General features: G+C 38.8%; 53 protein-coding genes, 4 tRNA genes and 3 pseudogenes (1 of these 60 running past the window's edge). 34 read left to right on the top strand and 26 right to left on the bottom strand.

Features of this window, described 5'->3' with window-relative positions; genetic code table 11:
- Positions 1 to 486: 486 nt before the first annotated feature.
- The gene (locus H7N67_RS07990; RefSeq protein WP_185081299.1) at positions 487 to 696 is read left to right on the top strand and encodes a hypothetical protein; all 210 of its coding nucleotides are present in this window, start codon (positions 487 to 489) and stop codon (positions 694 to 696) included.
- Positions 697 to 753: 57 nt separating this feature from the next.
- Complete coding sequence (locus tag H7N67_RS07995) at positions 754 to 1,419, top strand: hypothetical protein (RefSeq protein WP_232263027.1); 666 nt, start codon at positions 754 to 756, stop codon at positions 1,417 to 1,419.
- 76 nt (positions 1,420 to 1,495) lie between these two features.
- On the opposite strand, the gene H7N67_RS06045 is transcribed toward H7N67_RS07995, so the two are convergent.
- On the bottom strand, positions 1,496 to 1,645 hold the full coding sequence (locus H7N67_RS06045) for a hypothetical protein (protein WP_001874643.1): 150 nt from the start codon (positions 1,643 to 1,645) through the stop codon (positions 1,496 to 1,498).
- Positions 1,646 to 1,686: 41 nt separating this feature from the next.
- On the opposite strand from H7N67_RS06045, the pseudogene H7N67_RS06050 reads away from it, so the two are divergent.
- Positions 1,687 to 1,807: pseudogene (locus H7N67_RS06050) on the top strand (DNA adenine methylase); the annotation flags it as partial.
- Between the two features lie 166 nt (positions 1,808 to 1,973).
- A complete protein-coding gene (mscS, locus tag H7N67_RS06055; protein ID WP_000343429.1) occupies positions 1,974 to 2,798 on the top strand; it encodes a small-conductance mechanosensitive channel MscS in 825 nt (274 codons plus the stop codon).
- Positions 2,799 to 3,381: 583 nt separating this feature from the next.
- On the opposite strand, the gene ftsZ is transcribed toward mscS, so the two are convergent.
- The 3 genes from ftsZ to H7N67_RS06070 all read right to left on the bottom strand — a co-directional run bounded on the left by ftsZ (position 3,382) and on the right by H7N67_RS06070 (position 7,629).
- Positions 3,382 to 4,539: a cell division protein FtsZ gene (gene ftsZ, locus H7N67_RS06060; RefSeq protein ID WP_187939372.1), complete on the bottom strand. Its 1,158-nt coding sequence runs from the start codon at positions 4,537 to 4,539 to the stop codon at positions 3,382 to 3,384.
- Between the two features lie 130 nt (positions 4,540 to 4,669).
- A complete protein-coding gene (ftsA, locus tag H7N67_RS06065; RefSeq protein WP_187939373.1) occupies positions 4,670 to 6,151 on the bottom strand; it encodes a cell division protein FtsA in 1,482 nt (493 codons plus the stop codon).
- Between the two features lie 14 nt (positions 6,152 to 6,165).
- Positions 6,166 to 7,629, bottom strand: a complete 1,464-nt coding sequence (locus tag H7N67_RS06070; protein ID WP_187939374.1) for a peptidylprolyl isomerase — start codon at positions 7,627 to 7,629, stop codon at positions 6,166 to 6,168.
- 129 nt (positions 7,630 to 7,758) lie between these two features.
- Here H7N67_RS06070 and H7N67_RS06075 point away from each other — a divergent pair, with 129 nt between their 5' ends.
- A complete protein-coding gene (locus H7N67_RS06075; RefSeq protein WP_187939375.1) occupies positions 7,759 to 9,078 on the top strand; it encodes an adenosylmethionine--8-amino-7-oxononanoate transaminase in 1,320 nt (439 codons plus the stop codon).
- Between the two features lie 96 nt (positions 9,079 to 9,174).
- Here the strand turns inward: H7N67_RS06075 and gatC are convergent, their stop codons facing one another.
- The 3 genes from gatC to H7N67_RS06090 are packed head-to-tail and all read right to left on the bottom strand — an operon-like array spanning position 9,175 to position 12,026.
- Positions 9,175 to 9,456: an Asp-tRNA(Asn)/Glu-tRNA(Gln) amidotransferase subunit GatC gene (gatC, locus tag H7N67_RS06080; protein WP_079301124.1), complete on the bottom strand. Its 282-nt coding sequence runs from the start codon at positions 9,454 to 9,456 to the stop codon at positions 9,175 to 9,177.
- A gap of 14 nt (positions 9,457 to 9,470) precedes the next feature.
- Positions 9,471 to 10,946 (bottom strand): 2,3-bisphosphoglycerate-independent phosphoglycerate mutase, encoded by a 1,476-nt coding sequence (gpmI, locus tag H7N67_RS06085; RefSeq protein ID WP_187939376.1) that lies wholly within the window; start codon positions 10,944 to 10,946, stop codon positions 9,471 to 9,473.
- Between the two features lie 12 nt (positions 10,947 to 10,958).
- Complete coding sequence (locus tag H7N67_RS06090) at positions 10,959 to 12,026, bottom strand: hypothetical protein (RefSeq protein ID WP_187939409.1); 1,068 nt, start codon at positions 12,024 to 12,026, stop codon at positions 10,959 to 10,961.
- Between the two features lie 111 nt (positions 12,027 to 12,137).
- Here H7N67_RS06090 and glyS point away from each other — a divergent pair, with 111 nt between their 5' ends.
- From glyS to H7N67_RS06175, 17 genes are all read left to right on the top strand, one after another.
- Positions 12,138 to 14,243, top strand: coding sequence for a glycine--tRNA ligase subunit beta (glyS, locus tag H7N67_RS06095; RefSeq protein ID WP_187939377.1), 2,106 nt, complete (start codon positions 12,138 to 12,140; stop codon positions 14,241 to 14,243).
- The gene (locus tag H7N67_RS06100; RefSeq protein WP_187939378.1) at positions 14,233 to 15,534 is read left to right on the top strand and encodes a TolC family protein; all 1,302 of its coding nucleotides are present in this window, start codon (positions 14,233 to 14,235) and stop codon (positions 15,532 to 15,534) included. The genes glyS and H7N67_RS06100 overlap by 11 nt, the downstream gene beginning before the upstream one ends.
- Positions 15,531 to 16,604: an efflux RND transporter periplasmic adaptor subunit gene (locus H7N67_RS06105; RefSeq protein ID WP_187939379.1), complete on the top strand. Its 1,074-nt coding sequence runs from the start codon at positions 15,531 to 15,533 to the stop codon at positions 16,602 to 16,604. Before H7N67_RS06100 ends, H7N67_RS06105 begins: the two co-directional genes overlap by 4 nt.
- Positions 16,604 to 19,663 carry an efflux RND transporter permease subunit gene (locus H7N67_RS06110; RefSeq protein ID WP_187939380.1) on the top strand — a complete coding sequence of 1,020 codons (3,060 nt, stop codon included), beginning with the start codon at positions 16,604 to 16,606 and terminating at the stop codon, positions 19,661 to 19,663. Before H7N67_RS06105 ends, H7N67_RS06110 begins: the two co-directional genes overlap by 1 nt.
- A gap of 15 nt (positions 19,664 to 19,678) precedes the next feature.
- Positions 19,679 to 19,960: a DUF3240 family protein gene (locus tag H7N67_RS06115; RefSeq protein ID WP_000880306.1), complete on the top strand. Its 282-nt coding sequence runs from the start codon at positions 19,679 to 19,681 to the stop codon at positions 19,958 to 19,960.
- Between the two features lie 475 nt (positions 19,961 to 20,435).
- Positions 20,436 to 22,055: a dynamin family protein gene (locus tag H7N67_RS06120; RefSeq protein WP_332258209.1), complete on the top strand. Its 1,620-nt coding sequence runs from the start codon at positions 20,436 to 20,438 to the stop codon at positions 22,053 to 22,055.
- 2 nt (positions 22,056 to 22,057) lie between these two features.
- Complete coding sequence (locus tag H7N67_RS06125) at positions 22,058 to 24,391, top strand: dynamin family protein (protein ID WP_187939381.1); 2,334 nt, start codon at positions 22,058 to 22,060, stop codon at positions 24,389 to 24,391.
- Complete coding sequence (locus tag H7N67_RS06130) at positions 24,391 to 25,998, top strand: dynamin family protein (protein WP_187939382.1); 1,608 nt, start codon at positions 24,391 to 24,393, stop codon at positions 25,996 to 25,998. Before H7N67_RS06125 ends, H7N67_RS06130 begins: the two co-directional genes overlap by 1 nt.
- 237 nt (positions 25,999 to 26,235) lie before the next feature.
- On the top strand, positions 26,236 to 27,174 hold the full coding sequence (locus H7N67_RS06135) for an NAD(P)H-dependent glycerol-3-phosphate dehydrogenase (RefSeq protein ID WP_187939383.1): 939 nt from the start codon (positions 26,236 to 26,238) through the stop codon (positions 27,172 to 27,174).
- A 13-nt stretch (positions 27,175 to 27,187) separates the two neighbouring features.
- Complete coding sequence (gene glyQ, locus H7N67_RS06140) at positions 27,188 to 28,084, top strand: glycine--tRNA ligase subunit alpha (protein ID WP_187939384.1); 897 nt, start codon at positions 27,188 to 27,190, stop codon at positions 28,082 to 28,084.
- Position 28,085: 1 nt separating this feature from the next.
- On the top strand, positions 28,086 to 28,817 hold the full coding sequence (locus H7N67_RS06145) for a GTP cyclohydrolase I (RefSeq protein ID WP_187939385.1): 732 nt from the start codon (positions 28,086 to 28,088) through the stop codon (positions 28,815 to 28,817).
- A gap of 9 nt (positions 28,818 to 28,826) precedes the next feature.
- Complete coding sequence (locus H7N67_RS06150) at positions 28,827 to 29,594, top strand: zinc ribbon domain-containing protein (RefSeq protein WP_187939386.1); 768 nt, start codon at positions 28,827 to 28,829, stop codon at positions 29,592 to 29,594.
- A complete protein-coding gene (waaA, locus tag H7N67_RS06155; protein WP_187939387.1) occupies positions 29,595 to 30,776 on the top strand; it encodes a lipid IV(A) 3-deoxy-D-manno-octulosonic acid transferase in 1,182 nt (393 codons plus the stop codon).
- 11 nt (positions 30,777 to 30,787) lie between these two features.
- On the top strand, positions 30,788 to 31,516 hold the full coding sequence (locus H7N67_RS06160) for an RluA family pseudouridine synthase (protein WP_187939388.1): 729 nt from the start codon (positions 30,788 to 30,790) through the stop codon (positions 31,514 to 31,516).
- An 8-nt stretch (positions 31,517 to 31,524) separates the two neighbouring features.
- Positions 31,525 to 32,379 carry a prolipoprotein diacylglyceryl transferase gene (gene lgt / locus H7N67_RS06165; RefSeq protein ID WP_187939389.1) on the top strand — a complete coding sequence of 285 codons (855 nt, stop codon included), beginning with the start codon at positions 31,525 to 31,527 and terminating at the stop codon, positions 32,377 to 32,379.
- The gene (rdxA, locus tag H7N67_RS06170) at positions 32,376 to 33,008 is read left to right on the top strand and encodes an oxygen-insensitive NAD(P)H-dependent oxidoreductase RdxA (protein WP_187939390.1); all 633 of its coding nucleotides are present in this window, start codon (positions 32,376 to 32,378) and stop codon (positions 33,006 to 33,008) included. The genes lgt and rdxA overlap by 4 nt, the downstream gene beginning before the upstream one ends.
- Positions 33,009 to 33,072: 64 nt before the next feature.
- Positions 33,073 to 33,639, top strand: a complete 567-nt coding sequence (locus H7N67_RS06175; RefSeq protein WP_000476712.1) for a hypothetical protein — start codon at positions 33,073 to 33,075, stop codon at positions 33,637 to 33,639.
- Between the two features lie 2 nt (positions 33,640 to 33,641).
- Here the strand turns inward: H7N67_RS06175 and H7N67_RS06180 are convergent, their stop codons facing one another.
- Both H7N67_RS06180 and recO read right to left on the bottom strand, forming a co-directional pair.
- Positions 33,642 to 34,298 carry a CinA family protein gene (locus tag H7N67_RS06180; RefSeq protein ID WP_187939391.1) on the bottom strand — a complete coding sequence of 219 codons (657 nt, stop codon included), beginning with the start codon at positions 34,296 to 34,298 and terminating at the stop codon, positions 33,642 to 33,644.
- A 10-nt stretch (positions 34,299 to 34,308) separates the two neighbouring features.
- A complete protein-coding gene (gene recO, locus H7N67_RS06185) occupies positions 34,309 to 34,923 on the bottom strand; it encodes a recombination protein RecO (RefSeq protein WP_187872856.1) in 615 nt (204 codons plus the stop codon).
- Positions 34,924 to 35,003: 80 nt separating this feature from the next.
- Between recO and accD the strand changes: the two genes are divergently transcribed.
- From accD to H7N67_RS06200, 3 genes are read left to right on the top strand one after another with little or no spacing between them, the layout of a single operon-like run.
- A complete protein-coding gene (gene accD / locus H7N67_RS06190) occupies positions 35,004 to 35,873 on the top strand; it encodes an acetyl-CoA carboxylase, carboxyltransferase subunit beta (protein WP_187939392.1) in 870 nt (289 codons plus the stop codon).
- A gap of 13 nt (positions 35,874 to 35,886) precedes the next feature.
- Positions 35,887 to 36,339: a 23S rRNA (pseudouridine(1915)-N(3))-methyltransferase RlmH gene (rlmH, locus tag H7N67_RS06195; RefSeq protein ID WP_001203847.1), complete on the top strand. Its 453-nt coding sequence runs from the start codon at positions 35,887 to 35,889 to the stop codon at positions 36,337 to 36,339.
- A gap of 9 nt (positions 36,340 to 36,348) precedes the next feature.
- Entirely contained in the window at positions 36,349 to 37,362 is a 1,014-nt protein-coding gene (locus H7N67_RS06200) for a LapA family protein (RefSeq protein WP_187939393.1), read from the top strand.
- Positions 37,363 to 37,768: 406 nt separating this feature from the next.
- Here H7N67_RS06200 and H7N67_RS06205 read toward each other — a convergent pair whose 3' ends face one another.
- The 6 genes from H7N67_RS06205 to H7N67_RS06230 all read right to left on the bottom strand — a co-directional run bounded on the left by H7N67_RS06205 (position 37,769) and on the right by H7N67_RS06230 (position 40,515).
- On the bottom strand, positions 37,769 to 38,131 hold the full coding sequence (locus tag H7N67_RS06205) for a hypothetical protein (protein ID WP_024113579.1): 363 nt from the start codon (positions 38,129 to 38,131) through the stop codon (positions 37,769 to 37,771).
- A gap of 312 nt (positions 38,132 to 38,443) precedes the next feature.
- Positions 38,444 to 39,934: a Na+/H+ antiporter NhaC family protein gene (locus tag H7N67_RS06210; protein ID WP_187939394.1), complete on the bottom strand. Its 1,491-nt coding sequence runs from the start codon at positions 39,932 to 39,934 to the stop codon at positions 38,444 to 38,446.
- Positions 39,935 to 40,063: 129 nt separating this feature from the next.
- Positions 40,064 to 40,151: transfer RNA gene (locus H7N67_RS06215), tRNA-Ser, on the bottom strand.
- Between the two features lie 34 nt (positions 40,152 to 40,185).
- Positions 40,186 to 40,260, bottom strand: a tRNA-Cys gene (locus tag H7N67_RS06220).
- 52 nt (positions 40,261 to 40,312) lie between these two features.
- Positions 40,313 to 40,399: transfer RNA gene (locus H7N67_RS06225), tRNA-Leu, on the bottom strand.
- 41 nt (positions 40,400 to 40,440) lie between these two features.
- Positions 40,441 to 40,515 (bottom strand) — tRNA-Gly (locus H7N67_RS06230).
- A 392-nt stretch (positions 40,516 to 40,907) separates the two neighbouring features.
- Between H7N67_RS06230 and H7N67_RS06235 the strand changes: the two genes are divergently transcribed.
- The 9 genes and pseudogenes from H7N67_RS06235 to H7N67_RS06270 all read left to right on the top strand — a co-directional run bounded on the left by H7N67_RS06235 (position 40,908) and on the right by H7N67_RS06270 (position 50,020).
- Complete coding sequence (locus tag H7N67_RS06235) at positions 40,908 to 41,285, top strand: RidA family protein (RefSeq protein WP_000665807.1); 378 nt, start codon at positions 40,908 to 40,910, stop codon at positions 41,283 to 41,285.
- A 22-nt stretch (positions 41,286 to 41,307) separates the two neighbouring features.
- Positions 41,308 to 42,540 (top strand): NAD(P)/FAD-dependent oxidoreductase, encoded by a 1,233-nt coding sequence (locus H7N67_RS06240; protein WP_187841663.1) that lies wholly within the window; start codon positions 41,308 to 41,310, stop codon positions 42,538 to 42,540.
- Positions 42,541 to 42,580: 40 nt separating this feature from the next.
- Positions 42,581 to 43,933, top strand: a complete 1,353-nt coding sequence (locus tag H7N67_RS06245; protein ID WP_187939395.1) for an alanine/glycine:cation symporter family protein — start codon at positions 42,581 to 42,583, stop codon at positions 43,931 to 43,933.
- 6 nt (positions 43,934 to 43,939) lie between these two features.
- The gene (alr, locus tag H7N67_RS06250; protein ID WP_187939396.1) at positions 43,940 to 45,073 is read left to right on the top strand and encodes an alanine racemase; all 1,134 of its coding nucleotides are present in this window, start codon (positions 43,940 to 43,942) and stop codon (positions 45,071 to 45,073) included.
- Between the two features lie 70 nt (positions 45,074 to 45,143).
- Entirely contained in the window at positions 45,144 to 45,920 is a 777-nt protein-coding gene (locus H7N67_RS06255; protein ID WP_187939397.1) for an amino acid ABC transporter substrate-binding protein, read from the top strand.
- The gene (locus H7N67_RS06260) at positions 45,904 to 46,617 is read left to right on the top strand and encodes an amino acid ABC transporter permease (protein ID WP_187939407.1); all 714 of its coding nucleotides are present in this window, start codon (positions 45,904 to 45,906) and stop codon (positions 46,615 to 46,617) included. The genes H7N67_RS06255 and H7N67_RS06260 overlap by 17 nt, the downstream gene beginning before the upstream one ends.
- Before the next feature lie 63 nt (positions 46,618 to 46,680).
- A pseudogene (locus tag H7N67_RS08145) lies at positions 46,681 to 46,833 on the top strand (DUF262 domain-containing protein); the annotation flags it as partial.
- A gap of 167 nt (positions 46,834 to 47,000) precedes the next feature.
- Positions 47,001 to 48,386 carry a DUF262 domain-containing protein gene (locus H7N67_RS06265; RefSeq protein WP_332258210.1) on the top strand — a complete coding sequence of 462 codons (1,386 nt, stop codon included), beginning with the start codon at positions 47,001 to 47,003 and terminating at the stop codon, positions 48,384 to 48,386.
- Between the two features lie 251 nt (positions 48,387 to 48,637).
- Positions 48,638 to 50,020 (top strand): MFS transporter, encoded by a 1,383-nt coding sequence (locus tag H7N67_RS06270; protein WP_187939408.1) that lies wholly within the window; start codon positions 48,638 to 48,640, stop codon positions 50,018 to 50,020.
- A gap of 171 nt (positions 50,021 to 50,191) precedes the next feature.
- On the opposite strand, the pseudogene H7N67_RS06275 reads toward H7N67_RS06270, so the two are convergent.
- From H7N67_RS06275 to recR, 11 genes and pseudogenes are all read right to left on the bottom strand, one after another.
- Positions 50,192 to 50,417, bottom strand: a pseudogene (locus H7N67_RS06275) (outer membrane beta-barrel protein); the annotation flags it as partial.
- A gap of 99 nt (positions 50,418 to 50,516) precedes the next feature.
- Entirely contained in the window at positions 50,517 to 51,002 is a 486-nt protein-coding gene (locus H7N67_RS06280) for a GNAT family N-acetyltransferase (protein WP_187939398.1), read from the bottom strand.
- Between the two features lie 96 nt (positions 51,003 to 51,098).
- Positions 51,099 to 51,854: a 7-carboxy-7-deazaguanine synthase QueE gene (locus tag H7N67_RS06285; RefSeq protein WP_187939399.1), complete on the bottom strand. Its 756-nt coding sequence runs from the start codon at positions 51,852 to 51,854 to the stop codon at positions 51,099 to 51,101.
- Between the two features lie 2 nt (positions 51,855 to 51,856).
- The gene (locus tag H7N67_RS06290) at positions 51,857 to 52,459 is read right to left on the bottom strand and encodes a 6-pyruvoyl trahydropterin synthase family protein (RefSeq protein WP_187939400.1); all 603 of its coding nucleotides are present in this window, start codon (positions 52,457 to 52,459) and stop codon (positions 51,857 to 51,859) included.
- Position 52,460: 1 nt separating this feature from the next.
- The gene (locus H7N67_RS06295) at positions 52,461 to 53,120 is read right to left on the bottom strand and encodes a hypothetical protein (RefSeq protein ID WP_015644129.1); all 660 of its coding nucleotides are present in this window, start codon (positions 53,118 to 53,120) and stop codon (positions 52,461 to 52,463) included.
- Complete coding sequence (surE, locus tag H7N67_RS06300) at positions 53,117 to 53,920, bottom strand: 5'/3'-nucleotidase SurE (RefSeq protein WP_187939401.1); 804 nt, start codon at positions 53,918 to 53,920, stop codon at positions 53,117 to 53,119. Before surE ends, H7N67_RS06295 begins: the two co-directional genes overlap by 4 nt.
- A complete protein-coding gene (locus tag H7N67_RS06305; RefSeq protein ID WP_187939402.1) occupies positions 53,917 to 54,828 on the bottom strand; it encodes a polyprenyl synthetase family protein in 912 nt (303 codons plus the stop codon). Before H7N67_RS06305 ends, surE begins: the two co-directional genes overlap by 4 nt.
- Before the next feature lie 15 nt (positions 54,829 to 54,843).
- Positions 54,844 to 55,386: a GTP cyclohydrolase I FolE gene (folE, locus tag H7N67_RS06310; protein ID WP_187939403.1), complete on the bottom strand. Its 543-nt coding sequence runs from the start codon at positions 55,384 to 55,386 to the stop codon at positions 54,844 to 54,846.
- Positions 55,387 to 56,319, bottom strand: a complete 933-nt coding sequence (gene htpX, locus H7N67_RS06315; RefSeq protein WP_232263028.1) for a zinc metalloprotease HtpX — start codon at positions 56,317 to 56,319, stop codon at positions 55,387 to 55,389.
- A complete protein-coding gene (gene truD, locus H7N67_RS06320; RefSeq protein ID WP_187939405.1) occupies positions 56,306 to 57,451 on the bottom strand; it encodes a tRNA pseudouridine(13) synthase TruD in 1,146 nt (381 codons plus the stop codon). Before truD ends, htpX begins: the two co-directional genes overlap by 14 nt.
- Positions 57,448 to 57,671, bottom strand: the 3' end of a protein-coding gene (recR, locus tag H7N67_RS06325) for a recombination mediator RecR (protein WP_001099609.1). The gene runs 358 nt beyond the window's last position; the window shows 224 of its 582 coding nt (coding positions 359–582); its start codon lies beyond the right edge, outside the window; the stop codon is at positions 57,448 to 57,450. The genes truD and recR overlap by 4 nt, the downstream gene beginning before the upstream one ends.

A 57,671-nucleotide genomic window follows, 5' to 3' on the forward strand; every position in this document is an offset into this window, starting at 1 on the left:
TTCATCGCTGATAATACTGCTCTTTTCAAGAGTGGGAATGTAGGTCGGTGCAGGGATAGGGAAATGTTTTTTTAGTCTTGCTTTTTTATTTAATTTTATTATTGACTCATTGTTTTGTTTGTTTAGGTGGTTTATTGGGGTTTGGTCGTTTTATTTTTGCATGCTCTAAACCGATGAGAGGTTATTTGAAGTCTTCTCTGTTCATAAAATTTACCAATTAACGCGCCTCTTATCTGTCATGTTTTCAACAAATCTTTTCCTACCTAGGCTCTGTGGTTTTAGGTTTGACTTTTTGATGGTTGTTTTTGCATGCTTGATTTTATTGGTGGTGTTGTTTTTTTGTATCTTTGCCTTAAGACAAACCATAGAGTCGGCTTGCTACCCTAAAATTCAGGCACTCTTAAGCTAAGTCTAAGTCTAAGTCTAAGTCTAAGTCTAAGTCTACTATACTCAAAAGCTTATAAAATCATCAAAAAGAGTGCTGAAATGAATGTTTTAATCAGATTGTGCTTTATTTTTTTGATTGGGTTTTTTGGCGCGAATAAAACCCTAAACGCAACAGCCATTCCTTCTCTTGACTTTGGCTCTTTTTCCATGCCAATCACTGCCAATTTCTCAGATGGTGCGTTAAATGTATTCAAATGGTTTGAAAAACACCCATCAGTGGGTGTTAAAGTTGGTCGGCTTGCAAATTAAGACGACACTACCTCTACTCTAATAAGCATCATTGTTTTCATTGTGATAGTTGTCGCAATGATTGCCCTTATCGCTATTTTTATAAGGGATATATTACTAACAACAATTGCTGTAGGATCGCTCATAGGATCTTTATGGTTGTATATGGTAGGGTTTTATTATCTCTATGGTGTTCCCTTTTTGAATTATTTGAGCGGTTGTTATGAATCGTTTTCTTTCTCCGCTTGCTATCCTGATAGTTTGCAGCTACTCCCCACCCTTATGCATTATTCACCCATTTACTCCATAATCAAACTTCTTGCTCATTTTAATATAGAGATCACTTCTAAGATTATCATTTCTCTTGTTTGGGTGTGTATAGGGCTGTATTTTTTGTTATTGCAAGCGTTTTTTAGTCTTACAAATTATTGGTTGCAGAAAATTCAAGGAAACAAAAAATTATCTTTTTTCCTCGAATCGATCATTAGGTTATTTTTTGGTTTTATGATAGTTTCTTTTATTGCCGTTCAATGCTACTATGTTTTATTGGCGATGGAATACCAAATAGCCTATGAACACCCAGGAGAATTAATAAGCACGATTGGTTTTGTTGCGTTAGTAGTGCTTGTGTATTACTTATGGGGTAAATGGGAGAAGTTGCTATATGGGGGGCACACCTTCCAATCAAGAGCAACAACTCTCCAATCAAGGCAACCAAAAGCAATGATTGTGATTGATCGCTAGGTCAATCTGACTTAAGCTCCAAAAAGGAATCTCAAACTAAAAGACATGCAGTGTTAAGCCAATATGTTATTGGATTTTAGAGTTTTAGAGTCTTTTTAAAGGAACGCTTGAGCCAATTCAAAGGAGCAAAAAGAGGGATCACTTCATTCCTTTTGAAAGAGTGTGGGTTTGAATACAATACAGGAAAAAGACTATCATGCGAGCTATCCAAATTAGATCTGATCAAAAACTACCCTTTAATGGTTGTATCAATGAACTACGAACTACATCGGCTATAAATACAAACTCATTCCCTTTATTCAAGAAAATATCCATGCGGTTGTGGGGCAACCTTTTGGGTGTGATTTTTTACGATCTGTTCGCTGGGACGGGTATCGTGGGGTGTGCGTAAAGTGGCCTCTAGGTTCAACACTAAAAAACCTTTTTTCATTAGACAGCGTGTTAAAAGCCAATCAAGTTATCCCTAAAGATGCTTAACATGTTAAAATAATCTCATACAAAATTAAGTTGTTTGATCGCTTTTTAGCGATTTTGTGATTTGCAAGGAAAAATTTATGGATGAAATTAAAACGCTGTTAGTGGATTTTTTTCCGCAGGCAAAGCATTTTGGGATAATCTTGATCAAGGCTATTGTTGTCTTTTGTATAGGTTTTTATTTTTCGTTTTTCTTACGGAACAAAACCATGAAGCTTTTATCCAAAAAGGATGAGATTTTAGCGAATTTTGTCGCGCAGGTTACTTTTATCTTAATCCTTATCATTACTACAATCATCGCGCTCAGCACGCTAGGCGTTCAAACCACCTCTATTATCACTGTTTTAGGAACGGTGGGGATCGCTGTGGCGTTGGCTTTAAAAGATTACCTTTCAAGCATTGCTGGAGGGATAATCCTTATTATTTTACACCCTTTCAAAAAAGGAGACATCATTGAAATCTCTGGCCTAGAGGGCAAAGTAGAAGCGCTTAATTTTTTTAACACCTCTTTACGCTTGCATGATGGGCGCTTGGCGGTTTTGCCCAATAGAAGTGTCGCTAATTCTAATATTATCAATAGTAATAATACGGCGTGTCGGCGCATTGAATGGGTTTGTGGGGTAGGGTATGGGAGCGATATTGAACTGGTGCATAAGACTATAAAAGATGTCATTGACGGGATGGAAAAAATTGATAAAAACATGCCCACTTTCATTGGAATCACGGATTTTGGACAAAGTTCGCTGAATTTCACTATTAGGGTTTGGGCAAAGATTGAAGACGGGATCTTTAATGTGAGAAGCGAACTCATTGAACGCATCAAAAACGCTCTAGACGCTAACCACATTGAAATCCCTTTCAACAAGCTAGATATTGCTATTAAAAATCAAGATTCTTCTAAGTGATTGGTGTGAGACGCATTGATTGTAGTGATACTTGAAATTTAAAGGAGACCTTATGTCAAGCGATTTTAAAAACCTTTTCATCGGTGCAAATAATTCCAAACGCGCTATTGCGAGCGTGTTAGAAGACTCATAAAACTAATGAGCGAGAGTTTTTCACTGATGCGTGCGATTTCTTGAAAAAAGATTATCAAAGAAAGTGATGGATTGTCTGATAAAATCACTGCTGCTATTAATTATTTTGATGGGAAAAATAATCTGTATTTGATGAGATGTGAAGCCCAATCAAATTAAAAATGCATTGATTTCTCAAATCTATAACGGAGCTTATGAATTTACGCAAGCATGAAAGCCCTTGGTTTTTGCCAAATGAGTTTCTAGCGTTTCATTAACCAAGGGGTGCTTTGGGATATTCCCCTTTAAGCGCTTTATAAAATCCCCCAAACACTCTAAAAGTCAGCATACCGAAAAATCAAAGTTTTAAAATCAAAGCTTCTTAATTTTATTCTAAAAATGAATGAGAGCAAACCCAACAAACCGCTTTATTATGACCCTATAAAAATAGGGGGGAAAGCGAGAACTGCAATTAATCTTGCTGGATCCTTATGGCTGTGGGTGTGGATAGTTCTTCTTCAGTAGGGATTCTTAAAAAATCGCTATTACCCACTTTTCTTGTTTGTTTCACCACAGGCTGAGAGGGCGTAGCGATAGATTCCAAACCCACTCCACCGCTATTTCTTTCAGCACCGGTTGCAATGATAGTAACGCGCACATGATCAATGGGGATACTCTCGCTCGTGTGTTGGCCAAACTTAACATCAACATCTTGATTGGCTCGTTCTTGAATAGATATGCAAGCTTGAGAATAAGCATACATAGGATAATCAGGGTGGTGCTCAAAAAAGACAATAATGCTCTTAGCCCCATCAATAGAAGCATCATCAAGAAGAGGCGATTGGATCGCATTTTCCACCGCTAATTTAGCGGATTCTTCGCCAGTGGCCTCACCAATACCCATTAACGCAAAGCCTTTAAAACCAAGAGCGCTTTTTAAATCGGAAAAATCAACATTAATATCACCGGGCTTAGTGATGATCGTAGAAATGCCACTCACAGCCCTAACCAAGACATCATCAACTTCTTTATAGCATTCTTTGGTGCTGGCATTTTTTTTCATGGTCAAAAGAATTTTATCATTAGGGATAACCAAAATAGAATCGCTAGATTGCTCCAACTCCTTTAACCCCTCTTCGGCTTTCTTGCTTTTTTGAGATCCTTCGTATTTGAAAGGCTTGGTAACGATAGCAATCGTGAGCGCTCCCACTTCTTTTGCGATTTTAACGATAGTAGGGGTGGCTCCAGTCCCAGTCCCTCCTCCAAGCCCTGTAGAGACAATGACTAATTTGGCGTCCTTAATCGCTTCTCTAATTTCATTAGCGCTTTCTTCAGCGGCTTTTTTACCAATATCAGGAACCCCTCCAGCGCCTAAACCTCCAGTAGACTCTTTGCCTAAAAGGATTTTAACCGGAGCGGGATTGTTTTTGAGGTGTTGGCCATCAGTGTTCGTTGCAATGGGGGTAACATCTTGATGCACGCCGTATTCAACCAGGTGTTTAATCATGTTAGACCCCCCACCTCCAACACCGATGACGACAATCTTAGCCCCTTTATAAGCTGGATCGCTTACTTCTTCAATATCCGCTTGACCAATATTATAATTTTCCATCTCTGATTGATGAATCATAGCCACATTCCCCTTGAGATACGATTTTTGCAAATCTTAAACTTTGATAAATAGCTAGAGAATTATACCATGTTTTCTAGCTTTTGATAACTATCAAGGCGTTTTTATCGCATAAAGAAATGGCTGTATCTTAAAAGATTTTAGAAATCTTATCAAGGAAACTTTTAAAAAAACCTTTTTGTTCGGTGGGTTTTATAGGTAAGAAGTCATCGTTTTTAGCGGTGTTTAAAGGAGTGCTAGGGGCTTTTAAATCGCTCAAATTCCTTTCTGTAGGCGATGAATGGATATGGGGGGTAGGGCTTGATTGATGGGCTGTTCTTGTGTAATCATCGCTTTCATGGTAGCGGATAACCCCTTTAGAGTCTCTTTCATAATTGGTATGCCCCCCTGCTTTGTATAAAATCAAGCCAACCACGACTGAAAAGCGAGGATCTTTCAAGTCTTCAAACATGCCCATGATATTGTATTTTTCCACAGGGGCCGCCAAACGCACCGGGTAATTAGTGAAATGGGTTCTGGCTAATTCTTTGATCCCTTTCATTAAAGCCATCCCACCGGTTAACACAACGCCCCCGCCCAAATGCTCTTCTAATCCGCTATCTTGAATGCTCCTGTGGATGATTTTAAAAGTTTCTAAAGCCCTTTCCCTCATGATAGTTTGGATTTCACTAAGCGGCACAATATGGCTTTCATGGCCATCAGAGCCGGTGGTAGGGATTTGGACATTTTGAGAGGGCGTTTCTTCTCCGCCTTCAAAAGAAAGATCCCCGTATTTGATCTTAACTTCTTCAGCGTAAGGGAATGGGGTGTTGAGCATGTGCGATAAATCCGTGGTTAAATGGTGAGAGCCTACGGGTAAGTATTTGTTATAGCGTATGGAATTGCCGCTATAAATCGTAAGGTTGCATGTCTCTCCGCCCATATCCACGCAAGCCACGCCCAATTCCCTTTCGTCATTAGACAAGGTGGCAATCGAGGCTGCATAAGAATTGATCACGATGTTTTCAATCTCTACTCCAGATTGGATCATGATTTTTTCTAAATTTTCAATGTTGTTTTTTTCTGTATAGACAATGTGGATAAAGACTTCTAAGCGAGTCCCGCTCATCCCTAAGGGGTCATTCACTTCTTGCTTGTCCAAAGTGAAGCGATAAGGGAGGGCATGCAAAATATGTTTATCATTATCTAAGCCTGCTTTAGCGCATGCGTTATTGATAGCGCGATTGATTTCATCTATAGTAACCACATTGTCTTTAGTGCTGGCCACACCAGTAACATCTCTAATGCTTTCGGTATAAGCCCCAGAAAAAGAAACAATCGCCTTAGTTTTAGGGTGATACGATTCTCTAAAGGAGGAAATGGGGTTATTCCTGTCTTCATCAGCGTTCAAACCTGCCATTTTTTTAGCGCTATTAATCACTTCCTTAATGGCGTTAGAAGCGTGAGCAAGGCTATTGATACGCCCTCTTTTAATGGCTTTTGAATTGATTTCTTTAGAGTCTTGATGAGCCGTGCCAATGATGCGTAAAATCCCGTCTTTAAATTCAGCCACTATCGCGCAAATCTTTCTAGAGCCTATATCAACCCCTATAACGATTTCTTTATGTTCCATGATTTCCCCTTGCATTATTGAATGTATTTGACTATCTTATAGCGTTTTTTCAATTCTTCTATCAACGCTTTATCAAAAAAATCCGTTTTAGTGTTATTGACTAAACGCTGCATATACTGGCTTTCTTCTGCGCTAAAGGAGTGGTTGAAATTTTGTTCTGTGATTTGATAAAGCACCACTTTATTACCAATAGTAATAAACCCTTTTTTTTCTTGGCGGTTAAAAAGGGTGTTGATAAACTTAGCGCTTTCTTCTTGGTTAAGCTCGCTAATAGTGCCTCCAAAATTAGGGCTTACATAGCCCACGCTTTTGCCTTTAAAATCCTTAAGCTTTTCTTTAGCTAATGCTTGCAACGCCATAAGGGTTTTTTCTTGAGTTAGGCGGGTTTTAAGAGCGCTTTTAGCTTCATTAAAATTTTGCAATTCGTCTTTGGTTTGAGAGATGAGCTGCACCACAATAAAACCATCTTTAAAAGGCTCTGGCTTTAGGATTTCAAGGGGTTTGAGAGCGACGAGTTTTTGCGTGATTTCAGCAGTATAGGGGGAGTTGTTTTCTTCAAAATCTTGTGTGGTGTAGTTTTGTGCGTTCGCTTTTTTTAGAGCGATATAGCTCCTTAAGGCTTTTTCATTCGCTTTTTGCATGCTTAAATCATGCTTGACTTGCTCTTGAACGCTTTTAAAATCCTGCAATTTCCCCTCTTTGTCCAAATAAGACACCTTGTTTTTATGGTAGTATTCCTCCAACTCCTTCAAATCAGGTTTTTCTAAACTGGCGTCAAAATATAAAGAGCGTGTTTTAAAGCTTGTGGGCTTTTTAAAATCCTTTTTATGGGACTCGTAATATTTTTTCATCTCTTCTTCATTAAGAGAGATTTTAACATCACTAGGGTTTAGGATAAGAATGTCTAATTTGTCTTGCAATTTTGCCCAAAGCGATAGGCTGGATTGCTCTAAAGGGGTAGTGGTTTTGGGGAAGAGAGCGCTGATTTTTTGAAGGATCAAAAGCCTTTCAACGCTTTCTTCAAAATGCTTGGGGCGGTAATGACTTTGCTTTAAGATATTTTTATACAGTTCTTCATCAAAAATCCCATCTTTTTGAAAAACGTTTGTTTTTCTGATCTCTTTAGCCACTTCTTGCCTGGTAGCGCCAAGCCCTAAATCTAAAGCGAGATTCCTTAATAAGGCTTGATTGATGAGCGAATCTAGAGCGCTTTTTTCCAAATGCATGGCTTTGATTTGATCTTCAGTGAGTTCTTTAAAATCAGGGATAGACTCAGCATATGCGTCTTTAAGGCGGCGGTATTCTTGGGCTAATTCTTCTTGAGAAATCTTGATCTGTCCCACTTTGGCAGCGCTATCGCTATCTAAAGAAAAGCTGTATTGCCCCCAGCCTATCATCCCAGCAGCAATAAAAGCGATCGTGCTTATCCATATTGTAACCACTAAATACTTTCTATGATTTTGCATCCATTCAATCATAAGAACTCTAATCCCTTTTAAAAAATCAAAAATGTGAAATTCAGGTTTAAACAACCTTATAGTAAAATCAAATAACCTTATTTTAACCAAAGGTTATTAAAATTATCCTTATTATAGAGAGTTTTTAACATGAATTTTCAAGAAAATTTAGCCGCTTTGGATTTGGAGTATCTTTGGCACCCTTGCTCGCAAATGCAAGAGCATCAAAATTTCCCCATTATCCCCATTAAAAAGGCTCAAGGGATTTATCTCTATGATTTTAATGATAACGCTTATATGGATTTGATCAGCTCATGGTGGGTGAATCTTTTTGGGCATAATAACGCCTACATCAGCCAGCAGCTCAAAAATCAAATTGATAATCTAGAGCATGTCCTTTTGGCTTCTTTTAGCCATAAGCCCATTATCACGCTCTCTCAAAGGCTTTGCCAGCTCACCGGTATGGATAAATGCTTTTATGCGGATAACGGCTCATCTTGTATTGAAATCGCTTTGAAAATGAGCTATCACGCCCATTTTTTAAAGAATCAAACGCGCCCTAAAAAGCTTTTTTTATCGCTTTCTAATTCCTATCATGGCGAGACTTTGGGAGCGTTAAGCGTGGGCGATGTGAAACTTTATAAAGACACTTACACCCCCTTATTGCTCAAAAATCTCATCACGCCCGTGCCTAAAAACGACAATGAAATAGAAAATAGTTTGAACGCTTTAAAGCGTTTGTTGGATAAGCATCATGAAGAAATTTGCGCCTTCATTGCAGAGCCTCTTTTGCAATGCGCAGGGAATATGCATATTTATAGCGCGAAGTATTTAAAACAAGCCGTTTTATGGTGCAAGCAAAAAAATATCCATATTATTTTTGATGAAATCGCTACCGGGTTTGGGCGCACAGGGAGCATGTTTGCTTACGAACAATGCGAAATTGAGCCTGATTTTTTATGCTTGTCTAAGGGGATTAGTGGGGGGTATTTGCCTTTAAGCGTGCTATTAACCCATAATGAAATCTATAACCGATTTTACGCTCCCTATGAAGAAAATAAAGCGTTTTTGCATTCACACAGCTACACAGGAAACGCTTTGGCATGCGCATGCGCGAACGCCACGCTGGATATTTTTGAAAAAGAAAATGTTATTGAAAAAAACAAGGCTTTGAGCGAGTTTATTTTTAGTGCGCTCCAAAACGCGTTAAAACCCTTGATAGAGCAACAAGTGGTGTCTAATCTAAGGCATTTGGGCATGGTCTTTGCCTTTGAAGTTTTTATTCAAACCAAAGAGCGTTTGAGTTTGGCGGTTTTTAAAAAAGCTCTAAAAAAAGGCTTGTTACTGCGCCCCTTAAACAACACGATCTATCTCATGCCCCCTTATATTATCACGCACGAAGAAATCACAAAGGCGATTGCGGGGTTAGTGGAAGTGATTGATGAATTAAAAAAGGCTGAAAACAAATAGTAAAGAGCTTGAATTTTAGTCAAGCGATAGCTTTTTCTGTTTGTTTGGTTTCAAAAATCAAGTTTTTAACTCGATATAAAACCTATTCAATCAAACCTATTCAATGATTTTAGGCACAACGAAATAATGATCCTGGCTGTGTTTGTTGTGGCTTAAAATCTCTTTGGCGATGTTAGGTTGGCTTTTAGGCTCGTCTTCTCTTAAAGGGGTGCATAGCTCTGTATCCGTTTTTAGTGCATGAGTTTCTAAAGCGAAGATGTTTTCTACAAAGCCTAAAATCTCCGCTAAATGGCCTTTAACGCTCTCTTTATGCTCGTCTTTAATCTCTAACATGCTCAATTTTTCCAAGCGTTGTAATAATGTGTCATCAATTTGCATTCTTTTCCTTTAGTTTAAAATAGGGGTTCGTCCATCGTTGCTGGGGCTTTGATGCCCATGAGTTTTAACACGCTGTTAGCGATATTGTTCAAAGCTCCGTTTTTTATGGATTTGACTCCATCCCCTAAAACAAAGCAATACACGCTCCCGGCGGTGTGGTTGGTTAAGGGGTTTTGGTTTTCATCTTTCATGCGCTCGCAATTCCCATGATCGCTTGTTAAAAGCATGGCGTAATCCAATTCTTTAGCCAGTGAAAGGATTTCCCCTAAGCATGCATCCACCGCTTCTACCGCTTTAATGCTCGCTTCAAAATTCCCTGTATGCCCCACCATGTCGCCATTGGCAAAATTCACAATGATCAAATCCGTGCCTAATCTCATTTGCTCCAACACCGCAAGGGTTACTTCTTTAGCGCTCATTTCAGGCTTTAAGTCATAAGTGGTAACTTTAGGGCTTTGGATAAGCACTCGGTTTTCATTTTTAAAAGGCGTCTCCACTCCGCCATTGATGAAAAAGGTTACATGCGCGTATTTTTCAGTCTCAGCGATATGGCTTTGGGTCAGGTTGTGTTGAGACACCACTTCAGCGAGCGTGTTTTGAACGCTTTCTTTAGGGAATAAAACAGGGTAGGGGAAGGTGTTATCATAAGGCGTCATGGTAGCGATATGGAGTTTTTTAAAAACTTGGCGTTTAAAGCCACTGAATTCCTTTTGGCCTAAAGCGCTCACGATTTCTCTAGCCCTATCATTCCTGAAATTGATAAAAATAAAGCTTTCATCATCTTGCATGCCGCAATAATCTTTAAAACAAGCGGGCATGATAAATTCATCGGTGATATTTTTATCATACTGGCTTTGGATATACTCGCTAGGGCTTAAAGGCGTGTGATTAAGCCCCATTAGGCTGTTATACGCAAGCTCAATCCTTTCAAAGCGATTATCCCTATCCATCGCATAAAAACGGCCACCTATGGTAGCGATTTGAATGTTTTCATTGCAGATATTTTGCATGGTTTCTAAATAAGTTAAAGCGCTTTTAGGAGCCACATCGCGCCCATCGGTGATTAAATGCAGAAAGACTTTTTTATGGGATTTTTCACACTCTAAAGCCAGAGCGATAAAATGCTCAATGTGTGAATGCACGCCTCCATCGCTCATCAAACCCATAAGATGCACCACTTGGCTTTTTTGGATCGTGTTTAAAAAAGCGGGGTTGTTTTTTAATCCATCGTTTTGAAGGCTTAAAGAAATTTTGACTAAATCCTGATACAGCACCCTACCAGCCCCAATGCACATATGCCCCACTTCAGAATTCCCCATTTGCCCTTCAGGTAAGCCCACGCTCAAGCCATGCGTATCAATCAGGCTATAAGGCAAGGTTTTAAACATCAAGTCATAAGTGGGTTTTTTGGCATGGAAGAAAGCGTTATGATCGCTATCTTTACGATACCCAATGCCATCAGTGATAATCAAAAGAGTTTTTTGCGCCATTTTTAGGACTTTTTAAAGCTCTTGCATGAGAGTGATATGGTTAGCTAAAATCGCATTCCTTTGCCCTGGAGAGCAATTTTTGCACACTTCTTTATTTTTGGAAGCGGTTTTGGTGTTGCTTTTAACGCTGATATTATTTTTAGAGAAGCGTTTTGGACTCACTTTAGCCGGTTTTTTTGGGCTTTTTTTAGCGGGCGCGAAATCAGCGTTATTGATTTGAGCGAAATACATGGGTTTATCTTTTTCTTTTTCTAGCGGCTTATTAATGGCTCGCTCGCTAGCTGTCTCTTTCATTTCTTGGGATTTTTGCGTTTGAGTTTTTTCTATTTGAGTTTCTTTGGTCTCTGTTTTAGCTAAAGTTTGGGGCATGGCGTTGCCGATAGGGTCTAGATCCAAGTTGCTATTAGCGCTTTTTTGCAATTCTTGGTCATTACTAGACTGCGAGTCAAAGATTTTAGATTCTTTCAAACGCCTGATCCTGTCTTGTATATCTTCATAATATTTTTCAGCATCAGCGTTAGACTTTTCGTTTTTTTCCCAACGACTACCCTTGTTGTAAGATTTAATCATGTCTTTTAGATTGTCATGGTAGCGTGTTTTCCAATAGAACAACTCTTTTAAAGCCACTTCAGAAGCAAACGCATCGTCTTTAATGAGCAATTCCCCCATCACATTACGCAAAAAGGGGCTATCATTATGCCCATAGCTTTTTAGAACGCTTGGGATATAAGAATGATACACGCCCGCACTCGGATCCGAAAAATTGATTTTATAAACCCCTGCGCATGATTCTTTCCATGCAATACTCGCCATTTCATAGCCTAAATTTTCTCTAGAGCCGAATTGATAAGCGGTTTTTAAAACTTCTTTTTGCTTAGCGTTAAAGTCTTTAATACTATCGCAATTGGTCATCATGACTTTAGTAACGGGCGATTTGGGCTTGTTTTTAACCCCTTTAGCGGACTTAGGCTCTGTTTTAGTGGGGCTTTCTGCTGCGACTAAACTTAAAGATGCGCTCAAGGCTGTGCCTAGCAATAAGGCTTTAAAGATGGTGTGAGTGAGTGGGGTTAAATGTTTCAAAACGCCTACCTTCTGTATTGAGAAATAAACTGAACTAATAATAAATTCATGTATAATTCTAACATGATTTAGTCTTAAAAGTGATTTTGTTTTTTAGGGAGAATTGAGATTTTGCATTCAGATGAATTGTTAGTAGAGATTTTAGTTGAAGAATTGCCCGCACAAGCGTTATTGAATGAATATAAAGAAATGCCTAAAAAACTCCACGCTCTTTTTAATAAGCGCGCTTTAGAAGTGGGAAAGATAGAGATTTTTTACACCCCTAGGCGTTTGTGTTTGTTGGTTAAAGATTTTCCCCTTTTAACCCAAGAAACTAAAGAGGAATTTTTTGGCCCTCCCGTTAAAATCGCATGCAATCATCAAGATAAAACGCAAGGCTTGAACGCATTAGGTTTAGGGTTTTATCAAAAATTAGGACTAAAGGATCACCAGCATTTCCAAACGGCGTTTAAAAACAATAAAGAAGTGCTTTATCACGCTAAAATCCACGCCAAACAGCCCACAAAAGATTTGATCATGCCCATTGTGTTAGAGTTTTTAGAGGGTTTGAATTTCGGGAAGTCCATGCGTTGGGGCAATGTGGAAAAAAGCTTTATCAGGCCCATTCATAATATTTGCGTGTTGTTTAATGGGGAAAATTTTAACGATATTGAAGTTAAAGAGTATGGTTTTAAAACCAAGCAAGCCACCAAAGCGCACCGACAAGAGGGTTTTGATTTTATTGAAGTGGATAGCCCTAAAGCGTATTTTGAAGTTTTAGAAAAAAACCATGTCATTTTAGACCCTAAAAAGCGCGAAGCTAAAATCTTGCAAGAAATTAAAGAATTGGAAAAAAAGCATCACATCATCGTAGAAATAGATAAGGATCTATTAGATGAGGTTGTAGCGATCACGGAATACCCCACGGCGCTTTTAGGGGAGTTTGACAAGGCGTTTTTAAAATTACCCAGTGAAATCATCATCACTTCCATGAAAGAAAACCAACGCTATTTTGCAACCTTTTGTCAAAAAAGCCAAGAAGAAAGCCCAACATTGCACAACGGCTTTATTGTGGTGAGTAACGCTATCAATAAAGACAAGCAAAAAATCATTTTAGGCAATCAAAAGGTTTTAAAAGCCCGTTTGAGCGATGCGGTTTTTTTTTATGAAAACGATCTCAAAAAGCCCTTAGATAACGCCCCCTTAGAGAGCGTGGTTTTTGTGCAAGGTTTAGGGACTTTAAAAGATAAAATGGAGCGAGAATCAATCATCGCTCAATACTTGGTGCAAAAATACCTTTCATCTTTAAACATGCCTTTAGAAAAAGCCCTTGAGTTGGTTAAGAGAGCCGTTCAAATCGCTAAAGCGGATTTACTCAGTGAAGTGGTGTATGAATTTAGCGAGCTTCAAGGGATCATGGGCTATTACTACGCTTTGAAACAAAATGAAAACGAGTTAGTCGCCTTGAGTGTGAAAGAGCAGTATTTGCCCGCAAGCGAAAACGCTCCCTTGCCCTCTAGCGTTTTTAGTTCGATCGTGGCTTTGAGCTTGAAATTAGACAGCTTGTTTTCTCTTTTTAGCGCGGGTAAAATCCCTAGCGGATCTAAAGATCCTTTTGCTTTAAGGCGCTTGAGTTTTGGGCTATTGAAAATCGTTGCGCATTATGGGTTAGAATTTGATTTGAAAGCGGATTTAAAAACTCTCTTTGAAAAAGTGGGCGTTTATCAAAGCTTTGATTTAGAGGTTTTAGAAAAGTTTTTACTGGAGCGCTTTAATAATTTAATAGATTGTAACCCTTCTATTATAAGGAGCGTGTTAAACACCAACGAGCGAGATATTGTTAAAATCATTCAAAAAGTCAAAGCCTTAAAACGCTTTTTAGACGATCCCAAGAACGCTCAAAAAAAAGAGTTGCTTTTTAGCGCTTTCAAACGCCTAGCCAATATCAATAAAGACAGAAACCCTAACGAATCAAGCGAGTTTTTTATAAGTCTTTTCAAAGAATCGCAAGAGCATGCCCTTTTTGAAGCGTTCAATGCGATCAAAACAAGCGCTTTTGAGAGTTTGGATAGCAAAATAGAGGCTTATTTTGGTTTGCATGCGCCTTTAGAAGAATATTTTAAAAGCGTGCTGGTGATGGATAAAGATATAGAAATCCAAAAAAATCGTAAAAATTTCTTGTGGGGCGTGTATCAAAGTTTCTTAGAAATTGGGGATATTAAAGAAATTGCGATTTAATGGCTTCAAACGCAAAGTCCAGCGTTTTTGTTTGGGGGTAACTTTTTTAATAAGCATGTTTAGTGTGGGCATGCTTAGTGCGAAAATCTTTACCCTACAAGAGTTTTTTAAAGAAGTGGAAACCAACTCAATGGAGTTGATCGGCAAAAAAGCCGATTTTAAAAGCCGTTTGAATGAGCAACGCTCCGTGAACGCTTGGGATTTCCCTTACATTGAGAATGAAACCTCTATGGTGAAAAACTTCCAAGGCATTATAGAAGCGCAGCCCAGAACCCTTTTAGTGGTAAGGCCCAAGCTCCCATGGGTGAGTTCGCTTTTGTCCAAAAGCCTTTCTATTAAAACCATTCAATACGATAAAAGCTATCAATTAAATAAAAATCTCGCTTTTATTGGCGCTAAACGCCTTTATTTGACTTATGTGATGACTAAAGAAAAATATCAGGTGTATGTGCAACGAGAAGCGAACTTTTATTCGCAGCTCAAAATCGCTAAAGAAAAAGTTAAAGCCGGCAGCATGAGCGAAAAAGATTATATCAACTTTAATAATTCTTATTTGGAATCCAAACTCGCTAAAACCAATGTGGAAACTAAACTCATAGATTTAGAAAAGATGCTAGACACGATGCTAGCGATTGTGGAGCCGGTCAAAGAGGGGGCGCATTTTGACACTTATTTAGACCATTTGCATGATGTCAAGGTGATCGGTTTGGATTTTGAATACGTGCGATTAGAGCCTGAAGCTTTAAAGTTCAAATTGGATCGCTCGTTGTATGTGGATATTTTGGATCTAACGGCTAAAGATTATCAAGTGAATGCGAAACTGGCTAATAGAGATGTGTTTAATGCATTTGAATTCGGGATTGGCTCTGAAAGCTATAACTCTTCCACTAATCTTTCTGTAGAAGTGCGTATCCCTTTGCCGGTAACGCCTAAAAACATCTATCAAAAGCGTAAATTCTTGGATTTGCAAAGCGGGACGCTTGCGCAAAATGAAGTGATGAAGCGAAACATACGAATCAACGCCAACTCCTACTTAAACCAGCTCAAAACCAAAGAAGCATACATTGAAACCCAAAAAGAAGCCATTGCCAATAAGAAGCGTTTGATGGAAATGGGGCGCATCGCTTATGAAGCCCAAAAAATCGGGCTTTTTGAATACTTGATTTATCAAAATTCTTACATGGACGCCCTCATCACCCTAGCGGAAGCTAAGATTGAATACATTGATATTAGCGCGCTTTTAGAAGAGACTTTAGGGGAGAGCTTGACCAGATTAGGAGAATTGCATTGAAGCGGGCGTTATGGTGGCTTATGTTAATGGGCGTTTTGGGTGTTTTTTTGGAAGCCAAAGAGTATCCAGAAATCGTTTTAGAAGAAAAAAACTTGCAACCCATGGGGTTAAAGGTGATTAAATTAGATAAAGAAATTTTCAGTAAAGGGCTTCCTTTTAACGCTTATATTGATTTTGATAGTAAAAGCTCTGTGGTGCAGAGCTTGAGTTTTGATGCGTCTGTGGTCGCTGTTTATAAAAGAGAGGGCGAGCAGGTGAAGGCTGGAGATGCGATCTGTGAAGTGAGCTCTATTGATTTGAGCAATTTGTATTTTGAATTGCAAAACAACCAAAATAAATTAAAAATCGCTAAAGATATTACTAAAAAAGATTTAGAGCTTTATAGGGCCGGGGTGATCCCTAAAAGGGAGTATCAAACTAGCTTTTTAGCCAGCCAGGAAATGGGCTTAAAGGTGGAACAATTAGAGAGCGCGTTTAAAAGCTTTGGCGTGGATTCCAAAAACCCTAAAGGGCAGTATGGTTTTAGGATTGTGGCTAGAGATAGCGGTCTTTTAGCGTTAGCGCCTAAAAATGTGGGCGAGAAGATTTTAGCTTTCACTAGTTATGTGCGCGTTTCAAAAAGCGATAATTTGATCGCTCAAATTAAATTGCCTATAGGCGTTTCTAAATCCATTAAAAGAGATTCGCCGGTCTATAATGAAGAGGGGGAAAAAATTGGAAAGATTCAAAGCGTTTCGGTGGTGTTAGACAAAGGCTCTAACACGATTTTAGCCACCGCTTTATTAGATGAGGGCAATTACCATGTGGGGGAAATGGTAGAAATGTATATTCAAGGCTCACAGCCTAAAGGCTCGGTTTTGATCCCTTCAAACGCTTTGATTAGAAACGGAAAGGATTACCTGGTGTTTGTGAGAACGCCTAAAGGTTTTAGGCCTGTGGTGGTTCAAGTTTTAGAAGAACGCAGCAAGATTTTTATCGTGAACGCTAAAAATCTACACCCTAATGACAGCGTGGCAGTGGGGTCATTGATAGGGTTAAAAGGCATGATCAACAATTTAGGGGAAGAATAATGCTCGCTTCCATCATTGAATTTTCCTTACGCCAGCGAATAATCGTGATCGTTTGCGCGATTCTTGTTTTGTTTTTTGGGACTTATAGTTTTATTAATACTCCAGTGGATGCTTTCCCGGATATTTCGCCCACTCAAGTTAAAATCATTTTAAAACTTCCTGGCTCTAGCCCTGAAGAAATGGAAAACAACATCGTGCGCCCTTTAGAATTGGAGCTTTTAGGGCTAAAAGGGCAAAAATCTTTAAGAAGTATTTCAAAATATTCTATTTCAGACATTACGATAGATTTTGATGACAGCGTGGATATTTATTTAGCGAGAAACATTGTTAATGAACGCTTGAGCAGCGTGATGAAAGATTTACCTGTGGGGGTTGAAGGGGGCATGGCGCCCATTGTTACGCCGTTGTCAGACATCTTTATGTTCACCATTGATGGCAATATCACCGAAATAGAAAAACGACAGCTTTTAGACTTTGTGATCCGCCCGCAATTAAGAATGATTAGCGGCGTGGCGGATGTCAATTCCATTGGAGGCTTTAGCAGAGCGTTTGTGATTGTGCCGGATTTTAACGACATGGCAAGGCTTGGGATAAGCATTTCTGATTTAGAAGAGGCTGTGAGAGTGAATTTAAGAAACAGCGGAGCGGGGCGCGTGGATAGAGATGGCGAAACCTTTTTAGTCAAAATCCAAACCGCTTCTTTGAGTTTAGAAGACATTGGCAAAATCACCGTTTCCACTAATTTAGGGCATTTGCACATTAAGGATTTTGCAAAAGTCATCAGCCAGTCTCGCACCCGCTTAGGGTTTGTTACTAAAGATGGCGTGGGCGAGACCACAGAGGGCTTGGTGCTTTCTTTAAAAGACGCTAACACCAAAGAAATCATCACTCAAGTGTATCAAAAACTAGAGGAATTAAAACCCTTTTTACCGAGCGGCGTGTCCATTAATGTTTTTTATGATCGCTCAGAATTCACGCAAAAAGCCATTGCCACGGTTTCTAAAACGCTCATTGAAGCCGTTGTTTTAATCATCATCACGCTCTTTTTATTTTTAGGGAATTTGAGGGCGAGCGTGGCTGTGGGGGTGATTTTACCCTTAAGCTTGTCTGTGGCGTTTATTTTTATCAAGCTCAATAATTTGACTTTGAACTTGATGAGTTTGGGGGGGTTAATTATCGCTATAGGCATGCTCATTGACTCAGCCGTGGTGGTGGTGGAAAACGCTTTTGAAAAATTGAGTGCTAACACTAAAACCACTAAACTCCATGCAATCTATCGTTCTTGTAAAGAAATCGCCGTTTCAGTGGTGAGCGGGGTGGTGATCATTATTGTGTTTTTTGTGCCGATTTTGACCTTGCAGGGGTTAGAGGGTAAGATGTTTAGGCCTTTAGCGCAAAGCATTGTGTATGCACTTTTAGGCACTTTAGTTCTATCTATCACGATCATTCCTGTAGTGAGCTCTCTTGTTTTAAAAGCCACACCCCATAGCGAAACCTTTCTAACGAGGTTTTTAAACGGAATCTACGCCCCTTTATTGGAATTTTTTGTACACAACCCTAAAAAAGTGATTTTAGGAGCGTTTGTTTTCTTAATCGCAAGCCTTTCTTTATTCCCTTTTGTGGGGAAGAATTTCATGCCCGCTTTAGATGAGGGCGATGTGGTTTTGAGCGTAGAAACCACCCCCTCTATTTCTTTGGATCAATCTAAAGATCTCATGTTAAACATTGAAAGCGCGATTAAAAAGCATGTCAAGGAAGTCAAAACCATTGTCGCGCGCACGGGGAGCGATGAATTGGGGCTGGATTTGGGGGGGTTGAATCAAACCGATACCTTTATTTCTTTCATCCCCAAAAAAGAATGGAGCGTGAAAAACAAAGACGAATTGTTAGAAAAAATCATGGATTCTTTAAAAGACTTTAAGGGGATTAACTTTTCTTTCACCCAACCCATTGAAATGAGGATTTCTGAAATGCTTACAGGGGTTAGGGGGGATTTAGCGGTTAAGATTTTTGGAGATGATATTGGCGAATTGAATAAATTGAGCTTTCAAATCGCGCAAGTCTTAAAAGGGATTAAAGGCTCTAGTGAAGTTTTAACCACGCTTAATGAGGGCGTGAATTATTTGTATGTAACCCCTAATAAAGAAGCGATGGCGGATGTGGGGATCAGCAGCGATGAATTTTCCAAGTTTTTAAAATCCGCTTTAGAGGGTTTGATCGTGGATGTGATCCCTACAGGGATTTCACGCACGCCGGTAATGATCCGCCAAGAGAGCGATTTTGCAAGCTCTATCACTAAAATCAAAAGTTTAGCCTTGACTTCAAAATATGGCGTTTTAGTGCCTATCACTTCTATCGCCAAAATTGAAGAAGTGGATGGCCCTGTTTCTATCGTGCGTGAAAATTCAATGCGCATGAGCGTGGTTCGCAGTAATGTGGTGGGGCGCGATTTAAATTCTTTTGTAGAAGAGGCTAAAAAAGTCATCGCTCAAAACATCAAGCTCCCTCCTAGCTACTATATCACTTATGGGGGGCAGTTTGAAAACCAACAACGGGCTAATAAAAGGCTCTCCACCGTTATCCCTTTAAGCATCTTAGCGATTTTTTTCATTCTTTTTTTCACTTTTAAAAGCATTCCTTTAGCCTTGCTCATTCTTTTGAATATCCCTTTTGCAGTTACCGGAGGCCTTATTGCGTTGTTTGTGGTAGGGGAGTATATTTCAGTGCCAGCGAGCGTGGGCTTCATCGCTCTTTTTGGGATTGCGGTTTTAAATGGCGTGGTGATGATAGGCTATTTTAAAGAGCTTCTCTTACAAGGGAAAAGCGTAGAAGAGTGCGTTTTATTGGGCGCTAAAAGGCGTTTGAGGCCGGTTTTAATGACCGCTTGCATTGCTGGTTTGGGTTTGCTCCCTTTATTATTTTCTCATAGCGTGGGATCAGAAGTCCAAAAACCTTTAGCGATCGTGGTGCTTGGGGGCTTAGTCACCTCAAGCGCTTTAACCTTACTCTTACTACCGCCTATGTTTATGCTCATCGCTAAAAAGATTAAAATCGTTTGAGTTAAAGGATTTTGCATGCTAGCTTTAGAAATTTATATTGATATTTGCTTGAAAGACGCTTTAATAGATTATTTGTTTGAAAAAGGCTTTGATGATTTTTTTTATGTGGAATGCTATAAATACGCCGCTTCTTCGCTGCTTTTAAGCCAAAAAGAGCAGGTGAGTGGGCGTAAAGACTACGCTAAATTCAAGCTTTTTTTAAGCGATGAGATCGCTTTATCTCTAGCAAAAGATTTAAAAAATCAGTTCGCTTCTAAAGAAATGAAATTGTTTTATTCTCAAACGCATGGGTTGTAAAACGCATGGCGTTTTTCATTAAATGCCAATAACTAAAATTTTTAACTTTTTTAAAAAAATGGGGTTTTAGTTACTTTGTTTTTGAAACTCATTCTCTTAAGGGGATAGGGGGGTATTTTGCGATAATACCCCCCTTAACCCCCAACTAAATCCCCCTAACCCCCTAAGACCGCTTTTTATAAGCTATCGCTTGATTAAAATCAAGCTCTTTAATATTTTTGAGTATTTTAGTTTTGATTGTGAAAAATCAAGTATAATACCCACTATTAAATGGTGCTAGGAGTTTGTAATGACTATTATTCTTAAAAATCCGCTTTCTCTCTCTCTCTCTCTCTAGTCAGCCGTTTTATCTTTTCACCCCCATATAAACCCATACCCATATAAACCCATATTTTAGGGATTTTTGCGTCTTGTTTAGATTTTAATTTTTAATTTTAAAGGATTGGTAATGATTTTACGCACATAGACGAATTTTGTGGAGTTTTTAGAACAGGTTTTAGAAGTTTTAAAAGAAGTGGAGATTGATAAAACAGAATGCTCTACTCTTTTAGCAAGCATTCAAAAACAACAGTTTGTGATACCCGTTGTGGGGAATTTCAGCGCAGGCAAAAGCACGCTATTAAACCGCTTTTTAGGCAGTAGCGTTTTGCCTACCGGTATCACGCCAGAGACTTCTTTAGCCACTGAGTTGCACTATAGTGCTAACGAACGCATAGAGGCTTTTTCAAACAATGATGAAAAAACAGAGAGTTTTGAACTGAATGAGCAAAGTTTTGAGGTGATTAAAGACAATGCCACGAAGTATTCCTACCTTAAGGTTTATTTGAATAATGAAGCTTTGAAAAACAGCGCGCCTTTAGTGTTTGTGGATATGCCCGGCTTTGATAGCCCCATTTCAAGCCACACCCATGCCATTTTGGAATATTTAGAAAGGGGTGTGCATTTTGTCATTCTTGCAAGCGTAGAAGAGGGTAACCTAACCAAACGCATGGTTAGGGAGTTAAAAAACCTTTTAGAGTTTGACAAAGGCCTTAGCTTTATTTTGAGTAAAACGAATTTGAGGACGCCCTCGCAAGTGGGAGAAATCTCTCACTACATTCAAGATCAAATCCAAGATCACCTTGATTTGACAACGCATCTTATTTATTCCAATAAAGACAATAACGCTCTTTTAGAGGTAGCGGATAAAATAGACGCTGAAAAGCTTTTTAGCGCTTTGTATTTGAAACGATTGAAGTTTTTAAATTCCCAGTTACAAAACAGCCTAAAAAGCGTGATGGAAAGCTTTGATTATTCTAAAGAAAAGGCTTTAGAAGAAATACAAGCGTTGGATTTGAGCGTTAAAGACATTGAAAAAACCTATGAAAAATTAAGGGCTAATTTAGAAGAAGAATATTCTAGCGTGGCTGTGGGATCGGTGGTTAAAAAAGTCATAGAAGAGGTCAGGGATCAAAAGCCCTATTTAGCCTCTTTAATCAACAAGCCTAACGAGTTCAATAGCGAAATAGAAAGCGTCATGCAACAAAGCTTGATCAAAAACACTAAATTAGAGATTGAAAAGATCAACCTTTCTTTTTCAAAAGATTTTTGCGCGGAATTTGAAAGCTTGAACAACACGCAGCTTTCTAGCGATTTGTCTGTGAATTTAGAGCATGGCCTTGAATTAGGGATCAACGCCTTAAGCGTGATCTTAGCCAAGAACCCGGTTACAAGGCCGTTCGCGCTGATCTTGCAAGGGTTAAAACCTCTTTTAAAAGATTTATTGACTTTGTTGCCTAATATCATCGCTTCATTCTTTAGAAATGAAGAAAAAGAGCGGGCGAAATTAGAAAATCTGATTGAAGTTAAAGTGATACCAGAGGTTCAATACAAGCTTAAAAAAGTTTTACCGGGCTTGTTTAATGAATGCTTGGAAAATTCCCTAAAAGGTTTAAAAGATCGGTGCGAACTGGAAATCACGCATAAAAAACAAGAAATCGCACTCGCTCAAAAGGAAAAAGAAAAACACCTAAACGATTTAGAAAATCAAAAACAAATCTTAGAAAACAAGATCAACGCTTTAAGCGATCTAGAACAACAATATTTAAAGGATTAATAATGAACGCTCAAGAACTCATTAAAAAAAGCGCTTTAATTGAAAAAACGCTACAAGAACAAGGCTTGCAAGAAAAAGCGAAGCCTTTTATGAGCGATAACGCTGTGATTAAAACCGAAGAGTTAGAGAAAACACTAAAAGAAATGCAGGCTGAAGATAGGGATCTTAAAGTCGGTATCATCGGGCGCGTGAAAGCGGGTAAAAGCTCGCTCTTAAACGCTTTGATTTTTGAGGGTGTAGAGGTTTTACCCAAAGCGGCAACGCCCATGACGGCTAGTCTCACTGTTTTAAAATACGCCAATACCCTGAGCGCTGAAGTGGAGTTTTATAGCCCAAAGGATATTGCAGAGCTTAAAAACGAACATGAAAGGTATGTAAGGGAGTTTAACAGGATTGTTGAAGAAGGAGTCAAAAAGCAAAAAAGTCTTTCAAATAGGGCTAAAGAGGGATTTAAGAATCTTGGCAACATGCTTAACAGAAATAAAAACCCTGAAGCAGCGCCCAAAGAGAGGGTTTTAAGCGATGAAGAAGTATTGGAAAAGGCTAGAAGGACCGCTAAAAATACATTAAATGAGAATACGAAGCTCGTTTCATCATACGATCAATATGAAAGAATGAAAAAAAGCGGTTTGCTCAACACGGAAAAATTGGATCCACGCATTCAAGCCAATAGCTTAGAAGATCTGAATCAAAAATTGCTCCAATTCGTGGGCGCGAACGGGAAGTTCATGCCCTACACTAAAGCAGTGCAAATTTCTTTGAATAACCCCAATCTTAAAGATTTGGAAGTGATTGATACCCCAGGAGTGAATGATCCCATCGCTTCCAGAGAAGAGCGTACCAAAGCCTTATTGAAAGATTGCGATGTGGTGTTTATTGTAAGCCCTTCTAATCAGTTTTTAACGGATAGCGATATGAGTTTGTTTGATAGGGTTTCTAACAAAGAAGGCCTTCAAGAAATTTATTTTGTGGCAAGCCAAGCCGACAGCGTTGTTCTTTCTATGAGTGAAGTGGAAAAATCTGGCCAACACCTCCCTACAGCCTTTGAAAACGCGCAAAAATCCCTTTCATCTCAATTAAATAATATCATGGGAAAGTTGATTGAAAACTACCCTAACCAACGAGAGATTTTTGAAAAAGCAATCAAAAATGGCGTCATTTTGGCTTCAGGGGTTTGCTTTAGCATGTATAAAGATTTCAAAAACCAAGCTTCTTGGGAAAGCAAAACAGAAGAGTATCACAATGCATTACGGAATTTAACTAACGCTTACCCTGACGCTTTTAGTAGCGATGACAAGTCTAAAGAAAGCTTATTGTTTTTAAGCAATATGGGTGCGATTGAAGAGCGTTTAAAAAAAGCCGCCCAAGAGAAAGAAAAAATCATGCTTAAGAATTTGGAATCAAAGATAGAGAGCCGAGCAAACAACCTCCATAAATTCATAGCGCAGTTGTTGCAAGATCTGGAAGAAGAAAAAAAGAGAGTTAAAAACGCTGACATTAGCGCTATCAAAGAGCAAATAAGGGCTTATGAAAAACTCTCTACTGAGATTGAAACAGGGTTTGATGAGGTGTATGGAAATTTTATTGATGATTTCTTTACCAATATTGAAGATGGCTTGGAAAAAACATTAGAAAAATTTATCCAACAAACTGAAAAGAATAATGAACACCAAAAAGGTGAAGATAATGAATATGTTCTAAAAAAAGTTAAACAAGATGGCTTTTTAGGGAGATTTGCGAGGTTTTTTGGCCAAGCGTTTAGCGATGATTGGGGCTATGAACAAAAAGGATATTATAAAAAAGTAACGAGCGTTAAAGCCGGAGCGGTGGTTGATTTTTTGATAAAGATGCATGATGATTGCGAAAAAGCCTTAAACAGAAGCGCTAGATCTTTTAGTAAAAATTTTAAAAACGCGCTCTACGCTAAAGTCCTTTCTAGAATGAGCGAAATCATCCGTGATAATAGTTTGATTGATAAATACGCTTTCAAAAAAAGCGTGGAGGCTGTTTTAAATCCCATTGAATTTAAAGAGTTTGATTATAATGATAAGCTTCCTGGCGAGATAAGGGGGAAAACGGGCTTTTTAAAAGGCGATGAAGCTAATGCTTTCATACAAAGCGTGGGGAATTATATGAGAGGTTTTGAAGCTGAGGCTAAAAAAGATGTGAAAGGCTATATCCAAGGTTTAAGAGAGAATTTAGAAAAGCAAAACTTTGCCAGCGATACGCTTTCAAAACTCCAAAAAGACATGCAAAACTTGCACAATCAAGTGCAAAACAAAGAACAATCCATCGCTCAATTAGACGCAAAAATCCAAGCTTTAAAGGGGATTTAATGAGCATTAATTTTTTTAATAGTATTTTTAATGACAATAGCGCAGCTGAGAACTACCACAATACAGAGGGGTTAAAAGAACGCTACGATCTAATCGCTCGTATTTTAAACGCTAAAATGGAAAATGAAGGGCTAGAAGAATACCAGAGCGTCTTAGATGACGAGTTTTTAGAGTTCGCTAGCGGCGTGGATTCGCTCAAAGAAAAGGAAATAGCGTTACTGACGCTCCAAGAAATCCAAAAAGAATTGCAATTAGTAGCGAGCTACCCTAGTTTGTTCCAAAAAACCATCGTTGCGGTGGGGGGAGGGTTTAGCGCGGGCAAATCCACTTTTTTAAACAACTTGTTGGGCTTGAAATTAAAACTCCCTGAAGACATGAATCCCACCACAGCTATCCCCACTTATTGCCTAAAGGGTCAAAAAGAAGTTTTAATGGGGTTTTCTCAAAATGGGGGCATGGTGGAATTACCCCACCTCGCTTTTGATCATCAGTTTTTAAAATCCCTTGGCTTTAATTTGAAAGAAATCATGCCTTTCATGCTCTTAAGCTCTCCTAGCGTGCCTTTTGAATTTTTATGCTTCATAGACACGCCTGGCTATAACCCTGGCAATCAAGGCTATACGGGTGGGGACAAAGAAGCCTCTAAAGAATCCCTAAAGCACGCTAAACACATTCTATGGCTTATTAGTTGCGAGCGTGGGGGCATTGAAAGCGATGATTTAGAGTTTTTGCAAGAATTATACGAAGAAGAGGGCAAGCAGGTTTTTATCGTATTGAGTAGGGCTGATAGGCGCACCAAAAGCCAGTTAGAAGAAGTCGCTAAGAAAATTAGAGAAGCTTTAAAAGATAATGGCATTGAATTTTTAGGGATTGGCGCTTATAGCGCTACAAGGTATCTAGAAATTAAAGAGTTCAGCGAAAAAAGCAAAGTTTTTAACTCGCTTGAGAAATTTTTAATGAAGTTAAATCAAAGGAGCGAGAAACAAAACGAAATTTTAGGATCTTTATACGAGGTGCATTCCATGTATGAAAAGGCTATTAATCAAGACGCTAACAAATTCAAACGCTATCAAAAGGCTTTGCATTCTGTCAGATTGGATTTATTGCAAAAGGGCTTTGATGATTTCAATGATGACACTTTTAATAAAATAGAATCGCTCAAAAAAGAATTTTCTGAGAAAGAAAAATCCAAAAGAGAGAATTTAGCGCGATTGAACGAAGTGATTGACTTGTTTAAAAAGAGCATTGATAAGGTTTTTGATCGTGTGAGCGCTTTCACTTTTGAAAAATACAAAGAACAAAACGACGACGAAGAGGACGACGAAGCAAACTACAGAGAGTTTGAAGAAATCAAAAAAATGGTGCTGTATTTTAGGGATCTCAATTTGTTTTATTTGGATTGGTATGAATGGAGTGAAGAAGAGATCCAAGAAACTAGAGATAGTTTAGATAAATGTAATGAGTTACTCCAACTGCATTACTCTTTAGAAAATTTGCAAACGCTTAGGGAGTTTAAAGAAGAAGCGGACAACGCCTATCAAAAGTCTTTAAACGATGAGGAGCTTCAAGACGATTTGAGAGAGTGGAGGAGGTCAAAACGGCGGTGATTTGGATCGGAGCGTGAAAGGGTTTTTAGTTGTAGGGGGGAATGGTTTCAAAATACCCCCCTTATCCCCTTAAACAATGAGTTTAAAGTAAAGTAACCAAAATCCCATTTTTTAAAATTTAAAAAATTTTTTAAACTACTCTATTTTTAATCAAAGACAGCGTTTTGAATGTAAGGGCTATTTTAAACTTATTATTGTAAAATGGCGAGTTTTACAATCAATGAGATTAGGAATTTAATGGAAATTGCAGTATTTGGTGGCGGGGCGTGGGGGAGGGCTTTAGCCTTTGCTTTTGGAGAAAAGAATGAAGTCAAAATCATTTCAAGGCGCGATCTAAACGAGCCGCTAAAAAAGCTCAATAACACCTTGATTTCTAAAGGTTCTGCCCCCATAGAGCAAGTGGATTTACAAAGAGGCTTAAAAGCAGCGCTTTATGTCATCGCTATTAGCGTGCAGCATCTAAGGGAATGGTTCCAAAACGCTTCTTTACCCAAAAACGCTAAGGTTTTAATCGCTTCTAAAGGGATAGAGGTTTTAAACAGGGCGTTTGTGAGCGAGATCGCAAAGGATTTTATCGATCCTAATTCTTTGTGTTTTTTAGCCGGCCCGAGTTTTGCGGCTGAAATCATTCAGGGCTTGCCTTGCGCGTTAGTCATCCATTCCAATAATCAGGCTTTAGCGCTAGAATTCGCCAATAAAACCCCCTCTTTTATCAGAGCTTACGCCCAACAAGACATCATAGGGGGTGAAATCGCCGGGGCGTATAAAAACGTGATAGCCATTGCGGGGGGGGTTTGTGATGGCTTGAAATTAGGCAATAGCGCTAAAGCGAGTTTATTATCTAGAGGTTTGGTGGAAATGCAACGCTTTGGGGCGTTCTTTGGGGGCAAGACAGAGACTTTTTTAGGGCTTTCTGGGGCTGGGGATTTGTTTTTAACCGCTAATTCCATTTTATCCAGGAATTATCGTGTGGGTTTGGGGCTAGCCCAAAATAAGCCTTTAGAGGTGGTTTTAGAAGAATTGGGCGAAGTGGCTGAGGGGGTGAAAACGACCAACGCCATTGTGGAAATCGCTAGAAAATACGGCATTTATACGCCCATTGCGAGCGAACTAGCCTTGCTTTTAAAGGGTAAGAGTGTGCTAGAGAGCATGAACGATTTGATCAGACGCGCTTAAAAGGAAAGAGAGCATGCAAGATTTTTCAAGTTTATTATTAAAATTACAAGAGTATTGGAAGAATCAAAGCTGTTTGGTGATCCAGCCTTATGATATTCCTGCAGGAGCGGGGACATTCCATCCGGCCACGCTTTTAAGGAGTTTGGATAAAAAGCCGTGGAATGTGGCGTATGTCGCGCCCTCTAGAAGGCCTACTGATGGGCGCTATGGGGAAAACCCTAACCGCTTGGGGAGTTATTACCAATTCCAAGTGGTTATCAAGCCAAGCCCTTCTAATATCCAAGAAATGTATTTAAAAAGCTTGGAAGTGTTAGGGATAAACCTTAATGAGCATGATATACGATTTGTAGAAGACAATTGGGAGAGTCCGACTTTGGGGGCATGGGGGCTTGGCTGGGAAGTGTGGCTTGATGGCATGGAGGTTACGCAATTCACTTATTTCCAGCAAGTGGGGGGCATTGCTTGTAACCCTATCCCGGTGGAGATCACTTACGGCTTGGAAAGATTAGCGATGTATGTCCAAAAAGTGGAAAATATCCTAGAGATTGAATGGGCTAAAAAGGATAATGAAAGCGTGCGTTATATGCAAGTGCATTTAGAAAGCGAATACGAATTCAGCAAATATCATTTTGAAATAGCGAGCGTAACAAGGCTATTAGAAATGTTTAAAAACGCCCAAGCCGAAGCCTTGCATTGCTTGGAAAACAAGCTCCCGCTGCCGGCTTATGATTTTGTGATGCTATGCTCGCATTTTTTCAATATTTTAGACGCCAGAAAAGCGATTTCGGTGGCTGAAAGGCAAAATTATATTTTACAAATCAGGGATTTAGCCAAAGGGTGCGCGCTTCTTTATAAAGAGCAAGAAGAAGAAAGAGAAGAGCGTTTAAAAAACGCTCTAATAAAGGCTTAAAATGGCGTTAGTTAAGGAAGTGTTGGAAGTTTTGAACCGCCTTTCGCCTTTTGAACTCCAAGAATTGTGGGATAATAGCGGGTTGAATGTGGGGAGTGGAAATAGCGAGTTTAGCGAGATTATCGCATGCTTAGAAATCACGCTTCAAATCGCTCTAAACGCTCCCAAAAACGCCCTAATCATCACGCACCACCCTTTAATTTTCAAGCCCTTAAAAACGCTAAATTATGAGGCTTATCCGGGGAATATTTTAAAAATCTTAATCCAAAAAAACATTTCAGTCATCAGCATGCACACGAATTTTGACAAAACGCATTTAAACAAGCATTTCGCTAGCGCGCTTTTAGGGTTTGATGGCTTGATGGAAAAAGGCCTTATGTTAGTGAAAGAAAACGCTAATATGGAATTTGATGCGTTGGTGAAAAAAATCAAATCTTCTTTAGGGGTGGGACAATTAGCATGTGTTAAAAGTTCTCCAATCATTAAAGATTTAGCGTTTGTGTGCGGATCGGGAGCGTCCATGTTCTCTTCTTTAAAAGCACAAAGCTGTTTAATTACAGGCGATGTGAAATACCATGACGCTATGATCGCTCAATCTTTAGGGATAAGTTTGATTGACGCCACGCATTATTATAGCGAAAGGGGTTTCGCACTCATTGTGGCTGAAATTTTGCATTCTTTTAATTATTTGGTTACAATAGAGAATTTTAAAAACCCCTTGCAAATCATTTAAAGGAAAGCGATGAACACCCACCTCAAACAATTGATTGAAATTTCGCATTTGGATAAAGAAATTGACTCCTTAGAGCCGTTGATCAGAGAAAAACGGAAAGACTTGGATAAGGCCTTGAATGATAAAGAAGCTAAAAATAAAGCGATTTTGAATTTAGAAGAGGAAAAATTAGTCCTAAAATTACAGGTTTCTAAAAACGAGCAAACCTTACAAGACACGAACGCTAAAATCGCTAGCATCCAAAAGAAAATGAGCGAGATCAAATCCGAAAGGGAATTGCGCTCTTTAAACATTGAAGAAGATATTGCTAAAGAACGATCCAACCAAGCCAACAGAGAAATTGAAAACTTGCAAAATGAAATCAAGCACAAAAGCGAAAAACAAGAGGATTTGAAAAAAGAAATGCTAGAGCTTGAAAAATTAGCGCTGGAATTGGAAAGCTTAGTGGAAAATGAAGTCAAAAACATCAAAGAAACCCAACAGATCATCTTTAAAAAGAAAGAAGAACTCGTGGAAAAAACCGAGCCTAAAATCTATAGCTTTTATGAAAGGATCAGAAGATGGGCGAAAAACACGAGCATTGTAACGATCAAAAAACAGGCTTGTGGGGGTTGTTTTATTAGACTAAACGATAAGATTTATACCGAAGTGCTAACGAGTGGGGATATGATCACTTGCCCGTATTGCGGGCGTATTTTATACGCTGAGGGCGCGTATGAAAGTAACGCTCAATCTCCAAAAGAAAGCCAACCAAAAGAAAGCCAAGAATCCGTTTGATTGTTTAAGTTTTTCTACCTTTTATGTTTGACTTTGGGGCATCTTTTTTGCACGCCTTTCATCTTTTTTTGGAGTTTTAAGGAAAAATACCGCCATTCTTTAAAGGCTCGTTTTTTTCTCAAAGACAATCTTTTAAAAAGCGAGCCGGTTTTTTGGTTTCATGCATGCTCTTATGGGGAGGTCAAATCCTTAGAGCCAATCATCCACGCTTTAAAAGAGCCGATTTTAATCAGCGTTACCACTAATACCGGCTTTGAATTAGCCGCTCAAACTTATCAGCATTCTCAACACATAGAAGTGCGTTACCTGCCTTTTGAAACCCTATTATTTGCATGGAAAAAAAACTTAAAACGCTTGAAAACTTTGGTGGTTACAGAAGCGGAATTGTGGTTTAATGTGTTTGATACGGCTCAAAAATTAGGGGCAAAAACCATGCTCATTAACGCTCGCATCAGCGTTCGTTCTTACCCCAAGTACCAGCGTTTTTCTTTCTTTTATGCGATTTTATTCAAACGCATTGATTTGATTTTAGCGCAAAGCAAGGACGATCAAAAGCGCTTGTTGAATCTAGGGGCAAAAAAAGTGGTGGATTTTTTGAATATCAAGCGTTTTTCAAAGCCTGTGATCGCTTCGTTTTACCCTAAAAACCCAAGCGCTTTAAACATTGTTTTAGCCAGCACGCATGAGGGCGAGGAGGAATTAGGGTTAAAAGCGTTTTTGGAGTTCAAAAAGACTTTTAAGAACGCAAGACTGATTGTCGTGCCGCGCCACCCCGAGCGTTTTAAAAGCGTGCAAAATTTGTTGCAAGATATTTTAAAAACGACGCCTTTTAGTTTAGAGTGTTTTTCTTCAAAGGGTTTTGTGGAATGCGATATTTTGTTAGTGGATAGCTTGGGGGAATTGAATAACTTCTATGCGATCGCAGACATTGTCATTTTAGGGGGTTCGTTTGTCAAAATGGGGGGGCATAACCCTTTAGAGCCGGCGTTTTTTAATGCGCGCCTAATCACAGGGGAGCATCTTTTCAACCAGGTAGCGTTGTTTGAATTAGTCAAGCCTTATAAAATCGTTCCAAAAGAGGATCTGTTAGACGCTCTCTTAGATTACAAAAATTTAGGCGTGGCGCGTTTTTTAGAAAATGGGCATGATTTAAACGAATTGCTCGCCTTCATTAAACATTAAAAAGGATAAACATGGAAAAAGCCTACAAATTATTGAGCGTTCAAGAAAACATTTCGCATAAAAAAGCCAAATCTTTGATTGATTTGGGGTTAGTGAGCATAGGGGGGCAGAAATTGAGCATCGCCAGAAAAGAATTGCCCAAAAACACGCGCTTTGGCGTCCAAAAGGTTGAAAAACCCAGCGTGATTTTTGAAGATGAAAACATTCTAGCCCTTTTTAAACCCCCTTTTATAGAGAGCTATGATCTAGCCTCTTTTTTCAAAGATTGGGTGCTGTTGCACCGCTTGGATAAAGAAACAAGCGGGGTGATTTTATTGGTGAAAGAAAATTCAGAATTCCACTTAAAAGCTAAAAAGGCTTTTAAAGACAGGGCGGTTAAAAAAGAGTATTTAGCGATCGTTCAAGGCATCATAGAAGAAGAGCGAGAAATCAACGCTCCCATTCTTACCATTAAAACCACTAAAGCGTTTAGCAAAATCTCTAAAAAAGGGCAAGAAGCGGTCACGATCATCACGCCCTTAAAAATCATCAATAAAAAAACCTTTTTAAAAGTGGGGATCAAAACCGGAAGAACCCACCAGATCAGAGTCCATTTAAAGCACATTAACCACCCCATTATAGGCGATACGATCTATAATAATGAGCCAAGTTCAGCCAAACGCTTGATGCTCCATGCGCATAAAATTGCGCTGCTAGGGTATGAATTTGAAGCGATCGCTCCTAAAGAATTTGAAATTTAAGGATGAGCATGAACGCTTGGAATACGATTTATGAACGATTTAACCCTATCGCTTTTAGTCTTGGCGGTATTGATGTGCATTGGTATGGTTTGGCGTATGCGTGCGCGATTGTTACCGCTTTTTATATGGCGTTGAGAATGATCCAAAAAGATCCCAAGCGATTCCCCATTGAAAGGAAGGAATTTGAGAGTTATTTTTTGTGGGCGGAGCTTGGCATTGTGCTAGGGGCAAGGATAGGATACATTCTTATTTATGAGCCTAATTCCAGCTATTATTTGACGCATTTTTGGCAAATCTTTAACCCTTTTGATAGCCATGGGAATTTTGTAGGCATTCGTGGGATGAGCTATCATGGGGGGTTGGTGGGGTTTTTGATCGCTTCGTATCTTTATAGCCGTAAGGATTTAAAAAAGCTTTTGATTTATTTGGATTTGATTGCGATCAGCCTGCCTTTAGGGTATGTTTTTGGGAGGATTGGGAATTTTTTAAACCAGGAGCTTTTTGGGAGGGTTGTCCCCAAAGACAGCTATTTAGGGCAAATCATAGGCATTATGGTGGATAATCAATTGCGCTATCCTAGCCAATTGATTGAAGCGTTTTTAGAGGGGGTTGTCGTGTTTTTAATGGTAATGTGGGCTAAAAAACACACCAAAACGCATGGGTTGCTCATCGTGGTTTATGGCTTGGGGTATTCCTTGATGCGCTTTATTGCGGAATTTTACAGAGAGCCGGATAGCCAAATGGGGGTTTATTTTTTAAATTTGAGCATGGGGCAGATTTTAAGCTTACTTATGGTAATTGTTTCATTAGGGATTTTATTGTATGCTACGAAAAATTCTAAAAAAATAAAGGAAAATCAATGAAATTTTTGGATCACGAAAAAAGAAGACAATTACTGAACGAACGCCATTCTTGCAAGATGTTTGACAGCCATTATGAGTTTTCTAGCACAGAATTAGAAGAAATCGCTGAAATCGCTAGGCTATCGCCAAGCTCTTACAACACGCAGCCATGGCATTTTGTGATGGTTACTAATAAGGATTTAAAAAAACAAATTGCAGCACACAGCTATTTCAATGAAGAGATGATTAAAAGCGCTTCAGCGTTAATGGTGGTATGCTCTTTAAAACCCAGCGAGTTGTTACCACACGGCCACTACATGCAAAACCTCTATCCGGAGTCTTATAAAGTTAGAGTGATCCCCTCTTTTGCTCAAATGCTTGGCGCGAGATTCAACCACAGCATGCAAAAATTAGAAAGCTATATTTTAGAGCAATGCTATATCGCTGTGGGGCAAATTTGCATGGGCGTGAGCTTAATGGGATTGGATAGTTGCATTATTGGAGGCTTTGATCCTTTAAAGGTGGGCGAAGTTTTAGAAGAGCGTATCAATAAGCCTAAAATCGCATGCTTGATCGCTTTGGGCAAGAGGGTGGCAGAAGCGAGCCAAAAATCAAGAAAATCAAAAGTTGATGCAATTACTTGGTTGTGATTAAACAAAATCAAAAACTTTTTAACTATAATCAAACCTAAATTAAAGTTTAAGGAGTGGTATTTTGTTTAAAAGAATGGTTTTAATCGCTCTTTTAGGGGTGTTTTCAAGCGTTTCATTAAGCGCTAAGAGTCTTTTAAGAGATGATGGGATTTTAGTCTCTGATTTAAAGGGCATGAAATCAGAATTGTCTGATGCTCCTGCTTGGGTTTTTGAAGACCCTAAAGTCCCCTACGAAGAAATGGGCGTGGCGTATATCCCTGTTAATAACAAATATTTAGGGATTGAGCAAGCGACCTTAAACGCTAAATTGAGCCTGATCGTGGTTTTTCATGAAATCATGTTGAAGTATAAAAAACGCTTCATGGAGCAATTCCATGAGTCCGAGCAAACGGCTACGAATATCAGCTACGCTATCTATAATTACCTAGCGACTAAGATCCAAGTAGCCTACACCTATACGAATTTAAAATCGGAGGTGGCTGTGGTGAAAATCAAGCTAGTGGGTTGCCAGATTGATCAAATCAAAAGGTATTTAAAAGCGAGCGTTGAAAACCTTAACGATAATGAAATCGCTTACATCGCTAAGGTCGCTCAAAAAGAATTTGGTAGCGTTTGCGCGTTAAGGTAGTTTTATAGCATTCTGGCGAGCATGTTTAGGGCATGCTCTACGCTTTTATTTTGAATGCTTTCTCTATTGCCTTCAAAAAAACAGCGATCGATTAAAGCTTGAGATCCTAATTTTTGCACGCCAATATAAATCGTGCCTACCGGATTAGCCTTACTCCCCCCATTAGGGCCAGCCACCCCACTGATCGCAAGCGCTAAATCCACTTTAAAATTGAAAAACACGCCTAATAGCATTTCTTTCACGCATTCTTCGCTATAAACCCCAAAGACTTTTAAAGTCGTGGCATTGACTTTCAATAATTCGCGCTTGACCTCTTCATTGTAACACACAATGCCCCCCATAAAAACCGCTGAAGCCCCGCTAATGGAAGTGAATGCATGCGATAATAACCCCCCAGAGCAGCTTTCAGCCACCGCCATTTTTAAACCTAAAGATTTCAAGCGCTCTATCACAGCGTTTGCGCTTTTTTGGTTATCGTCTAATTCCACAATATTGGAGTTAAAAAGCGTTTGAAGATAAATTCTCGCTTGTTCTACATTCTCGCCTTTTAATTCAATGCCATCTTCTTTGACTTGAGCGGTAACGTTCAATCGTTTCAATTCCTTTTCAATCAAAATAAAACCGCTTTCATTATCCATATTCAAAAATTTAAATTTCATTTTTAACCTTTTAAAATCCTAAATTCAGCGTGCGCCACAATTCTTCCACTTCTTCTGTTTCTAAATCAATCGTGCTTTGAGTGTGAAAAAAAGCTTGGATTTTTTCTAAATCCAGGCTTTTAGCTTTCAAACAAGAGGGGTGCGCTAGAATAAACCCTTGCGCTAAAGCGACAGAACGCTCTAATTTTGCATCGCATAAAAAACAAGAATTGTAACTTTGCAAGCGCCCTTCAAAATTCAAAAGCGTTGCATACATTTCTAAAATCACTCTTAAGGGGTGCTGCTTGGAGAGTTTGCTAGCCCCATCATCTAAAGTGTCAAAATAGACACTATCTAAAGAATGCACGCCTTCTAAATGTTTGAACAAGAGAGCGCAAAAGCGTTGCCAAAAAAACAAGCGCTCCATTTCTCTTTCCCAAATATAGCCTAAATGCAAAATATTCCTTAACTTGGGTAAAAATTTATCATCGTTTTCTTCTTCAAAATCAATTTTACGCCCCACATTCAGCACGCTGTGGCGTTTGCCATAGAAACGATAGAGGGTTTTGAGCTGGTTTTTGGTTAAAACGCGCACGATCAAATCTTCATCTCTTATGCTTTGTGTTTGTAAAAGAAACCCTTGCATCGCTACTCTTAAGATAATTTGGTTTATTATAAGCAAAACTTGGATACAATCCTAATAAAACTGCAAAATTAAGGAAAAACATGGGATTTGCAGATTTCTTTAAAAATTTTAAGATCAATAAATTGCGGACAACACCAAGTAAGGAAGAACAGCCAAACCATTGGGTGAAATGCCCTAAATGTTATGCGTTAATGTATCATAAAGAAGTGTTTGGTAAATACAGCGTGTGTTTGAAATGCCATTACCATTTCCGCATGAACGCAACTGAAAGGATTGAATTTTTATGCGATGTGGGGAGTTTTGAAGAGTTTGACAAGCACTTACGGCCTAATGATCCTTTGAATTTCGTGGATAAAGAAAGCTATAAACAACGCATTAAAAAATACGAAAAAAGGACTAACCGCCCAAGCTCCGTGATCAGCGGTGAGGCTAAAATCAACCGCATGCCTTTGCAAATCGTGGTGTTTGATTTTAGCTTTATGGGGGGGAGTTTAGGCTCTGTGGAAGGCGAAAAGATCGTAAGAGCGATCAATCGCGCGGTAGCCAAAAAAGAAGCGTTACTGATTGTTTCAGCGAGTGGGGGGGCTAGGATGCAAGAATCCACTTATTCGCTCATGCAAATGGCTAAAACGAGCGCGGCTTTGAACCGATTGAGTGAGGCCAAACTCCCTTTCATTTCGCTCTTAAGCGATCCCACTTATGGGGGCGTTAGCGCGTCTTTTGCTTTTTTAGGGGATTTGATTATTGCAGAGCCTGGAGCGATGATAGGTTTTGCAGGGCCTAGGGTGATTAAGCAAACTATAGGGGCGGATTTGCCTGAGGGCTTTCAAACAGCGGAATTTTTATTAGAGCATGGCTTGATTGATATGATTGTGCACAGGAAGGATTTGAAAAAGACTTTGAGCGATCTCATCGCTATGATGACGCATAAGACTTCAAAGATTTTTTAAAGTTTTAAGATTGATGCGTTGCGTGGTGTATTCTATTGCTAAAAATTCGCCCCTAGATTTGGTGAAAAGCTATCAAAAGCAATGCAAGCGATTTGATTGCGAGCTGGAATTAGTGGATTTATTCCCTAAAAATACCGCCAACGCTCAAAAAGTTTCTAAAGAACTGGCTCAAAAAAGCTACTCTCTAGCCTTTGAGCCGTATTTAAACCCTAAGGCAAAAAATATCGCCTTACACCCTAAAGCTCAAAGGGGCGACAGCTTTGCGTTTAGTAAAATGTTAGAAAATCATCTTAATATTAATTTTTTTATCGCTGGAGCGTATGGGTTTGAAGAAAATTTTTTAAAGGATTGTCAAGCTTGGAGTTTGAGCGAGATGACTTTTAGCCATGAAGTGGCTAAAATTGTCTTATGCGAGCAAATCTATAGGGCTTTGAGCATTATTTTTAAGCATCCATACCATAAATAGGAGGTGCGCATGCGTTTTTACATTATCTTTACATTTTTGTTCATTGTGGGTTTTGGTGTGTTTGTTTATAGTATCGATCCGCAAGCTTACGCCTTCAATTTAGGGAGCTACAGCTTTAACCTCCCCATTGCGGTATGGCTTATGGGCGTTTTGGGCATGTTCGCTTTTTTTTCATGGGTTTTTTTATTCAAGCACAATCTCAGCCATAAAATCCGCTTATACCACGAAAAAAGGGATTTTGACAAATTGCTCAAACAAATCCTGTCCCAAGACACTCAAAAGACTTTTTTAAAAACGAAATTTAAAAGCGATCTCGCTAAAAACCTCTCTCAAATCTTAGCCCGCTATGATTTAAAGGCTGATTTAAACACGCCAAGTAGTGGGTGCGAAAAAGTGGATAACCTTTTTAAGCATTACCACAATATAGAAAATAACACTCTTGAGCCTAAAGATCACGCTAAGCACTCTCTGGCCTATGAGCATGCTTATTTTTCTAAACGCTTGAAGGCTTTCATCCATAACGATTTGAAAAACGCCTTTGAAGTTTTAACAAACGCGCAAATCCCTTTGGAATTACGCCGCTACGCTTTTATAGAAATTGCCCAAAAAGGCAGCAAAAAAGAGGTTTTGAAGGCTTTGAATGCGATGCAAGATAACTTGGATAAAGAGTGCGTGAAGTCTTTTTTAAAAGCCTTTTTTGAAAAATCTTTAAACACAGACACTTTAAAAATTTCAGAGCTTTGCAAAAAGGTGGGTTATGATAAAGACGATTATTTAAAGCTCGCGCAAAAAGCACAAAAATTTCTCGTCCCTGATCAATGGTTTCAATTTTTTGAGATTTTAAGCCAAGAAGACGATAAGGCGCAAAAAGCCTTTTTATTCGTGTTGTTAGAATTAGAAATGAACGATCTCGCTAAAGAGCATCTAGCGGTTTTATCTTTTGAAGAATACATGCTTTTAAACGCCTACATGGATTTGAAACAAGAGCATAAAAAAGCCTATAAGTTAGAAGCGTTTTTGTAGGGGGGTTGTTTTGCTTCATGTTTTTAGGGCAGATAGAAATAGATGATTACAAAAAATTCAAGAAATGGGCTAATGGAGTCGCTTTTAGCGCCAAATGATAAGAGGAAAGAGACTAATCCTTTAAACCCTGATGAGACTAATCCTTTAGGAAGAAACAACTAAAGCCAAAATGCACTATAACCCACCATAAAAAGTTTTAGTAACCCGTATTTGATGAAAACAGAGCTTTTTTTATTTTTTAAATTTTTTATGAATTTTATCCGTATTTTAAAAATACTTTGCTCAATCAATACAACAAAAGAGTTTTAAGAAGATTTAAAAAAAGGGCTAAAAAATAAATTTGTGCTTTTGAAAGATGATATTTTAAAAGATGATAAGGGTATTAAAGAATACCCCAAATAACGCTTTAAAAACGCACCACCATAGTCGCCATGTATGAACCTGATTTGAAGTTGCTAGGAGCGCCTTCAGGCAATTTGATATGGAAATACTTTTGACAACCATTGATCGCTTTTTCATAATTTTTAGTGAAAGAATGGTGATGGCGGTTTTCTAAAGGCCCTTTCATGTGTTTGCTCGTCAACGCAGAATGCTTTAATTTGACAAACAAAAGCAAGTTTTCACCGAACAACGATTTCATCGTGAAAGCGAACGCTCGTTTATAAAATGTCCGTTTGTCAATATCAATCCCAATAATCCCACTTCCAGCCGAATAGACTAAAGGCTTTGAATACAATCTCAGATCATCGCCACTCAAAACGCTTAACAAAATCCCTAAACTTATTAGTGTCCTAACCCCATTTTCTTTCCTTAAGATATAACATTATCCGTATGTTTAACAGATAAGGAAATTTAACCTAAAACACCTTAATGGTTGATTAAAAAATTAAAAAAAATGTATTTTTTAAAAAAGCGTTACGATTTAGAGATTTGTGAAGATTTTTATAATTGATGGTTATTTTTGAATAATTTTTTTAAATTGATTGATAATGAGATAAGACTCTTTTTTAATCTAATAGGGATCGCTAAAACCTTATTTTAATTTTAAAAAATGGGATTTTTAAGCTTCTTCAATCAATATTCAAGTTTTTAGATTTTCACCATAAAATTTTTTTAAAAGATAAAACACCCCCACAAGCAAAACCACACCGATTAAAAGAGCGAGCGAGCGCGAATGCATAAAACTTGCCACCCCCAAACTCACCGTGCTACAAAGCATTGCAATAGTCGCATAAGGGAGTTGTGTGATGAAATGGCTTTGCACCGAACACCCTGCCCCTGTAGCCGATAGTATAGTCGTGTCAGAAATGGGACTTGTGTGATCGCCATAAACCGCGCCTGAAAGGATCGCTGAAACAATCAAAATAATATCGCTTTCATTGGCCATGCCCGCTCCAATGGGAAGCATGATCGCAAACGCTCCCCAGCTTGTGCCGGTAGAAAAGGCGATAAACCCAGAGATTAAAAAAAAGATTAAAGGCATATACACGCCTCCCCCACTATTTAAAAATCCCTTGCTGATGTGGGCCAAGTAAATCCCCGTTTGAGCGTCATCTCTGATCACAGGCCCAATAGCCCAAGCGAGCGTTAAGACTAGTATCGCTGGTCCCACACTCTTAAAGCCATCCAACATGAGTTTAAAAAAGCTCCCTTTTTCTAAAAACTTATAAGCTAAAAGATAAGTAACAATGAGCGAAAACAGCCCCCCATAAAAGAGCGAAAAACTCGCATCAGTGTTTTTTAAGACCACTCCTGTATAAAAAATCAATGATGAAATGGACACAATCAATAATAAAATAGAAAGAGGCAACAAACTCAAGGGGGCTAGTTTTGAAGAGCCTTCTTCTTGTTCGCTATAAAAATCCTTCACGCCTATGTTTTGATACTTTCTCATGCTAGGGAGGTTGATTTGCCATAAAATAGTGAGAAAGACTGCAATGAGCGCAAAAATCGCATAATAATTACTGCTCAAGCTTTGCACAAGCACCGAAAAACTATCTTTTAATAAGGGCGAGCTGTCGTTATTCATGATCCCCATGATATACGCCCCCCAACTAGAAATGGGGACTAGCAAGCACACCGGCGCTGAAGTGGAGTCTATGATATAAGCCAAGCGTTCTCGTGTGGAGTTATGAGCGTCGTTTAAAGACTTTGAGATTTGCCCCACAGTTAGGGCGTTAAAATAATCATCTACAAAAATAATAATGCCTGAAAAAAAGGCGATAAATTCAGGGGTTTTGGCGTTTTTAGAGTATTTTTTAGCTTTTTTGACAAAGTTCTGCACGCTACCGGATTTTAAAATCACCTGGCTTAAGACGCCTAAAAAGATTAAAAACCCAAAAACATAAAGGTTGGAAAGATTGAAATGAAGCCCTTTTTCTGGCTCGTAAGTGTAAAAAACGGAAGTGATTTTAGTATAGGCATATTCTACGATGTAAGAAAGGTGTAACGAATGCATTAAAACAGCGCTCACTAAAATGCCCACAAACAACGAGAGCGCGACTCTTTTAGTAAAAACCACCATTAAAATAACGCTAAGAGGAACAATGAGGCTTGATGCTGACAATCCCACCGAATAAAATCCTTTAAACTAATCTTTAAATTTCAATTAAAAGAGACAATCAATATTCACAAAATTCTTTATTAATTAAAAGAAGAGATGAATTTGCCAAAACAAATCGCTTAAAAGATTTTAATCAAGTGGCCGGGAGAGAGGGATTCGAACCCCCGGAGGTATGACCCTCAACGGTTTTCAAGACCGCCGCTTTCAACCACTCAGCCATCTCCCGCTATTTTCATAAAAGTCCCTAAATGACTACAATATGGAGGCGACACCCGGATTCGAACCGGGGAATCAAAGTTTTGCAGACTCATGCCTTACCACTTGGCTATGTCGCCTTAATTTTTAACACTAGCGTATTCAAAAATAAAATCAAATCGCACTCAAAAATGGTGCCCAAAGCCGGACTTGAACCGGCACGGTATTGCTACCGAGGGATTTTAAGTCCCTTGTGTCTACCAATTCCACCACCTGGGCAAACTAAATAGAAACCATGCTCTAGAAGTTAAATCAAAATATGGAGCGGGAAACGGGGATCGAACCCGCGGCCCCGACCTTGGCAAGGTCGTGCTCTACCACTGAGCTATTCCCGCACTCTTTATTCAAAAAGACGATTGTTATTGTATCTAAACTCAATAATAAAAGTCAAGGTTTTGTCCAAATTTCTAATTCTATTTTAAAAACAGATTGTGGCTTTGCCCTCTTTTAGTGGCAATGAGTGTCTATAAAAATGCTCAAAAGCATTTTTTACAATAAGTCATAATAAAAGGGCTTGCAAGCGAGTGGTAGCTTTTAAAATTGATGATAACAAAGCCTAAAATTCAAATAAAACCCGTTTAAGAATTTCTAAATGTGGGTAAAAAATATACAATACCTTAATAATAAGATGAAAATTCATGGCGTTTTTGTGCTCATTTTTTATTTCTTTATTAATTTGATTGCATAATAATAGCTGACATAACACATCATCATAGGAGTTTCAATCATGAAAGAAGTCATCCATTCAACGCTAGCCCCAAAGGCTATAGGCCCTTACTCTCAAGCTATCGCTACTAACGATCTTGTTTTTGTCTCTGGGCAATTAGGCATTGATGCGAGCACCGGCGAGTTTAAAGGCACAGACATTCATTCTCAAACCACGCAGTCCATGGAAAATATCAAAGCGATTTTAAAAGAAGCAGGGTTAGGGATGGATAGCGTGGTTAAAACGACTATTTTATTGAAAAGTTTAGACGATTTTGCGGTGGTGAATGGAATCTATGGGAGTTATTTTACAGAGCCTTATCCGGCTAGAGCGACCTTTCAAGTGGCTAAACTGCCTAAAGACGCTTTAGTAGAAATTGAAGCGATAGCCATTAAGTAATTCTATTTAAGGGACTATCAGCATGAAAAAAGAAGTCGTGGTCATAGGCGGTGGGATTGTAGGGCTTTCTTGCGCGTATTCTATGCATAAATTAGGGCATAAGGTTTGCGTGATTGAAAAAAGCGATGGTACAAACGGCACTTCTTTTGGGAATGCTGGGCTTATTTCTGCGTTTAAAAAAGCCCCTCTCTCATGCCCAGGTGTGGTGTTAGACACCCTAAAGCTCATGCTCAAAAACCAAGCCCCTTTAAAATTCCACTTTGGGCTTAATTTAAAGCTCTACCAATGGATTTTAAAGTTTATGACAAGCGCGAACGCCAAATCCACGCACCGCACCATGGCGTTGTTTGAACGCTATGGGTGGCTGAGTGTTGATATGTATCATCAAATGCTAAAAGACGGCATGGATTTTTGGTATAAAGAAGACGGGCTTTTAATGATCTACACTTTAGAAGAAAGTTTTGAAAAAAAGCTTAAAACTTGCGATAACAGCGGCGCTTATAAGATTTTGAATGTGAAAGAAACCAAAGAATACATGCCCGTTGTTAATGACAATATCTGCGGGAGCGTGCTTTTAACCGAAAACGCGCATGTGGATCCGGGCGAAGTGATGCGCTCTTTGCAACAATATTTACAAAACGCAGGCGTGGAGTTCCTTTATAATGAAGAAGTGATCGATTTTGAGTTTAAAAATAACCTTATTGAGGGCGTTATCACGCATAAGGAAAAAATCCAAACAGAAACAATCATTCTAGCCACTGGGGCTAACCCCACTCTCATTAAAAAAACCAAGAACGATTTTTTAATGATGGGGGCTAAAGGCTATAGCATCACCTTTAAAATGCCTGAAGAATTAAAGCCCAAAACCTCTTCCTTATTTGCGGATATTTTCATGGCAATGACCCCACGAAGAGACACCGTTAGGATCACCTCTAAATTAGAATTAAACACCAACAACGCCCTCATTGATAAAGAGCAAATCGCTAACATGAAAAAGAATTTAGCCGCTTTCACGCAGCCTTTTGAAATGAAAGACGCCATAGAATGGTGCGGTTTCAGGCCCTTAACCCCTAATGATATTCCTTATTTAGGCTATGACAAACGCTATAAAAACTTAATCCATGCGACAGGGCTTGGGTGGCTTGGCATCACTTTTGGCCCGGCCATTGGTAAAATCATCGCCAATTTGAGCCAAGATGGCGCGAATGAAAAAAATGCCGATATCATGCTTTTTTCTGCATTTTTTAGGGATTAAGGAATTTCTTTTTTAAACCCTAGTTTATTAAGGAGCTTTTATGGAAACGATTGATTCGGTGGTGCGTTTATTATCCAATTTTGTGTGGGGGATTCCCATGCAAATTTTATTAGTAGGCACCGGCTTGTTTTTGACCTTTTATCTTAGGGGTTTGCAATTCAGTAAGATCTTTTATGCGATCAAAATCCTTTTTGACAAAGAGTCCCAATCTAAGGGCGATATTTCGCAATTTTCCGCTCTCATGCTTTCTTTAGGAGCAACCGTAGGCATTGGGAGTATCGTAGGCGTAGCGACTGCTATCAGCATCGCAGGGCCAGGAGCGGTGTTTTGGATGTGGGTTACTGGGCTTGTTGGCATGGCGACTAAGTATTCTGAGGGGATTTTAGCGGTGAAATACAGGGAAAAAGGGGCGTTTGGATACAACGGAGGGCCCATGTATTACATCAAAAACGGCCTTAACATGCCCAAACTCGCCATGGCGTTTGCGATTTTTACGATTATTGCGAGCATTGGCACCGGTAACATGACGCAATCCAATGCGGTTTCTTCCATTTTAAGCGAACAAGCGAACCTGCCTACTTGGGTTTCAGGCTTATTGCTCACGATTTTAACCGCTTTCATTGTCATTGGGGGGATTAAATCCATTGGTAAATTCACTTCTTACTTAGCTCCTGTTATGGTGCTTTTGTATTTGATCGCTATTATTTATATTATTGTCAGCCATTTTGATTTAGCCATTCAAGCGATCAAACTCATTTTTGAAGAAGCCTTTAACCCTAAACCCGTTGTGGGCGGAGCGGCAGGCGCGTTAATGGCGACGATGATAAAAACCGGCGTGGCTAGGGGGTTGTATTCTAATGAAGCGGGGTTAGGGAGTTCGGCTATTATTGCTGCGAGCGCTCAAACGCGCCACCCGGTGCGCCAAGCCTTAGTGTCCATGCTCCAAACTTTTATTGTAACCTTAGTAGTGTGTTCGGCGACAGCGAGCGTGATTTTAATGGCTCCAGAATACAACACCTTGCTCCCTAATGGGGAAAAATTGAGTGCTAATTTGCTCACTCTAAAAAGCACGGAATATTTTCTAGGCTCATTAGGGACGGTGGTGATTTTTACAACCATGATCTTTTTTGCTTACTCTACGATCATTGGTTGGGCTTATTATGGGGAAAAATGCGCTGAATACGCCTTTGGTGAAAAAAAAGTGAAATATTACCGCTTGATCTTTTTAGCGAGTGTGATGGTGGGGGCTATGGCTAAAATTGATTTTGTGTGGAATTTAGCGGATCTTTCTAACGGGCTTATGGCTATCCCTAATTTGATCGCTTTGATTTTGTTGCATAAAGTGGTTTATTCTGAAACTCGTTGGTATTTTAGCAAGCATTCTAACAAGTAAAATGACATGTTAAAAAGAGCGAGTTTTGTAGAAGTGAACACCCATTCTTTAAGGCATAATTTTAGCACAGTCAAAAGCATTGTCCCTAAAGACGACCACATCATGGCGGTTGTCAAGGCGAACGCTTATGGGACAGGGGCATTAAAAGCGAGCGAAATTTTCTTACAAGAAGGGGCTAATTATTTAGGGGTAGCGACCTTAGATGAAGCCTTAGAATTGCGCTCTCATTTTTCTAAAGCCCCCATTTTGATTTTAGGTTATAGCCCTAATACTAACGCTTCCATGCTGATTGATAACGATTTGAGCGCTATGGTTTTTAGCCTTGAACAAGCGGAGGTTTTTTCTCAAATGGCTTTAAAATCTCAAAAACGCTTAAAAATTCATCTTAAAATTGATACCGGCATGCACCGCTTGGGTTTAGAGCCTAATTTTAAAAGCATAGAAATCATTAAAAAAATCCGCACTTTAAAAGGCTTGGAAATAGAGGGGATATTCACGCATTTAAGCAACGCTGACGCTAAGATTAAAACCCATGCTAAAAACCAAATGAAAGCCTTTAACGCTTTTTTAGAGCAGCTTTTGGATCAAAAAATAGAGTTTCAATACCGCCATGCTTACAATTCCGCCGGTATCCTTTCTTTGTGTAACGGGAATGAAAATCGTTTGTTAAACCTTTATCGCCCAGGGATCATGCTCTATGGTTTTTACCCCTCTAATGAAATGAAAGAGTCGTCTCAAACGATATTAAAAAATGTTATCAGTTTAAAAGCGCGAATCGTTCAAATCAAACGAGTCAAAAAAGGCGAATTTATTGGCTACGGCGAGCATTTTTACACCAATGAAGAGACTTTAGTGGGCGTTTTAGCTCTAGGGTATGCGGACGGGTTAATGCGCGCTTTAGGCAATCGCATTCAAGTAGCGATCAATAACCAATTAGCCCCCCTGATTGGCAAGGTGTGCATGGATCAGTGCTTTGTCAAACTCAATGATATTCAAGCCAAAGAGGGCGATGAGGTCATTTTGTTTGGGGATAAAAGCGCTAAGGCTAATGACGCAAGCGAAATCGCTGCGCTTTTAAACACCATTGCTTATGAAACCATCAGCACCCTATCCAAACGCTTGGAGCGCGTCTATATTTAAAATCAAACCATGCAAAATTTTTATTTTGCGCTAGAATGCGCGAAAAATAATGATTAGGATTGATTAAAAAATGAAAAAAGTTTTATTTCTCTTTTTATTGGTAATAAGTTTTTTTGGGGGTTTTTTGAACGCTTCTAGCCTGTATGAAAAACTGATTAATAAAGAAACGATCAGCGTTGGCACAGAAGGCATTTACCCCCCTTTCACTTACCATAATAAAGAGGGCAAGCTCACCGGCTATGATGTGGAAGTGGCTAGGGAGTTGGCCAAAGAGCTTGGCGTGAAGATCAAATTCCACGAAACTTCATGGGATATCATGCTGACAGGTTTGAAATCGGGGCGTTTTGATATGGTCGCTAATCAGGTGAGTTTAACGACTAAAAAACGCCAAGCGACTTTTGACAAAAGCTTGCCTTATAGCTATTCAGGCACGATCATGCTGGTCAGGAAAGATGAAAACCGCATTAAAGACATTAGGGATATTAGGGGCTTAAAGGCGGCTAACACCTTAAGTTCCACTTATGGGGAAATCGCTTTTAAATACGACGCTCAAATCGTTTCGGTGGATTCTATGGCGCAAGCCTTGTTGCTAGTGGCACAAAAACGAGCCGATTTGACCTTAAATAGTTCTTTAGCGATCTTAAACTACCTAAACACCCACAAAAACAACCCCTTTAAAATCGCATGGGAGTCCAAAGAAAAGGATGGGGGCGCTTCCTTTGTTATTAACAAGCACCAAGAAAAAGCCTTAGAGCTTATCAACCAAGCGATGCAAAGATTGATCAATAAAGGGGTTTTAAAACGCTTAGGCGAACAATTTTTTGGAAAAGATGTCAGCCAGCCATAATCTGTCTTTGTTTTTTGAATCTTTAGATTTAAGCAAGGAGCGTTTGGAATTACTATTAGAGGCTTTCTACCCCATGCTAAAAGCCGCTTTTTGCATTTCTTTGCCTTTAGCGATCATTTCTTTTATTTTGGGCTTATTGATTGCTATTGTGGTGGCTCTCATTAAAATCGCGCCCCCTAAACATTTCATTCATAAGGCTTTATTAGCGGGCGTGAATTTCTATGTCTCGCTCATTAGAGGCACGCCTTTATTGGTCCAAATCGTGGTGGTGTTTTATGGTTTGCCCACCCTTGGAGTTTATATGGATCCAATCCCAGCAGGCATTATTGCGTTTTCTTTTAATGTGGGGGCATACGCTTCAGAGACTTTAAGGGCGAGTTTTCTTTCTGTCCCTAAAGATCAATGGGATTCAAGCTTGAGTTTGGGTTTGAATTACTTGCAAACCTTTTGGCATGTCATCTTTTTTCAAGCACTCAAAGTCGCCACGCCAAGCTTGAGTAACACTTTCATCAGCCTTTTTAAAGAAACTTCTTTAGCTTCTGTGGTAACTATCGCAGAGGTTTTTAGAATCGCGCAGCAAAAAGCGAACGCCAGCTATGACTTTCTGCCTATTTACTTGGAAGCCGCTTTGATTTACTGGCTTTTTTGCTTGGTTTTAGAAGCGGTCCAAAAGCGCGTGGAAAAAATCTTAAATTAAAGTTGGCTCATTCTAATATTTGATTATAATACAGCCTAAATAATACAAAATAAGGAAATTCCCATGGGTGTGTTCTTGGATAAGACCATTAAAGAAGTGGTAGATGGATTGAATGTTCGTTATTTTTTGCCTGACATTCAGCGTGAATATGTGTGGCTCAAAAAAGCCGATGAAAAAAAGATAGAGCAACTTTTTGACTCCATTCTCAGGGGCTATCCTATCGGCTCTTTTTTATTTTGGAAATTACAAAAAGAGGATATAGCCAAGAGCGACGAACAAGATGAGAATAAACTCAATTTCCAACTCTATCAATTCATTACAAACTACGATGAGCGAAAGCCTCACAATGAAAAATCCATGTTGAACAAATCAAGCGTGATGATTTGTATATCGTCCTAGATGGCCAACAGCGTTTAACCTCGCTTTATATCGGGCTTAAGGGTACTAGAACGCTTAAGAAAAAGAACGCTAAAAACAATAACCCTAACGCTTATGAAGAGAAGCGTTTGTATTTGAACTTGAAACACCAGCCAAACATGGACAACCCAGAAGACAATTACCAGTTTGAATTTCATGCTCAAAAGCCTGAAAACGATAAAAAACATTGGTGGTTTAAGGTGGGGGATATTTTGGAATTAAAAAGTGTTGTAAGTTATACGAGAGAACACGAATTAGGTGATAAAGAGTCAGAATTACTAGAAACACTAAACAAAGCTTTTCACGACAAACAACTCATTTCATATTTTGAAGAAACAGAAAAAAATCTTAATAAAGTTTTAAATATCTTTATCCGTGTCAATAGCGGCGGGGTCAAGTTAAGCTATTCTGATTTATTGATGTCTATTTTGACAGCAAGCTTTTCAAGCGATATTAGAGAAAGAATGAATGAGCTAGTGGATGCTTTAAAAGACAAAGGTTTTTCAAATGTGGGGCAAGACCAGGTGCTAAAAACCTGCTTGCTTCTCATTGGTAAAGACACTACTTTTGAATTAAAAAATTTCAATAAAAAAAATATCAAAGAGATTGAAGACAATTGGGAAAAAATCACAGATAGCATTTATAACGCTGCAAAACTATTAAAAAATTTTGGTTATGCAAAATATCTGGGTTCAGCTTATATTCTATCCAGTTTAGCTTATTTTTATTTTTTAAATTCAAAAATGAATGAGAACGATAAGGAACAAGCCCTAAAATTTGTCCGTAACGCTCAAATCACGAGTTATTTCACTCCTTCAACGGATACAAAATTAAACAACATAGCCAATAGCATGAAGGATGTGAAAACCTTTGAATCATTCAACCACAATTTAGCCAAACACCAAACAAGCCCTTTAAAAATCACTAACGATGCTATAGAAGAAATGATGTGTTCTAGTAGCCATGCTTTAGTCTTTCCTATCTTGCAAATCTTATACCCAAACTTGAACTGCAAAACCACCACTTTTCATATAGACCATATTTATCCAAAGTCCAAGTTTAATAAGAAAAATGAAAAATTAAATCAAGATTTCTATGGGTGGAGGGATTATTTATTTAATCTCCAACTTTTAGAAGGTGCAGAGAATCAAGCCAAAAAGGATAAAGACCCTGAGGTGTGGCTCAAAGAAGAATGTAAAGATAATCAACAAGCCATAGAAGAGTATAAAAAAAGAAATTATATTGACCCTAATTTAAAATTAGAATGGGAAAATATAAAGGAATTTCGTGAAAAAAGAGAAGAAGCTATCATTACCAAATTAAAAGAAGTGTTATTACCTAAGTCTTCATAGGAGTGTTTTCGTGGCTGATATAATCGGGTAAAGCGTTTTGACAAAACGGGTAACAAAATGTCAAATCGTTTAAGTGATGCTTAATGATAAAAAAGGTAAAATGATTCACTTTTTGAACGCTAATCAAATTTCATTTACTGCTTATTATCTAAAAAATGCCGTTAAGGTGTAAGGTAGCTATATTAATTTTATCAACATTAGTTTCAAAATGAAAAATTAAAAGGGCGATAGCCTTAGTGAAAGGATAATCAATAAAACATTTAGGCAAAAAAGAGGTAAGAACCTTAGGGTTATCTTCGCTTGGGGGGACTTTAGAATTTTACGATTTTATCATCTTTGTATTTTTTACAAGCATCATTGCCAAGCACTTTTTCCCAAACACGCTTAGCCCTATTTGGTCTGAAATCAACACTTATGGTATCTTTGCTGCAGGTTATCTAGCGCGCCCGCTTGGCGGCATAGTGATGGCCCACTTTGGGGATAGATTCGGCCGTAAAAACATGTTCATGCTCTCTATTTTATTGATGGTGATCCCAACCTTTGCGCTCGCTTTGATGCCAACTTTTGATCATTTGGTGGGTTTTGGCGTTGATAGCATGGGACTTAGCCTAAAAAACGCTCATTATCTTGGTTACATAGCTCCTGTTTTTTTGGTGTTTGTTAGGATTTGTCAAGGCGTTGCTGTGGGTGGTGAATTGCCTGGCGCTTGGGTTTTTGTCCATGAACATGCTCCGCAAGGCCAAAAAAACACTTATATCGGTTTTTTAACCGCTTCCGTAGTTTCTGGGATTTTGCTTGGGAGTTTGGTTTATATGGGGATTTATATGGTTTTTGACAAGCCTGTTGTTGAAGCTTGGGCTTGGAGGGTTGCTTTTGGGCTTGGAGGGATTTTTGGTATCATTTCTGTGTATTTGAGGCGCTTTTTAGAAGAAACTCCCGTTTTTCAGCAAATGAAGCAGGACGATGCCTTAGTCAAATTCCCGCTTAAAGAGGTGTTTAAAAACTCTCTCTTTGGTATATCAATCTCCATGCTTATCACTTGGGTTTTAACCGCTTGTATTTTGATTTTTATCCTTTTTGTTCCCAATTTTACTCTCATGCATCCCAATTTTAATTTCACTCCTTTTGAAAAAACCTATTTTCAAATTTTAGGGCTTGTTGGTATTGTAAGTTCTATTATTTTAACCGGGTTTTTGGCCGATAAAATCAAACCACACAAAGTTTGCATGGCTTTTAGTGTGGCCTTTGGGTTTTTTGGCTTTTTGTTCTTTAGAGAATTTTATTCTAACGCGCCAAGTTTAGCAAATACCATAGTTTTATACTTTTTAGCGTGCTTTTGCGCGGGTATTATGAATTTTTGCCCCATTTTTATGAGCGATGTGTTTAGCGCCAAAATCCGTTTTAGCGGGATTTCCTTTGCCTATAACATAGCCTATGCTATAACCGCTGGCTTTACCCCTCAACTTTCAAGCTGGTTAAATGCAAAAGCCATAGCAGCACCTGAAAGCTTGCAAAGTTATGGTTTAAGCTTTTATATTTTTGTGGTTGCTTTAATTGCTTTTATCGTATCGCTTTTAATGGCACCAATTTACAACAAATCTAACCCCCAACACGAAGTGTCGCCCACAGCATGAAAGAAGCGCAAACCTTTGAGTCATTCAACCAAGATTGAGCCGATAGCGTTGGTGGGTTTTGGTGATGATAAAATTTTTTCGTTTTGGATCTCATTTTGTTGTAAAACTCTTAAGGGGGTGGGGGGGATATTATATTCTTCTCTGCAATCTCATTAAAATCCCCTAACCCCTATTTTTATTGGAGTAAGTGGTGATGAAATCCAATAACAAATCTTATCCCCCCACCATAGCTCAATTGCTGGACTTTTTGGTTAATAGCTTTAGCGTAATTGTATTTGATGATGCCATAATAAGCCAACCCTATGAAATCATTAAAGTAGTTTTGATAGCCTATTTTAGCGTTAACCCCTAAAATAGGGCTTCTAAAACTTTGCGAAGCGCTTTGAAAAACAAAATTTTAAAAACAAGCGTTTGTTTTAGGGTTAATTTAGCATTAATTAGGCTATGTTAATAAAAGTTTGATGGTTAGAAGGCGTGTGTCAAATGGATGCGCCAATCAAGACAAAATCTTTTCCATAAAAAGAGTAGGGAAAATCAAAGTCTCTTCGCCCAACTCCACCACGCAATCCTCTTCTTTGATGCGCACAAAACCCAGCTTTTGATAGAGGTTGCATGCCTTGATTTGACTCTTGCTCACATGCAGAGAGATTTTAGTATAGCCTTTAATGAAAGCGTATTTCTCCACGCTCTCATAGAGTTTTTGACCCAACCCTTGGGATTGATAAGCGGTATTTATGTGGAATTTACACAGCTCGGCTTCTGTTTCATTGATACGATTAAGCCCACAGATCCCAATGAGCTTGTTACCCTCTCTCATTTCAAAAAATTCCCCGCCATGCTCACACAATTTTTGAACGAACCCGCTAATACTGGGCAAAAGATTCAAGCGTTGGATAAACCCTAAAGGGTTGTCAGCGATGCGCTTGGCATAAAATTCTTCTAATTCAGTGGGGTATTTGGGCGAAAAAACTTTGATGATCATGATTGCCTAACTTCCAAAGATAAAATGATCCCTTAATGAGCGTAATGATAACAATTTTTAGCTTAAAATAATAACGCTTTGTATGATATGATGGATTTAAAACCCTTTCTTATTATCCCACAAGCGGATATGAAGCCTATCGCTCAGCCTGAAACCATGCTTTATGGCTAGGGGGGCTAGGGTTTTTAGATTTTTGTCTAGCTCGTTGTTATTTGTGCCTAAGGGCATTAAAAAGATTTCATTATTTTTTAAGGAGAGTTGTTTCAAAAGGCTTTGAATTTCTGTAATAGATTGGGCGGCGTTTTGACTCTCCAATACAAATTTAAAATGCGCGCTTTTAGCGTTATTTAAGATATTTTGTAAGGCTTTAAGGTTGATCCGCTTGCTTTCTTTTTCTAAAGAAAAAGAGAGTTTGACGCTTAGGGTGAAATGCAATTCTTTTAAAATAGGGCTAAATTCAAAAAAAATAGAGCCATTACTCTCTACAAATAAAGGGATTTTTTGGCGATAAAAATGCTCTAAAACGCTCAATAAAATAGGGTTATTGAAATACAAACTTGGCTCCCCGCCTGTAAGAATGAAATCAAAATGTTTATAATTAGGGGCTAAATCCTCTAATCGTTCAATCAAGGGTTTAGGATCGTTGTAATAATCCCAAGATGTTTTGAATTTAGGATGCACCGCATACAAACTATCGCAACCTGTTAGGATTTCATCATTCAATATGGTTTTACAATTAAAGCCCTTGCATGAAAGGTTACACCCCCCTAAGCGTAAAAAAAGACTGGGCTTGCCTATGTTTTTTCCTTCACCTTGTAAGGAAAAAAAGCTCTCAACGACCGGGAGTTTCATTTTTAAGGGATCTGGTGTGAGGGCTTAGCATGAAAAAAGCATTTTTCTTCATCGCTGATGATTTTATTGAAAAAGTCCTTATCATGCCACAAATTTTGAATGCCTTGCGAGAAAGAGACGCAATTTGGATGCACTAAAGATTTAAAATGAGGGTTTTCTAAATCTTTTAAAAAGCTTTCAGCGTAGCCGTTTTTAGTCTCATGCACGCGCACGCTAGAGACTTTTAACTCCCCTTCATTATTAGAGAAAACGCTTTTTTGTAAAATCCTTGAAAGGTAGTATAAAAACATGAGGGCGTAACTCTCCGCACTCAAATTAAACGAGCATTTCACATAACGAACGCAATGATTTTCTATAAAACGCTGAAACTCAACGCTTTCTTTATCCCAAAAATGATGGGCATGATCAAACGACTCAATGAAAACTTGCATTTCTTGTTGCATCAGCCCAAAATCTAACGCCATGTTCGCGCTATCTAAACGGTTGGTTTCAATAAAAACCTCCACTTCATAATTATGCCCATGGATATTTTGAGCACATTTTAAAGAAGAGCAATTGCGCACCACATGGCTAGCACAAAATTTATACAATCGCCTGATAACCATTTCATTCTCTATAACATGGCTGATAAAGGGGCAGTCTTAAATTATAGTAGTAGCGTTCAGGGCGGTTGAAATCAATGCGCTTGATCGTGCTTTTAATCAAATCCCTATAGAGCATTTGATAGCCGCAAGTCCTCCCGCTCACGCTCCCATCCACATATAAAACCCGTTTTTGCAGCACCACATCATACCAATCCAAAATAAAATGCGAATTAGCGCTCATTAAAATTTGCTCGCTAAAGCCATTGATAGCGTAATAATCCGTAGGGGTTTGAGAGCAATAAAACTGCCCCCCAAGAAAATAACAAGGTTTATTGACCTGATCGATCAGTTGGTAATTGTATTGGTAAAATGGCACAGCTGAGATGTTACGGACAATGCGCGCATAGATCACATTTTTGGCTTTATCTAGTGGGAATTCCGCTTGCGTGAAGACATTGTAAAAGCCTAATTTTTGCAATTCATAAACAATCACGTTGATATAATAAGAAGTCATCGCATCGCTTCTGTCATAAGCCACCACGATAGTGGAATTATAGTTGAACAAATAATCCCCTGTAACTTCTGAATAATACCCCATGTGCAAGCGGTGTTGGCATGCGCTAAAGAAAAAAAACACCCCAACAATTAGCCCTAAAAAAGCCAAGCGGTGATTTTTACTCACTTTAACATTCCCTCATGCCAAGATTCCAAGTTTTTCAAATCATCATAACTGGTTAAGTCTAAATTTAAAGGCGTGATAGAGGCATGGTTTGAAGCAATAGCGTCAAAATCAGAGAGTCTGTCTTCATTTTCACGCTTTTGCCATTCTAAAGGGTGTAGCCCTAGCCAAAAATAGCTTTCGTTTTTGGGGTCTGTGCGCCTATGCACTTCTTTTTTATACAACCGATAGCCCTTAGGGGTGATGCGTTCGCCTTGATATTCTTGTAAGGAGCAATTAGGGACATTCACGTTTAAGAGTTTGCGCCCCTTTAAGGGGTAGCCTTTGGTGAAGATGTTTTGGACTAAATCCTGGATGATCTTTTGAGCCAAATCAAAACTTAAGGGAGTGTTTTTGTTTTTGTTAGAAAGGATTTGAGAAATCGCAATGGAAGGCACGCCCTGAATGGTGCCTTCAATCGCTCCGGCAACCGTTCCCGAATAAATCGTGTCTTCGCCCATGTTAGAGCCAAGATTGATCCCTGAAATCACTAAATCAAAACAAACATGTTTAAAAAGCTCATTAATAGCCAGATACACGCAATCGCTTGGCGTGCCATCATCAATCCTATAGTGCCGGCCTTCTTTGCCTTTAATTTTCTCCGCTCTTAAAGGCACGGTGATAGTGATGCATTGCGAGCATGCGCTTTTTTCATGCTTGGGGGCGACCACATAGATTTCTGCCATTTCTTCTAAAGCTTGTTCTAAAGCTTTAATGCCTTTTGCATGGTAGCCATCATCGTTGGTGAGTAGAATTTTTTTCATGTCTTGCCTTTAAATAGAGTGTTCAATAATGCGTTTAAATTTTCTTGCAATAAAGGATAAGCGGGTTTTAGTAGGTTTAAATCGTTTAAAATCTCTGTTTTTAAAGTTTGAGCGTAACCGCTTGCCTTTTTTAGCCCCAATAAATTCACAAAGCTGTTTTTAGCGCTGTCTAAATGAGTGGTTTTACCGCTTTCTTTTTCATCTTGCGTAACGTCTATAATATCATCTAGCACTTGAAAACAAAGACCCGTTTTTAACCCAAAAGCCTGAAGCCATTTAAAAAGCTCTTCATCTTTAATACCGCTTGCAACAAGCCCCATCATCAGGCTTGCGCTAATCAATTTAGCGGTTTTATGCTCGTGTAAGAAAGTGAGCTGCTCTAAATTTAAGGGCGTGTTTTCAAAATAGCAATCCAAAGCCTGCCCTAAGATCATGCCTTTAATCCCCCCATTAGCGCTTAAGATTTTGACTAATTCCACAATGATATGGCTTTCTAGTAAAGCGTTTGAAAGCAATTCAAAAGAATAAGTGTTGAGCGCATCGCCGATTAAAACGGCTGTGGTTTCATCGTATTTAGCGTGTAAAGTGGGGTGGTTTCTCCTTAAAGCGGCGTTATCCATGCAAGGCAAATCGTCATGGATGAGCGAATAAGTGTGCAAGCATTCAATGCTTAAAGCGATTTTAAAATATTCTGTTTGTTGGTTAGAATAATCTTTTTGACCCACTAACGCGCAAAGCACGGCTAAAAAAAGCTTAGGGCGAAACCTTTTGCCTCCATTAAGCACCATTTCAAAAAAGGCTTTTTCCAAATAAGGGTGGAAGCTTTCAAGGTGTAAATGATGGTTTTTTAAAAAGCTTTCAAAACGCTCGCACTCATTACAATAAAAGGATAAATTAGGGCTATTCATGTATAGAATTATAACCTAAGATTTTAAGAGTTGCATAAATTCAGCTCTGGTTTTAGGGTCTTTTTTGAAGAGGCCTCTTAACACGCTTGTTTTAATGATCGCATTTTGCTTTTGCACCCCTTGCATGCTCATGCACAAATGTTTGGCTTCACAAACCACGATCACACCCCTTGGCTCTATGATTTCATCAAAAGTTTCTGCAATTTGAGTGGTCAGCCTTTCTTGGATTTGTAGGCGTTTGCTATAAATTTCAATGAGTTTAGCGATCGCGCTAATGCCTACAATCTTTTCCTTAGGGATATATCCCACGCTAATATTCCCAAAAAAAGGGAGCAAATGGTGCTCGCAAGTGGAGTAAAATTCAATGTTTTGAGCCACTATCATTTCATCGCAAACGCCTTGAAAATACGCGCTTTTTAAAGCCACTTTAGGATCTTCTTTATAGCCTTTATACAAGAATTTCCATAATTCTTGAACCCTTTTAGGCGTCTCTTTCAAGCCTTCTCTGTTCTTGTCTTCGCCGATATCTTCAAAAAATTGGTTGAAAAAATTTTCCATTTAGATCACACGCTTGGATAAAGATTGGATACGATTTTTAATGCTAGGGTGGGTGCTAAACATTTCAGCGTTAAAAAGATAAGCCGCCGATCGGGTGGAGTTCTGATCTATGCCCTTGTAATCGTTGTTCGCGTAGTCGTTAGAAATTTTTTGTAAGGCTCTGATCATGGGCTTATTGTCATGCATTAAAAACGCTGCCCCGCTATCGGCCATGTATTCTCGTGTGCGGCTCAAATACATTTGCAAAATAAGCGTTAAAAAAGGCAAGATGATCTGTAAGAGTAATAAAATTATTCGGGCTAAATTCGCCCCACTATTCTTGCGATTCCCCATGAAAAAATACACGCTAAAATTAGCCACCAACAGCATGATATTGCTTAAAATCCCCACGCACATGGTCAAGCGGATGTCGTTGTGCCTGATATGGCTGAGCTCATGAGCGATCACGGCTTTCAATTCATCTCTATCCAACCTTTCTATTAAAGCGCTTGTAAGAGCGATAAGAGAATTGGATTCATTCCACCCGCTCGCAAAAGCGTTCATGTAGGGGGCGTTAATGATATAAAGCTTAGGCTCAAAATGAAGCTTAGCCTCTTCTAAAAGCTCTAACAAAAGGCGATGGATTTGATTTTCTTTAGAGCTTAAAACCTTGCTTGTGTCAATAAGCTTGTATCCATCACCGCTTAACATGATAGAGCTAAAATTTTGGATACAAACAAGAATAATGACAAAAGCCACCACAAACATGACAATAGTAATTGTAGGAAAAATTTGAAAAGTCATGAGTTTAAAAAGAGCTATGCCTAAATCATTAGCATTGATTCTAATAACATCCACCAACAACCCAATAAAAGCAAAAATCACGCAATAAGTGGTTAAAACCGCGTTCGTTTTGAGCCTGTTTTGCGCGATAATCTTTTCAAAATTCGTCATTATTTTCTCCTTTCTCATGCTTGATTTCTTTGAGCAACGCGCTCGCATAACTCCCTTTAGGCAAGTAAAATCCCAATTCAAATTGTGCTTTTTCTTTCACGTATTGAGAGGTTACATTTTCTGCAAACACCCAAAAAAACCGCCTGGATCCTAGTGTTTTAGCATGGCTACTTAAAAGATTATGCTGGAATTCTTTTTCAATTTCTAAACTCAAATTTTTTGCATAAAGAGCTTTTTTGCCGTCTAGTAACCCTGTAGGCACAGCTTCTTTTTTCAAAAACCTTTCGCTTTCTTTTTCTAATTTTAAAGCGTCAAAAAATTTCCCATAAGGGTAATGGCACATCACATCGCCTTCTAGGATTTTAAAGGGGTGGGCTTGGTTTTTAAGGGATTTTAGAGTGTTTGAATCAACGCTTAAATTTTTTTGTTTAAAAAATTCTAAATTTTCTTTTAGGCTAAAAGCGCTAATGATTTTACTGATTTCTAATCGTTTGCTTAAAAGCGAATTAAACAAATAACTTTGATAGCTTGAAATTAAAAAAGCGTTTAATTTTTGATGAGCGGATTTCGTTTGATTTTGCAAGATTTTTAAACCCTCTTTATGGTTGTCATTGAACTTCCCAAAGCGTTGCGAACCAAAATAATTAGGCATGCCAAACTGCGCGATTTGTTCTAAAACCTGCTTTGTTTTTTGAGCGTTTAGGGGGGTCATTTTTTTAAAACGCATAAAAAAGCGATTCCCTTTTAAATGCCCTAATTTGATTTTATTGTGATGGTAATTCAAAGACAGGATCTTAAGGTTTCTTTCTTGCAAATTATGCGTATTTTTTTCTAATAAAGGGGCGTATTTTTTAGGGAGTGAGATGAATTGAGTCGTCAGCGCGTTTTTATCTTTCAAGCCCGCATAACCCAATTCGGCGATTTTTACCCCTAAAATTTGAGAAAAAACTTGAAGCATTTCCAAAGTGCTTAAACCGCTTTTCCTCACTTGAATAACGGCATGCTCGCCTGTGTTGCTAAATTCATACAAAGGCACTTCATGCACGCAAAAATCCCTAGCGCTAGAATTGAAATGAAAATCAATGCTCGCATGGTTATAAGCATGCAATAAGGGCATAAAATTTAAATTCATGCTTTGATCCTTGAATTGAACGCCCTTGAGAGCGAAACGGAGTCAATGTTTTCAAAATTCACTCCAGTAGGCACGCCTTGAGCGATTTTAGTGAAAGTGAGGTGGAAATGCTGTAATTTATCTTCAATATAAAGCATTAAAGAATCATTAGCCAAAGTGGGAGGGAAAGCAAAAATGATTTCTTTAATGTTTTCTCCAACCAGGCGTTTTTCTAGGGCGT

It is taken from the genome of Helicobacter pylori, from assembly GCF_014498195.1.
GTDB classification, from domain to species: Bacteria; Campylobacterota; Campylobacteria; order Campylobacterales; family Helicobacteraceae; genus Helicobacter; species Helicobacter pylori_DO.

Coding starts and splice junctions, on each gene's coding strand:
- htpX (WP_232263028.1), bottom strand. CDS start 56,319: ATGACGAATTTTGAAAAGATTATCGCGCAAAACAGGCTCAAAACGAAC.
- H7N67_RS06135 (WP_187939383.1), top strand. CDS start 26,236: ATGGAAATTGCAGTATTTGGTGGCGGGGCGTGGGGGAGGGCTTTAGCC.
- H7N67_RS06160 (WP_187939388.1), top strand. CDS start 30,788: ATGGAAAAAGCCTACAAATTATTGAGCGTTCAAGAAAACATTTCGCAT.
- H7N67_RS06280 (WP_187939398.1), bottom strand. CDS start 51,002: ATGATCATCAAAGTTTTTTCGCCCAAATACCCCACTGAATTAGAAGAA.
- gatC (WP_079301124.1), bottom strand. CDS start 9,456: ATGCAAATTGATGACACATTATTACAACGCTTGGAAAAATTGAGCATG.
- H7N67_RS06240 (WP_187841663.1), top strand. CDS start 41,308: ATGAAAAAAGAAGTCGTGGTCATAGGCGGTGGGATTGTAGGGCTTTCT.
- ftsZ (WP_187939372.1), bottom strand. CDS start 4,539: ATGATTCATCAATCAGAGATGGAAAATTATAATATTGGTCAAGCGGAT.
- gpmI (WP_187939376.1), bottom strand. CDS start 10,946: ATGGCGCAAAAAACTCTTTTGATTATCACTGATGGCATTGGGTATCGT.
- glyQ (WP_187939384.1), top strand. CDS start 27,188: ATGCAAGATTTTTCAAGTTTATTATTAAAATTACAAGAGTATTGGAAG.
- H7N67_RS06145 (WP_187939385.1), top strand. CDS start 28,086: ATGGCGTTAGTTAAGGAAGTGTTGGAAGTTTTGAACCGCCTTTCGCCT.
- H7N67_RS07990 (WP_185081299.1), top strand. CDS start 487: ATGAATGTTTTAATCAGATTGTGCTTTATTTTTTTGATTGGGTTTTTT.
- H7N67_RS06115 (WP_000880306.1), top strand. CDS start 19,679: ATGCTAGCTTTAGAAATTTATATTGATATTTGCTTGAAAGACGCTTTA.
- surE (WP_187939401.1), bottom strand. CDS start 53,920: ATGAAAAAAATTCTACTCACCAACGATGATGGCTACCATGCAAAAGGC.
- H7N67_RS06285 (WP_187939399.1), bottom strand. CDS start 51,854: ATGAAACTCCCGGTCGTTGAGAGCTTTTTTTCCTTACAAGGTGAAGGA.
- H7N67_RS06305 (WP_187939402.1), bottom strand. CDS start 54,828: ATGAATAGCCCTAATTTATCCTTTTATTGTAATGAGTGCGAGCGTTTT.
- rlmH (WP_001203847.1), top strand. CDS start 35,887: ATGCGTTGCGTGGTGTATTCTATTGCTAAAAATTCGCCCCTAGATTTG.
- H7N67_RS06075 (WP_187939375.1), top strand. CDS start 7,759: ATGAATTTTCAAGAAAATTTAGCCGCTTTGGATTTGGAGTATCTTTGG.
- folE (WP_187939403.1), bottom strand. CDS start 55,386: ATGGAAAATTTTTTCAACCAATTTTTTGAAGATATCGGCGAAGACAAG.
- H7N67_RS06245 (WP_187939395.1), top strand. CDS start 42,581: ATGGAAACGATTGATTCGGTGGTGCGTTTATTATCCAATTTTGTGTGG.
- H7N67_RS06180 (WP_187939391.1), bottom strand. CDS start 34,298: ATGAAATTTAAATTTTTGAATATGGATAATGAAAGCGGTTTTATTTTG.
- H7N67_RS06110 (WP_187939380.1), top strand. CDS start 16,604: ATGCTCGCTTCCATCATTGAATTTTCCTTACGCCAGCGAATAATCGTG.
- H7N67_RS06290 (WP_187939400.1), bottom strand. CDS start 52,459: ATGGTTATCAGGCGATTGTATAAATTTTGTGCTAGCCATGTGGTGCGC.
- lgt (WP_187939389.1), top strand. CDS start 31,525: ATGAACGCTTGGAATACGATTTATGAACGATTTAACCCTATCGCTTTT.
- rdxA (WP_187939390.1), top strand. CDS start 32,376: ATGAAATTTTTGGATCACGAAAAAAGAAGACAATTACTGAACGAACGC.
- truD (WP_187939405.1), bottom strand. CDS start 57,451: ATGAATTTAAATTTTATGCCCTTATTGCATGCTTATAACCATGCGAGC.
- accD (WP_187939392.1), top strand. CDS start 35,004: ATGGGATTTGCAGATTTCTTTAAAAATTTTAAGATCAATAAATTGCGG.
- H7N67_RS06070 (WP_187939374.1), bottom strand. CDS start 7,629: ATGATTGAATGGATGCAAAATCATAGAAAGTATTTAGTGGTTACAATA.
- H7N67_RS07995 (WP_232263027.1), top strand. CDS start 754: ATGATTGCCCTTATCGCTATTTTTATAAGGGATATATTACTAACAACA.
- alr (WP_187939396.1), top strand. CDS start 43,940: ATGTTAAAAAGAGCGAGTTTTGTAGAAGTGAACACCCATTCTTTAAGG.
- H7N67_RS06125 (WP_187939381.1), top strand. CDS start 22,058: ATGAACGCTCAAGAACTCATTAAAAAAAGCGCTTTAATTGAAAAAACG.
- H7N67_RS06130 (WP_187939382.1), top strand. CDS start 24,391: ATGAGCATTAATTTTTTTAATAGTATTTTTAATGACAATAGCGCAGCT.
- H7N67_RS06150 (WP_187939386.1), top strand. CDS start 28,827: ATGAACACCCACCTCAAACAATTGATTGAAATTTCGCATTTGGATAAA.
- ftsA (WP_187939373.1), bottom strand. CDS start 6,151: ATGGAACATAAAGAAATCGTTATAGGGGTTGATATAGGCTCTAGAAAG.
- H7N67_RS06200 (WP_187939393.1), top strand. CDS start 36,349: ATGCGTTTTTACATTATCTTTACATTTTTGTTCATTGTGGGTTTTGGT.
- H7N67_RS06255 (WP_187939397.1), top strand. CDS start 45,144: ATGAAAAAAGTTTTATTTCTCTTTTTATTGGTAATAAGTTTTTTTGGG.
- recO (WP_187872856.1), bottom strand. CDS start 34,923: ATGCAAGGGTTTCTTTTACAAACACAAAGCATAAGAGATGAAGATTTG.
- H7N67_RS06260 (WP_187939407.1), top strand. CDS start 45,904: ATGTCAGCCAGCCATAATCTGTCTTTGTTTTTTGAATCTTTAGATTTA.
- mscS (WP_000343429.1), top strand. CDS start 1,974: ATGGATGAAATTAAAACGCTGTTAGTGGATTTTTTTCCGCAGGCAAAG.
- H7N67_RS06235 (WP_000665807.1), top strand. CDS start 40,908: ATGAAAGAAGTCATCCATTCAACGCTAGCCCCAAAGGCTATAGGCCCT.